The sequence below is a fragment of the Streptomyces sp. LZ34 genome, from assembly GCF_053890475.1.
The window spans coordinates 3,835,467-3,892,645 of record NZ_CM132680.1; the positions used below are offsets into that span (position 1 = coordinate 3,835,467).

Sequence of the window (57,179 nt, forward strand, 5' to 3'; positions counted from 1 at the left end):
GGAGCGTTCGCGACGATCCGATCGGCGACCGCGTAGACCCCCGATCTAGCGCGCTCGCCTCCCTTACGGGCACCTCGGCCGATAGCGGCCGCGAGCGAGGCCATCCGGCCCCGCTCGACGTGCTCGGTCACGTCACCATGCTCCGCATCCACGCCGGACCTGCGGCTTACGCCGCGCAGTCGCGGCAGATCGGCTGGCCGTTCTTGGTCTCATTGGCCAGCTGGCTGCGGTGGTGCACCAGGAAGCAGCTCATGCAGGTGAACTCGTCGGCCTGGCGGGGCAGCACCCGCACGGACAACTCCTCGTTGGAGAGGTCCGCGCCGGGCAGCTCCAAGCCCTCGGCCTGCTCGAACTCGTCCACGTCGACTGTCGACGCGGACTTGTCGTTCCGCCGGGCCTTCAGCTCCTCAATACTGTCCTCGTTGACGTCGTCATCGGTCTTGCGTGGGGTGTCGTAATCCGTTGCCATGTCGCTCTCCCCCTCTGGGTGTCTGCGGTGTCTCCAGCGCACGTAACGCGTGAGAGGCCGGACTTGTGCCCGACCCGAGGCGGAGATTTTGCCTCACATCAAGGTCTGTTACTCAATCGACACCCAACCGCACCCCTGAAGAGGTGATCGGCTTGGATGGCGATCGGGACCGTACACGGTCCGAATGTCGCACTCACATGCGCCCTCACGTGTACTTCCCGTGATCACGGCCCTTGAAAACCCGGACCTTCCCGACTTTCCACCGACCGTGACGATCACACAGAGTATATGGCTTGAAATTCGCCCATGTGATCGATCACACAGGATACAGGTGGGGGTCGGATCGCCAAAATTCCTCCCAAAGCGAACGGACACACGGCCGGTGTCCTGGAACTTCTCCTCAGTCTCGGCCGACCTCAGACCGGGAGCACCACCCGCATCACCAGGCCGCCGCCGTCCCGCGGCTCGGCGGTGATCCGTCCGCCGTGCGCACGGGCCACGGAGCGGGCGATCGACAGGCCGAGCCCGACGCCCTTGTCGCTTCCGGTGCGCTCGGTGCGCAGCCTGCGGAAGGGCTCGAAAATGTTGTCCAGCTCGTATGCCGGGACCACCGGGCCGGTGTTCGCCACCACCAGCACCGCCTGCCCCGCACCTTCCTGCACCTCAGTGGTCACCTCCACCCAGCCTTCCTGAGGAACGTTGTACCGCACCGCGTTCTGGATGAGGTTCAGCGCGATCCGCTCCAGCAGCACGCCATTGCCCTGAACCACCGCGGGCTGCCGCACCCCCCGCACCGCCACGCCCTTGTCCTGCGCCTCCGTACGGAGCTGCTCGAGCGCCTGGGAGGCGACCTCGGCGAGGTCCACGGGCTTGCGGTCGACGATCTCGTTGTCGCTGCGGGCGAGCAGCAGCAGGCCCTCCACCAGCTGCTCGCTGCGCTCGTTGGTGGCCAGCAGCGTCTTGCCGAGCTGGGCCAGCTCGGGGGACGCCTGCGGGTCGGAGAGCTGCACCTCCAGCAGGGTGCGGTTGATCGCCAGCGGGGTGCGCAGCTCGTGCGAGGCGTTGGCCACGAACCGCTGCTGGGCGGTGAACGCGCGGTCCAGGCGCTCCAGCATCTCGTCGAAGGTGTCGGCCAGCTCCTTCAGCTCGTCGTCCGGGCCGTCCAGCTTGATCCGGCGGGCCAGGTCCGAGCCCGCGACCTGGCGCGCGGTGCGGGTGATCCGGCCGAGCGGCGAGAGCACCCGCCCGGCCATGGCGTAGCCGAACGCGAAGGCCAGCACGGCCAGGCCCAGCAGCGCCAGCAGCGACCGGCGCAGCAGGGCGTCGAGGGCGAGGGCGCGCTGGTGGTTCATGCACCGCGCCACCGCCTCGTTGAACAGCGTGGTGCTGGACTGGCTGGGCAGCTCACAGGTGGGGTCGGTGAGGCTGTAGTCCATCTTGACGATCTGGAAGGGGAGCTTGCTGCTCCCCTGCAGGACGTCCGCCGCCAGCAGGTAGATGATCGTCAGCAGCACCACTCCGGCGATCAGGAACATCCCGCCGTACAGGAGGGTGAGCCGTATCCGGATCGTGGGGCGCAGCCAGGGACGCGGGCTCGTCATCGGCCGCGGGTCCCAGCTGGGCTTGGGTGGTGCGGAGGGCGGAATCGGGGTCGTGGCCATGCCCGGTCAGATCCGGTAGCCGGAGCCGGGCACCGTGACGATCACCGCGGGCTCGCCGAGCTTGCGGCGCAGCGTCATGACGGTGACCCGGACCACGTTGGTGAACGGGTCGGTGTTCTCGTCCCACGCCTTCTCCAGCAGCTGCTCGGCGGAGACGACGGCACCCTCGCTGCGCATGAGCACCTCGAGCACCGCGAACTCCTTGGGGGCCAGCTGGACCTCCCGGCCGTCCCGGAAGACCTCGCGGCGGTTGGGGTCCAGCTTGATCCCGGCGCGCTCCAGCACGGGCGGCAGGGCGACGGTGGTGCGGCGGCCGAGCGCCCGTACGCGGGCGATCAGCTCGCTGAAGGCGAAGGGCTTGGGCAGGTAGTCGTCCGCGCCGATCTCCAGCCCCTCGACGCGGTCACTGACGTCGCCGGAGGCGGTGAGCATGAGCACGCGGGTGGGCATTCCCAGCTCGACGACCTTGCGGCACACGTCGTCGCCGTGGACCAGCGGGAGGTCCCGGTCGAGGACGACCACGTCGTAGTCGTTGACCGCGATCCGCTCCAAGGCGGCGGCCCCGTCGTACACGACGTCGACGGCCATGGCCTCCCGGCGCAGTCCGGTGGCCACCGCATCGGCGAGCAGCTGCTCGTCCTCGACGACGAGTACACGCACTTTCGTCAGTCCTTCCCTTGGGTGCCTTACGGGCGCGATTGGATGCCCGACGGGCTCGATCCGGCCGGACTCGATCGGCGCCCGGCGCCTCCATCCTGCCTCGAAGCCTCGTAAACCGGCGGTAAGGGGGATCCGGAAGGGGCTGCTCAAGATTCTTTTTCGGCAGAGGTTTCCCCTCGCGGAGCGATGGGGAGGACGACTGCACACCCGATCACGCCCTGTATGTGGCATCCCACAAGCCTCTCTGCCATCAGCAGGGATCACGCACGTGATCGTCCCGCCGTCGGCACACCCCCGTGCCACCGACCCACGACGAGGGGGCGCACATGGACGCGTTCACCGCAGGCATTCTGCAGCGTATAGAGACCACCAAGTCCGATCTCACCCACGCCCGTGAGACGGGCGACGACTTCCTTGCCGATGTCGAGCTGTCGGAGCTGGAAGACCTCCGTCGGCTGGCCGCCGAGCATGGCGTGGAGGTCGGTGCGATCGCCTGACGGCGATCCCCCGGCACCCGCGTTCAGCAACCCTGCGGCGCCCCGGCTGCCCTTGCGGCACCGGGGCGTCGCGCTGTGTTCAGGCTGCGTTCAGGCTGTGTTCCATCCGCGTTCGGGAGGTCCGGGCCCGGTCGGCGCCGTCAGTCGTGCCAGGCGCCCAGGTCCTCCAGGAGCCGCTGCAGCGGCTCGAAGAGGCCGGAGGGCGCGGCGATGGTCAGCTCGCCCGAGGCCGGGACGCCCGGCCGTCCCCCGGTCAGCGCGCCCGCCTCGCGGGCTATCAGCGCACCGGCCGCGAAGTCCCACGGGTTCAGCCCGCGCTCGTAGTAGCCGTCGAGCCGGCCGCACGCCACATCGCACAGGTCGATGGCGGCCGACCCGCCGCGCCGGATGTCGCGCACCTTGGGCACCAGCGCGCGGACCACCTCGGCCTGGCCGATGCGGCGCTCGGTGCGGTAGCCGAAGCCGGTGCCCACGAGAGCCTGGTCGAGCACGGGCGCGGGGCGGCAGTGCACCCGCTCCCGCGCCTCCTGTCCGTCCCGTACGAGGTGTGCGCCGCCGCCGAGGACCGCGTGGTACGTCTCGCGGCGCATCGGGGCCGTCACCACGCCCACGACCGTCTCGCCGTCCCGCTCGGCGGCGATGCTCACCGCCCAGGCCGGCAGGCCGTAGAGGTAGTTGACCGTGCCGTCGATCGGGTCGATCACCCAGCGCACCCCGCTGCTGCCCTCGGTGCTCGCGCCCTCCTCCCCCAGCACGCCGTCGTCCGGGCGGCGGGCGGCGAAAAAGTCCGTGATCAGCTTCTCGGCGGCCAGGTCCATCTCGGTGACCACGTCGATGGGGCTGGTCTTCGTGGCGGCCACGCCGAGGTCGGCCGGGCGGCCGTCGCGGAGCAGCTCTCCCGCCCGGTGGGCGGCCTCCAGGGCGACGTCGAGAAGTTCGGTCGTGAGCGGGTCGGTCATCGTGCTCCTTAAGGCGTGCGGGCGGACAGCACTGTCCCCCGCTCAGTCTTGGCGCGCTCGCCACGACGGCGGCGGGCCGGGGGTCGGTGCGGTGGCGCGCTCAGTCCGCTCCCGCGGCGGCGGGCCGCGGCGCCCGGGCCGGGCAGCAGCCCGCCGGGCAGAGGTCGTGGCTCGGGCCGAGCGCGCCCAGCGCGCAGCGCGTCGGCGCGGCCGCCTCCCGGCCGGCGGCGAAGCGCTCGGCGGCCGCGCGCTCTAGGACCAGATCGCGCACCGCGGCCGCGAAGCGCGGGTCCGCGCCCACGGTCGAGGCGCGCGCGACCGGCAGCCCCAACTCCCCGGCCTTGGCCGCCGCCTCGGTGTCGAGGTCGTACTTGACCTCCATGTGGTCCGAGACGAAGCCGATCGGGACCATCACGGCGGCGGGGGCGCCCGCCCCGTGCAGCTCCTCCAGGTGGTCGCAGATGTCCGGCTCCAGCCACGGGATGTGCGGGGCGCCGCTGCGCGACTGGTAGACCAGGCGCCAGGGGTGCTCCACGCCGGTCTCCTCGCGCACCGCGTCGGCGATCAGCCGGGCCACGTCGAGGTGCTGGGCGACATACGCGCCGCCGTCCCCGTGGTCCTGGGGCGGGCCGGAGGTGTCGGCGGCGGCGGTCGGGATGGAGTGCGTGGTGAAGGCGAGGTGTGCCCCGGCACGCACGGCCTCGGGCAGCTCGGCGAGCGCGGCGAGCGTCGCGTCGACCATGGGCCGGACGAAGCCGGGGTGGTTGAAGTAGTGCCGCAGCTTGTCGACGCGCGGCGGCTCGAGACCCTCCGCCTCGAGCGCGGCCATCGCGTCGGCGAGGTTCTCGCGGTACTGGCGGCAGCCGGAGTACGAGGCGTACGCGCTGGTGGCCAGCACCAGGACGCGGCGGTGGCCGTCGGCGGCCATCTCGCGCAGGGTATCGGCCAGATAGGGCGCCCAGTTGCGGTTGCCCCAGTAGACCGGCAGGTCGAGGCCGTGCTCCGCGAAGTCCTTGCGCAGCGCCTCCAGCAGCTCGCGGTTCTGCGCGTTGATCGGGCTGACGCCGCCGAAGAGGAAGTAGTGCCGGCCCACTTCCTTCAGCCGCTCGCGGGGGATGCCGCGGCCGCGCGTCACATTCTCCAGGAACGGCACCACGTCCTCGGGGCCCTCCGGGCCGCCGAAGGAGAGCAGCAGCAGGGCGTCGTACGGAGCGGAAGACCGAGCGGGGGATGGCTGAGCTGACTGTTCCGGCATGTCCCCGATCCTGCCACCCGGCGCTGACGGGCGGGAAATACACCTGCGCCGCCCTGTGGATGCCCGTAACCTGTCTCGGCGCCTACGTTCCTTACCTGCTCATCCCCCCCCTGCCCACGACCTGCCCACCCGGAGCCGTCCTTGCCCGATCCCGGCCCTTATCGCGCCATATTCGCCGCCCCCGGCACCAAGGGCTTCGCCGCCGCGGGGTTCCCCGGCCGGCTGACGATCTCGATGACCTCCATCGGCGTGGTCACCATGATCTCCGGGCTCACCGGCCGGTACGGTCTGGCGGGCGCGGTGTCGGCCGCGCTCTCGATCTCCTCGGCGGCCCTGGGCCCTCAGGTCTCCCGGCTGGTGGACCGGCACGGCCAGCGCCGGGTGCTGCGCCCGGCCGCCCTCGTCGCGCTCATCGCCATCGCCGGGCTGCTGGTGAGCGCGCATCTGCGCTGGCCGGACTGGACGCTGTTCGCGTTCGCCGCGGCCGCCGGGTGCGTGCCGAGCATCGGGGCGATGGTGCGGGCCCGCTGGGCGGCGATCTACCGTGACGTGCCGCGGAAGCTGCACGCCGCGTACGCCTTCGAGTCCGTCGTCGACGAGGTCTGCTTCATTGTCGGCCCGATCCTGTCCGTCGGGCTGTCCACCGCCTGGTTCCCGGAGGCGGGCCCCCTGCTGGCCGGCTGCTTCCTCGCGGTCGGGGTGCTGGCGCTGACCGCGCAGCGCGCCACCGAGCCCGTGCCGCATCCGCGCGAGCACCACACCGGCGGCTCGGCGCTGCGCTCGGTCGGGCTGCTGGTGCTGGTGACCGCCTTCGCCGCCGTGGGCGCGCTCTTCGGGGCGATCGACGTGGTGACGGTGGCCTTCGCCGAGGAGCAGGGCAACAAGGCCGCGGCGAGCGTGGTGCTCGCCATCTACGCGGCGGGTTCCTGCCTTGCGGGCGCGGTCTTCGGGCTGCTCCATCTCACCGGCCCGGCCCCCCGCAGGTGGCTGCTGGGTGTCTGTGCGATCGCCGTGAGTATGATCCCCCTCCAACTGGTCGGGAACCTTTCGTTTCTGGCCGTGGCGCTCTTCGTCGCGGGCCTGGCCGTCGCACCGACGATGGTCACCACCATGGGCCTGGTCGAACAGCTCGTGCCACGCGCGAAACTGACCGAGGGCATGACCTGGGTGAGCACCGGGCTCTCGATCGGGGTGGCGCTCGGCTCGTCGGCCGCCGGATGGGTGGTCGACGCCGCCGGGGCGCGCGCGGGGTACGGGGTGCCGGCCGTGGCCGGGGCGTTCGCGGCGGCGGTGGCGTTCCTCGGGTACCGCCGGCTGCGGCCGGCGCCACAGCGGGAGGGGTCGGGTGCGGATGGCCGTAAGGACCGTAGGGACCATGAGGACCAGCCGGAACGGCGTGTGGCGTAACTGGGCGGGCAATGTGATCGCCCGGCCCGCCCGGAGCATCGCCCCCTCGTCGACCGCGGAGCTGGCCGAGGTGGTGCGCCAGGCGGCCGAGGAGGGCCTGCGGGTGAAGGCGGTGGGCACCGGCCACTCCTTCACCGCCGCGGCCGCCACGGACGGGCTCCTGATACGTCCCGAGCGGCTGGCCGGGGTCCGGGAGATCGACCGGGAGGCGGGGACGGTGACCGTCGCGGCCGGCACCCCGCTGTGGCAGCTCAACCAGACCCTGGCGGCGCACAGCCTGTCGCTGACCAATATGGGCGACATCATGGAGCAGACGGTGGCCGGGGCCACCGCCACCGGCACGCACGGGACGGGCCGGGCCAGCGCGTCGATCGCCGCCCAGATCAAGGGCCTGGAGCTGGTGACGGCGGACGGCTCGGTGCTGCGCTGCTCGGCCCAGGAGAATCCGGAGATCTTCTCCGCCGCCCGGATCGGACTCGGCGCGCTGGGCGTGGTCAGCGCGATCACCTTCGCCGTGGAGCCTGAGTTCCTGCTCACCGCGCGCGAGGAGCCCATGCCCTTCGACCAGGTCATGGCGGACTTCGACCAGCTTGTCGCGGAGAACGAGCACTTCGAGTTCTACTGGTTCCCGCACACCGGCAACTGCAACACCAAGCGCAATAACCGCACCAACGGGCCCGCCGCCCCGCTGGGCCGGGTGAGCGGCTGGGTCGACGACGAGCTGCTGTCCAACGGCATCTTCCAGGTGGCCTGTTCGGTGGGGCGGGCGGTCCCCGCCACCATCCCCGGCATCGCCAAGATCTCCAGCCGCGCGCTGTCGGCCCGCACGTACACGGACATCCCTTACAAAGTCTTCACCAGTCCGCGCCGGGTCCGCTTCGTGGAGATGGAGTACGCGGTGCCGCGCGAGGCGGCGGTCACGGTGTTGCGCGAGCTCAAGGCGACCGTGGAGCGCTCGGGCCTCAGGGTCGGCTTCCCGGTGGAGGTGCGCATCGCACCGGCCGACGACATCCCGCTGTCCACCGCCTCCGGCCGGGACACCGCCTACATCGCGGTGCACCTGTACCGGGGCACCCCGCACCGGGCGTACTTCACGGCGGCCGAGCAGATCATGACCGCGCACGGCGGGCGCCCGCACTGGGGCAAGCTGCACAGCCGCGACGCCGCGTATCTGGCCGAGGCCTATCCGCGGTTCGGGGAGTTCACGGCCATCCGCGACCGGCTCGACCCGGAACGGCTGTTCGGCAACGACTATCTGCGGCGGGTGCTGGGCGACTGACGCGTCCGGCGCGCCCCGCCCTCGACCCCCATCTGCCCCCGCCCGCACATTCGTTCCCGTCCGAGAAGGGAAGCGTGCAAAATCGAAGGAGATCGTTCCGTTTCTGTCGATCATGTGAAACTTGCCACCCACATCACGCCCCAGGCCGCCCAGTTCATGGTCCACAGCCCCCACACGGCGAGAACTTGACTGGCGCGCCGCTCCACCTGAGCGGCCCGAATGGAGTACTGTGACGGTCCCTGGCCCCGCTTTCCCGTCCGGCCGCCCGGACCCAACGGGAGGGGTCAAAAGGCGGCAACTCAACCGGCGGCGCCGCGACATGACATGGGGATCGCTGCCCCGAGCGACGACGCCGTCGTTTTGGGCTGCAAACAGGTCACCGTGCCATAACGGCGGATCGGGGCACAGTCCCGACACGCCGGGCAACTCGGCAAAGTTGTGGCAGGCTGCACCCGGGCACGCCACACTCGTCTAGCGGGAGAGCAGCGACGCAACCGTGACGTCGGCAGGCACCACCCGGGAGGTCCCCATGCCCGAACTGCGTGTCGTGGCCGTCAGCAACGACGGCACACGGCTGGTGCTCAAGGCTGCGGACAGCACGGAGTACACGCTTCCCATCGACGAGCGACTGCGCGCCGCCGTGCGCAATGACCGCGCTCGGCTCGGCCAGATCGAGATCGAGGTCGAGAGCCATCTGCGGCCGCGCGACATCCAGGCCCGTATACGCGCCGGCGCCTCGGCCGAGGAGGTCGCGCAGATGGCGGGCATCCCCGTCGACCGCGTGCGCCGCTTCGAGGGTCCGGTGCTCGCGGAGCGCGCCTTCATGGCCGAGCGCGCCCGCAAGACACCCGTGCGCCGCCCCGGCGAGAACGCCGGGCCCCAGCTCGGCGAGGCCGTCGCGGAGCGGCTGCTGCTGCGCGGCGCGGAGAAGGACACCGCGCAGTGGGACTCCTGGCGGCGGGACGACGGCACCTGGGAGGTGCTGCTGGTCTACCGCGTGGCCGGAGAGCCGCACTCGGCCAGCTGGACCTACGATCCGCCCCGGCGGCTCGTACAGGCCGTGGACGACGAGGCCCGGGCGCTGATCGGCGAGGCCGACGACACTCCGGAGCCGAGCTTCCCGTTCGTGCCGCGGATCGCCCGGCTGCCGCGTGACCGGGATCGCGACCGGGACCGGCAGGGCTCGTTCGAGCGTGGCGACGGCGAGTCCGACTCCATGTCGGCGTCCGCCTCCGTGGAGGACGGCCTCGGCGGTGAGCGGGACTCGCTCACCAGCCTGCTGGAAGCCGTGCCGAACTTCCGGGGCGACATGATCGTGCCGGAGCCGCCGAGCGCCCCGTCCCCGGCCGACGAGCCCGCCGAGGAGCCGGAGCCCGTCGAGCCGCCGGCCCCGGCGGCGAGCGCCGGCTCGGCGTACGCGGACGTCCTGATGCCCCGTTCGGTCGCCGGCCACCGCGACCGGCTGACCGGCACCACGGACCGTCAGGCGGAGGCGGACGGGGTGCGTCCGGGTCGCCGGGCGGCGGTGCCGAGCTGGGACGAGATCGTCTTCGGCACCCGCCGCAAGAAACAGGAGTAGCCCCGGCGTCCCGCCGGGCCGCCCTCACCCTGTTGCCGGGCCCCGCTGTCGCTCCGACAGCGCGGCCCGGCGGCTCTTTCCAAGGCTCGGTTCTCCCCCAGCTACCGCTGGCGGGGGCACCTCCAGCTGTAGCTGGGGGCGCCCCCGCCGGGGCGCTACAGCCCCTGTCCACGGTCGACCACGCGGCGGTAGCCGGCTGTATCGCCACGGGGCGGCAGCCGCATATCAATACAGCCGGCTCCGCCGCGTGGCGATCGCAGCCTCAGGGCCTCCGCGCGCTCTCCCTTTCGACAGCGCACATCAGCGCCTCCGGCGCGGGCGGCGCGCGCCTTCGGCTCTCCCTCAGCTACCGCTGGGCAGGGGCACCTCCCAGCGGTAGCTGGGGGCGCCCCCGGCCGGGGCGCGCGCCTTGCATCAGCCTCGCTCTCGGCCGGTGGCCACCGGGCGGGTGGCGTCGGCGGACCACTCGCTCCAGGAGCCGACGTACAGGGCGGCCGGGACGCCCGCGACCGCGAGCGCCAGCACCTGGTGGGCGGCCGAGACGCCCGAGCCGCAGTAGACCCCCACCTCGGCGTCCTCGGTGGCGCCGAGCTTCTCGAAGCGCTCGGCCAGCCGCTCGGCGGGCAGGAACCGGCCCTCAGGGGTGACGTTCTCCGCCGTCGGCGCCGAGACCGCCCCCGGGATGTGCCCGGCCACGGGGTCGATCGGCTCCACCTCGCCCCGGTACCGCTCGGCGGCCCGCGCGTCCAGCAGCAGCCCGCGCCGGGCGAGCGCCGCCGCGCCGTCCGCGTCCAGCAGCGGGAGGGCGCCGGGCCGCGGCTCGAAGTCGCCCTCGGGCGGGGCGCCGGCCTCGGTGCTCAGCAGGCCGCCGCGCTCGGTCCAGGCGGCCAGGCCGCCGTCGAGGACGCGTACGGACGGATGGCCTGCCCAGCGCAGCAGCCACCAGGCGCGCGCCGCAGCCCACCCCTGCCCGCCGTCGTACGCCACCACGCGCCGGTCCGCGCGGACTCCGGCCCGGCGCATCGCGGCGGCGAAGGCGGACAGGTCGGGCAGCGGGTGGCGGCCGGCCGCGCCCGCGGGGCCCGCGAGTTCGGCCTCCAGGTCGACGTAGGCCGCGCCAGGGAGGTGCCCGGCCTCGTAGGCGGGGCGGCCGGGCGGGCCGCCCAGCTGCCAGCGGACGTCCAGGAGGAGCGGCGGCCGCTCCCCCGCCAGCTCGTCCATGAGATCGGATGCGGTGATGATGGCATTCATGGGCACCATCCTTGCGTAGATGCGCCTGCGACGATCGGCCCACTCGATCACCCTCCGTACAGCTGATGGACACCTCGCGACCATGGCTTGGAAACGGGTGCGCGGCTCGAAAGCGGGCATTGTCCTGGTAGGAGCCGCGAATTGCGGCGCGGCCAGGGCGCGTGTTGCGGCAGGTGGTGCGAATATCTGTCGGGCGCCACCCCCCATCACCGCCCCGCGCACCCGCGGGCCGGCCGGAGCCGCACGGACACCACAATGGTCCGAGGAGAGAGTGACGATGACCAAGGCAGCGACTCGGCACACACCGGGCACGCCTTGCTGGACGAGCCTGATGGTGCACAACCTGGCCGCGACGCAGGACTTCTACCACGCCTTGTTCGGCTGGGAGTTCACCCCGGGGCCGCAGCACCTGGGCCCGTACGTACGCGCGCGGATCGGCGACCGACCGGTCGCGGGGCTGGGCGAGCTGCCGTTGGAGCGCCACCTCCCGGTCGCCTGGACGACGTATCTGGCCTCCGACGACGCCGACGAGACGGCGGAGCTGATCCGCGCCTGCGGCGGCACCGTGGCGGTGGGCCCGCTGGACGCGGGCGAGGCGGGCCGGATGGCCCTCGCGGCCGACCCGGAGGGCGCGACCTTCGGCGTGTGGCAGGCGCGCGAGCACCTGGGCGCCGAGGAGGTCGGGGCGCCGGGCTCCCCTGTCTGGCACGAGCTGATGACCCGTGAGTCCTCGGCCGTCAGCAAGTTCTACGACATGGTCTTCGGCAGCCACAGCGAGCCCTCGTCCCGTCGTCCCGACGGCCCCGGCCCGGCCCCCGAGCCCGGGTCCGATGTGCTGACCCTGCGGGTGGCGGGGCGGCCGGTGGCCGCGATCCACGGCGTGGGCAGCGCCCTGCCGCGCGACCGGGGCCCGCACTGGCGGACGTACTTCGCGGTGGCCGACGTGGACAAGGCGGTGCGCCAGGTGACCGAGCTGGGCGGCCATGTCGTCCTGCCACCGCGGGACGACGCGACGGGGCGTACGGCCACCGTCACGGACCCGGAGGGGGCGGCCTTCACCCTGCGGTACGGGCGGTCGACGGGCGGCTAGGAGGCTGCCTGGGGCGCTTCTGCGGGGTCGCCGGGCGCGGGGGACGGGGCCGCCGACGGGTCGACGGGGAGCACGTCCGGCGACAGCGTGGCGGCGCGGGCGGCCGCGGCCGTCATGCGGCGCCGGTGGTGACGTCGGCACAGCACCTCGTAACCCACCTCGGCCCCGGGCTGGTTGACGTCGCCGATGACGACCTGGGCGCCCTCGACGACCATCTCACCGCCGACGGTACGGGCGTTGTGCGTGGCGCGGGCCCCGCACCAGCACAACGCCTCGACCTGGAGCACCTCGATCCGGTCCGCGAGCTCGACCAGGCGCTGCGAGCCGGGGAAGAGCTTGCTGCGGAAGTCGGTGGTGATGCCGAAGGCGAAGACGTCGAGCCCGAGGTCGTCCACGACGCGGGCGAGCTGGTCGATCTGGGACGGGGCGAGGAACTGTGCCTCGTCCACGATCACATAGTCGGCGCGGCCCCCGGCCGTGAGGATCCCGACCACATGGGCGTAGAAGTCCAGATCGTCCCCCGCCTCGACGGCCTCGGTGACCAGCCCGAGCCGCGAGGAGAGCTTGCCCCGGCCCGCCCTGTCGTCCCGGGTGTAGATCATGCCCTGAAGGCCGCGCGCCGAGCGGTTGTGCTCGATCTGAAGAGCGAGGGTGCTCTTTCCGCAGTCCATGGTTCCGGAGAAGAACACCAGCTCGGGCATGGGGTGGCGAGGCCTTTCGCACGGGAGGGATAGGGGGCGGGCGGGACGAGCAGGGCGAGCGGCGCGGGAAGCGGAGAACGGCTCAGGAGCGTACTTCGAGGAGCGGGACGAGCTGCTCGACGGGGGTCATCGAGCCGTGCAGCCCCACCATCGCCGACTCCTTCGGCTCGGTCCGCGAGGCGACGATCGCGACGTCCGCGCTGGCGGCGGCCACCACATCGCCGATCCGCCGGTACACCCGCTCGTCCACGCCGCCGCCGTCCTCGGGCCGCCCGAACCAGCCCGCCTCGATGGCCTCGTCGCGGCTCGCCACCCACATCCGATCGCCGAGCACCTCGCGCCACACCGCCAGCACATCGCTCGCCGCGCCGGGGACCGCGTACACATGGCGGGCGCGGCCCTCGCCGCCCAGCAGGGCGACTCCGGCCCGCAGCTCCCAGTCCTCGTCGAAGTCGATCCGCGACTCCGGGTCGAAGGGGATGTCGATCATGCCGTGGTCGGCGGTCACGTAGAGGGCGGTGCGGGGCGGCAGTTGCTCGGCGAGGCGCTGCACGAGCCCGTCCACATAGCGCAACTGGGCGCGCCACTCGCCGGAGTCGACGCCGAAGCGGTGTCCCTTGCCGTCGACTTCGCTGTAGTACGTGTACACCAGCGAGCGGTCGCCGACGGCCAGCTGCTCGGCCGCGAGGTCCATCCGCTCCTCGCCGGAGAGCCGGCCGTGGAAAGTGCCGCCGCTCAGCGCGATCTTGGTGAGCGGGGTCTCGGCGAAGATCGGCGCGGACACCTGGCAGGTGTGCACGCCCGCCGCGTCGGCCAGTTGGAAGACGGTGGGGTACGGCTGCCAGGCGTGCGGATCCGTCCACGGCTGCCAGCGCAGCTGGTTCATCAGCCGGCCGGTGGCGGGGTCGGCCACCGTATAGCCGGGCAGGCCGTGGGCGCCGGGCGGCAGGCCCGTGCCGACGGAGGCCAGCGAGGTCGCGGTGGTGGAGGGGAAGCCCGCGGTGATCGGCGCTCCGCTGCCGCTCAGCGAGCCGGGCAGCAGCGAGGTCAGAAAGGGCGCTTCGGCGGGGTGGGCGCGCAGCAGCTCCCAGCCGAGGCCATCGACCAGGAACACGCACACGCGGTCGGCGGGCGCGAGGGCGAGCCCCGAGGTCAGGCCTGGGACGCCCTGGCCCGCGGCGACGGCGGGCAGCAGATCGGCGAGCGAGCCCGTGCCATAGCGGGGCACGGGGGCGGAGCGCGGGTCGAGCGGCTCGGGCTCGGGCTCCTGCCATCGGGAGGCGGTGGCGGAGCCCGCGATGGAGTCGGACATCAGCGGCCGGCGTCCGGCGTGTCCACGGTGGCTTCCGAGAGCGACTGGGCGAAGGCGAGGGTCTGCCGGACGCTGTCGGGGCCGTCGCCCGCCTCGCTGACCCGCAGGCTCAGGTCGTCGGCGGTGGAGGAGCCGGTGTAGCCGTGGTCGGCCTCGCAGTTGGGGTCGCCGCAGGCGGCGGGCTCGAGGTCGAGGCGGTTGACGGCGCCCCAGCCGATGGTGAGGACCACCTCGCGGGGCAGCGTGCCGGGGGTGTACGACTCGGGGTTGGCCACGACACGGCTCAGCACGACCGAGGAGATCCGCTGGAGCTTCACGGACTCGGTGGAGGTGGTGGCGTACGGAGACGGGGACGTGCCGTCGGCGGCCTGCTCGTCGGTGTGGCTGACGATGAAGCGGGTGCCCGTCAGGACGAGGACCGTGACATGGCGGCGGACCTCGTTGGAGTCGAAGGTGGTCTCCTGGTGGACCAGATACGAGACGACCGGCTCACCGCCCACGGCGGCTTCCACCGCTTCGGCAACGAGTGCCGGGTAATAGCCGCTGCGCTCGATCGCCGCGCGCAGCCCCTTGGTCGTCGTACCGGTCTTCGCCATGTGCCCATCCTAAGGGGCCGCACCGACCCAGGCGCCCATGCCGGCCATGGCCGCGGACGTCAGTAGCTGGGCAGGTGACGGGGGCCGAGGTCGGTGCGCGGGGGCGGCGGGGCCAGCCGGACGGCCGCGCCGAGCACGGACAGGCCGCGCGAGGCGACGACGACCGGTTCGAGGTCGACGGCGACCACCTCGGGGTGGTCGTCCACCATGCGGGACACCCGCAGCAGGAGCTCTTCGAGCGCCGCGGTGTCGACGGGGCTGGAGCCGCGCCAGCCGAACAGGAGCGGCGCGGTCCGGATGGATCTGATCAGCTCGGCGGCGTCCCGGTCGGTGGCCGGGACGAGCCGGTGGGCGGTGTCGCCGAGCAGCTCGGAGGGGGCTCCGGCGAGCCCAAAGGAGAGCACCGCGCCGGCGGCGGGGTCGATGGCGGCCCGTACGACGGTGTCAACGCCGCGGGGGGCCATCCGCTGCACGACGAGCCGGAGCTCTTCGGCGGCCCCGAGGTAGCCGGTCAACTCGGCGTAGGCCCGGCGCAGTTCCGCCTCCCCGCCGAGGTCGAGCCGCACTCCGCCGAGGTCGGCGCGGTGGCGCAGGTGGGGGGCGGTGGTCTTGAGGGCGACGGGAAAGCCGAGCCTGGCCGCGGCCCGCACGGCGGCATCCGGATCGGGGGCGGGTAGCGCGGGCAGCACGCTGACGCCGTAGCGGGCGAGGAGACGCTGGGCGTCGGGGGCGGAGAGGGTGACGGCGTGCGGGGCCTGGGCGTCCGCCGACACGTCGGGCGGCGCGGCGGCGTCCGAGCGGGGGCCGCCGTCGGCCGGGGCGGTGTGCGACGGGGAAGCGTAGGGCGGGGCGTTCTCGGCTGGGGTGCCTTCGGTCGGGGCACCTTCGGCCGGGACACTCTCCGTCGGGACGCCTTCGGCCAGGGCACCCTCCGCCGGGACACCTTCAGCCGCGGCACCTTCAGCCGGGGCGCCCTCCGCCGGAGCGCCTTCAGCCAGGGCACCCTCCGCCGGGACACCTTCAGCCGCGGCACCCTCCGCCGGGACACCCTCCGCCGGGACACCCTCCGTCGGGACACCCTCCGTCGGGGCGAGCAGTACGTTGATGTCGGCCGCGGCCCCCGCCTCGTCGATGTCCTCGTACTCGGGGAGCTGCTGGATCTTGCCCGCCTCCTCGGCCTGCCGCCGCCACCCCGCGTACCCCACGGCCTCGGCCAGGGCCCGTACGGCACGCTCCGCGGCCGGGTAGGCGGGGATCCGCGGCGCCGGGAAGGGCGCCCCGTCAGCCCTGTCAGCCCTGTCAGCCCCGTCGCCCCCGTCTCCGTCTCCGGCTCCGGCCCCGCCCTCCGGCACGGCGGCGTCCCAGGGCGCGGCCAGGGCCTCGGCGAGCCCCGGGATCTCCAGGTGGACCACCGCCACCGGCTTGGCCGCACCGCGCGCCGCGGCCTCGGCGGCCGCGCCGCGCATCGCCCCGGCGAGGTCGGCCGCGTCGGCGTCGCCGACCCCGGGGATGGCGGTGACGACGACGGCGTCGCACGCGTCGTCGGCGAGGGCCGCGGCGAGGGCTCGCCGGAAGTCGCCGGGGGCGGCGGCCGTGGTCAGGTCGCGGGGCGGCAGCGGGCGCAGCCCGTCGGTGAGGCAGGCGTCGTAGGTGAGCAGCCCCAGGGAATCGGAGTTACCCAGGATGGCGATGCGCGCGCCGCCGGGGAGCGGCTGGGAGGCGAGCAGCAGCCCGGCGTCGACGAGCTCGGTGACCGTGTCGACCCGGATGACGCCCGCCTGCCGCAGCAGGGCGGAGACGGTGGCGTCCGGAATGCCCGGGGCGGGGACGGCGTGGCCGGTGGGGGCGCTGCCGCTGTGGCGGGCGCCCTTGACGACCACGACCGGCTTGACCGCGGCCGTGCGTTTGGCGAGCCGGGTGAACTTGCGGGGGTTGCCGATGGACTCGAGGTACATCAGGGCGACGTCGGTCTGCGGGTCGTCGTACCAGTACTGCAGGACGTCGTTGCCGGATACGTCCGCGCGGTTGCCCGCGGAGATGAAGGTGGAGACCCCGGCGGTCCCCGCGCCGCGCAGGGCCAGCCCGGACAGCAGCGCGATGCCTATCGCCCCGGACTGGGTGAACAGGCCCAGCCGTCCGGGGGCGGGCAGCCGCGGCGAGAGGGAGGCGTTCAGCCGCACGCCGTCGGCGGTGTTGATGACGCCGAAGGCGTTGGGGCCGATGATCCGCATGCCGTAGGTGCGCGCCTGGCGGACCAGCTCGCGCTGCCGGTCGCGGCCCTCCGGCCCGCTCTCCGCGTAGCCGGCGGAGACCACGACGAGGCCCTGGACGCCGCTGTCGCCGCAGTCCGCGACCACGGAGGGCACCTGCGCGGCGGGGACGGCGACGACGGCGAGGTCGACCGGGCCGTCGATCTCGCGGATCGAGCGGTGGGCCGGGACGCCCTCGGGGTCCAGCCGCTCCTGTCCCTCGGGAAAGGCGCGGTTGACGGCGTACGCGCGCCCGGTGAACCCGCCGTCGAGGAGGTTGCGCAGCACCGTGCGGCCGACGCCGCCCGGGGCGCGCCCGGTGCCGATGACGGCGACGGAGCCGGGGGCGAGCAGCCGCTGTACGGAGCGGGCCTCGGCGCGCTGCTCGCGGGCGCGCATCACAGCCAGGGAGCGGTCGGTGGGTTCGAGGTCGAACTCCAGGCGGACTACGCCGTCCTCGAAGCTGCGCTTCTGGGTGTAGCCCGCGTCCGTGAACACCTTGATCATCTTGGTGTTGGCGGGCAGCACCTCGGCCGCGAAGCGTCGGATCCCGCGCTCGCGGGCGACGGCGGCGATGTGTTCGAGGAGGGCGGAGGCCACCCCGCGGCCCTGGTGGGCGTCCTGGACGAGGAACGCGACCTCGGCCTCGTCGGCTGGCGCCGTCGAGGGCAGGCCCTGGCCGTCGATCCGGTCGTAGCGGACGGTGGCGATGAACTCGCCCCCGACCGTGGCGGCCAGGCCCACCCGGTCGACGTAGTCGTGGTGCGTGAAGCGGTGCACGTCGCGGTCGGAGAGCCGGGGGTAGGGCGCGAAGAAGCGGTAGTACTTGGACTCGTCCGAGACTCGTTCGTAGAAGCTGACCAGGCGCTGCGCGTCGTCGGCGGTGATGGGGCGGATCCGGGCGGTGCCGCCGTCGCGGAGCACCACGTCGGCCTCCCAGTGGGCCGGGTAGGCGTGGGTGTCGGACGGCAGCCGCATGCGGCCAAGCCTACGGCCCGGGCGGAAGGGGGTCCGAACGTCCGATTGGCGGACACCCTTGCGTGGGGAGTAGGTGTCGGGGGAAAGTCAATATCGGACCCGTACGGGCATGCCCGGGCTCACTCGGGCATCATTACGGGCAGACACAAACATGCGTCCCGTATGATATTGGTCTAGACAACAGCAACCCCGCACCCGAAGGGCAACACCATGGTTGAGCGCCGCGTCAACATCGGCTGGGCCGAGGGCCTGCACGCCCGCCCCGCGTCGATCTTCGTCCGGGCGGCCACCGCCGCCGGCGTCCCCATCACGATCGCCAAGGCGGACGGCACCCCGGTCAACGCCGCTTCCATGCTCGCGGTGCTGGGTCTGGGCGCCCAGGGCGGCGAGGAGGTCGTGCTCTCCTCCGCCGCCGACGACGCCGAGATCGCGCTCGACCGTCTGGCCAAGCTGGTCGCGGAGGGGCTCGAGGAGCTTCCGGAGACCGTCTGACTGACTCCGCCCGATATGCCTGAGACTCTGCTTCTCAGCGCATTCTCGGCGAATCAATTCGGCACATCCACACGGCGCGGCCGCGGTGACCCACTACAGGGGACCGCGGCCGCACTGTTTATCCACGCAATATGGGGACGCGAAATCCGCGGCCGCGGAAATCCACGGCCGCGATACACCGGCGGTAATTCTTAGAAGTTGTATACGGGGCCGCTGTTAATTCCGGACACCCGCCGTGTTTACGGAATGTTTCGAACTCCTCACGCGGGAGGGGCGGCGCAGCCGGTATTCCGACATCGAGCGCTCCGCGTGCGCCGCGGCGAGCGCCCGCGCGCGGTCCGCGTCGCCGCGCGCCACCGCGTCGACCAGCGCGCCGTGCTCGTCCCAGGACTCCACGGCCCGGAGCGAGAAGTCGGAGCGCAGGGCGCCGCCCGGGGCGGGCGTCGCCGGCCGACGGGCCGGCTCCACCGCATACACCCAGGCGATCTTGCGCCTCAGCTGCACCAGCAGCCCGGCCAGGCTCGGGCTGCCGGAGGCCTGGGCCAGCGTCTCGTGGAACCAGTCGCTGAGCGGCCGCAGCTCGCCCAGCTGCCCGCGCTGGGCCCGCTCCTGGCCGAGCCGGACCAGGCCGCGCAACACCTTCAGGTGTGCCTCGGTGCGCCGCTGGGCGGCCCGGGCGGCCCCCAGCGGCTCCAGCAGCGCGCGGATGTCCAGCAGGTCGGCCGCCTCCCGGTCGGACGGCTGCGCGACGCACGCGCCCGCGTGCCTGCGGGTGGTCACAAAGCCTTCCGACTCCAGGGTGCGCAGCGCCTCGCGCACGGGCACGCGCGAAACGCCGTAGCGCTGGGCGAGGAGTTCCTCGATCAGCCGGCTGCCGGGCGCGAAGGTGCCGGAGACGATATCGTCACGGATCGCCGTACACACCGCGTGCGCCGAAATCCGGCGACCGCCCCGCATCGCGGTCGTATCGCCGCTCACTTCCGGTCCCGCATTGTCGAACCTCCGCCTTAATCTCCGCGAAACGCAGCCGATTGACGCGTGTTCAGCGACTCTATTCTAAGCAGCTGGAATTTCCGATGGGCGGGGGGATTTCATGGATATTTTTTGGCCAGGCGGCCAGGCGACCAGGCGGCCGGGCGGGTACGCCGAAGGCCCCGGTCCGCGGGACCGGGGCCTTCGGGAAGCGCGGGGGCGTGATCAGATGTTCACGCCGTGCGAGCGCAGGTAGCTGACGGGGTCGATGTCCGAGCCGTAGTCCGGGCTGGTGCGGGCCTCGAAGTGCAGATGCGGTCCGGTGACGTTGCCCGTGGCGCCGGACAGGCCGATCTGCTGGCCGGGGGTGACCGTCTGGCCGACGGAGACCCCGATGGACGACAGGTGGCCGTATTGGGTGTACGTGCCGTCGTTCATCTTGATCACGATGTTGTTGCCGTACGCCCCGCCCCAGCCGGCCTCGACGACGGTGCCGGAGCCGACGGAGTGCACCGAGGTCCCGGACGCGGCGTGGAAGTCCACCCCGGTGTGGCTGCCGGAGGACCACAGGCCGCTGGACGCCTGGTAGCCGGTGGAGAGGTACGAGCCCGTGATCGGCGACACGAACGTGTTCAGCCGCTTGCGCTCCGCCTCGCGCGCCGCGCGATCCTTGGCCTCGCGCTCCTGCTTGGCCTTCTTCGCGGCCGCCTCGGCCTTTCGCTTCGCCTCGGCCGCCTGCCGCGCGGCCTCCTTGCGGGCCGCGGCCTCGGCCTGCGCCTTGGCGGCGGCCTCCTCGGCGGCGTTCTGCTGGGTCTGCGCCTGGGTCGCGACCTGGTCTGCGAGTTCGTCGCCCATGGCGACCGCCTGGCGCAGTCCGGTGTCCTCGAAGCCGCGCGCGTCGTCCGTCGCCGCGAGGGCCGGGGCGGCGAAGCCGGCGACCACACCGGAGGCGGCCAACGTGGCTATGCCCGCGATGTTGGCGCCGGAACGGGCGGTGCGGGGGGCCCGGGTGGGGCGGCGGTGCTTCCCGGTGGTACGGGTGAACGCCATGGTCCGGCGCACTCCTTTCCTTCCCTCTCGCCTACCGGGTTAGCTGACGGGTTCGGAGCAGGAAGGTCTCCTACGGGCCCCTCCCCCTCGCGGAGAAGGCGTCCGATTCACCCCTGGGGATCACCCTCCCGGCGCCGTGGGCGGCGACGGGCGAGGCTGGTTCCCCGGCTCCCCTGGCTTGCGCCGTACGGGGACTCGGCGATGGATGTCCGTGCCGCGGGTGCGGCGTGTCTCGGGCGGACAACCGGACTGACGCTAAGCGCGACCGCATTCGATCACCAAACGGTTCCGCTTTTTTGTTGGTTTCCCCACAGACACGACCGGCCAGACGGGCAACCTCTGCCATAAAGCGGGCGAAACGACCAGCAAAAGAAGGACCCCGGCGCCTGTAACGGCGCCAGGGTCCTTGTCGCAGCGGCCTGTTGGGCCCTCACCGGGGCCGCTCGCGCGGCCGACCGGGCAGGTCAGCCCGTCACTCTGTCGGCCTGTCAGCTTGGCTAGCCCTGGATGACGCGCACCTCGCCGACGCCGAGCGCCCTGACCGGCTCCTCGATCTGTGAGGCGTCACCGACGAGCACCGTGACCAGCCGGTCAGGCGGGAAGGCGCTCACCACCGCCGCGGTCGCCTCCACCGTGCCGGTCTCCGCGAGGCGCGCGTACAGCTGCGCCTGGAAGTCGTCCGGAAGGTGCTGCTCGACCTGGTCGGCGAGCGTGCCCGCGACGGCGGCCGCCGTCTCGTACTTCAGCGGGGCCACCCCGACGAGGTTCTGCACGGCGACATCGCGCTCGGCGTCCGTGAGGCCCTCTTCCTTCAGCGTGCCCAGCACCTTCCACAGGTCCTCCAGGGCGGGGCCGGTGACCTCGGTGGCCACCGAGCCGCTGATGGCCAGCATCGCGGCGCCCGTGGCCCCTCCGGAGGGATCCGGGGCCGCCGAGCGGAGCACCTGGCCGAAGGCGCGCACGCCGTAGGTGTAGCCCTTCTCCTCGCGCAGCACGCGGTCGAGCCGGGAGGTGAGGGTGCCGCCCAGGCAGTAGGTGCCCAGCACCTGGGCGGGCCAGACCCGGTCGTGGCGGTCGGCGCCGATCCGGCCGATGAGCAGTTGGGTCTGCACCGCGCCCGGCCGGTCGACGATGATCACGCGGCCGGTGTCGTCGGCGGTGATCGGCGGCATGGAGCGGGGCTCGGCGACGCCGCCCGTCCAGGCGCCGAGGGACTCGGCCAGCGCCTTGTCGAGGTCGACGCCGGCCAGGTCGCCCACGACCACGGCGGTCGCCGTGGAGGGGCGGACATGCGCCTCGTAGAAGGCCCGCACGGCCGCGGCGTCGATGCCCTCGACGGTCTCCTGGGTGCCCTGGCGCGGCCGGGACATCCGGGACTCGGCCGGGAACAGCTCCTTGGACAGCGCCATCGAGGCGCGCCGGGCCGGGTTGGCCAGCTCGTGCGGGATCTCGTCCAGGCGGTTGCGCACCAGCCGCTCGACCTCGCCTTCGGGGAAGGCGGGCGCGCGCAGCGCGTCGGCCAGCAGGCCGAGCGCCTTGGGCAGCCGGGAGACGGGGACCTCCAGGGACACCCGGACGGCGGGGTGGTCGGCGTGCGCGTCCAGGGTGGCGCCGCAGCGCTCCAGCTCGGCGGCGAACTCCTCGGCGGTGTGCTTGTCGGTGCCCTCGGACAGGGCGCGGGCCATGATCGTGGCGATGCCGTCGAGCCCGGCCGGCTCGGCGTCCAGCGGGGCGGCGAGGTTGATCTCCACGGCGACGACCTGCTGGCCGGGGCGGTGGCAGCGCAGCACGGTCAGCCCGTTGGGCAGCTCGGCGCGCTCGGGGGCCGGGAAGGCCCACGGCCTGGCGGCACCCGCCTGCGGCTGCGGGTGGAAGGTCATGGTGGTGACGGCGTCGCTCACTGGGCCGACTCCCCTTCTGCGTCGTTGTCGTCGGCTGCTGCGTCGTTGTCGGTGTCGACCCCGGCGTCGGCCTGCTCGGCGCCCTGGACCGGCTCGTAGACCAGCACCGCGCGGTTGTCGGGGCGCAGCCTGGCCTGGGCCACGGTCCGCACCTCTTCGGCCGTCACCTGGAGGACGCGCTCCACGGCGGTCAGCGCCAACTGCGGGTCGCCGAACAGCACGGCGAACCGGCACAGCTCGTCGGCGCGGCCGCCGACCGTGGCCAGCCGGTCCAGCCACTCGCGCTCCAACTGGGCCTGGGCGCGCTCCATCTCCTCCGGGGTCGGCCCCTCCTCGGCGAACCGGGCCAGCTCCTCGTCGACGGCGGCCTCGATGTCGGGGACCTCCACGCCGCCGGAGGTCTTCACGTCCAGCCAGCCGAGCGAGGGGGCGCCCGACAGCCGCAGCAGGCCGAAGCCCGCGGCCACCGCCGTACGGTCCCGGCGCACCAGGCGGTTGTGCAGGCGGGAGGACTCCCCGCCGCCCAGGACGGTCAGCGCCAGGTCGGCGGCGTCGGCCTCGCGGGTGCCGTCGTGGGGCAGCCGGTAGGCGGCCATCAGGGCGCGGGCCGGGACCTCCTCCTCGACGACCTCGCGCAGCTGTCCGCCGATCACGTCCGGCAGGGTGCCGTCGCGGGGCGGGCGCTTGCCGTCGTGGGAGGGGATGGTGCCGAAGTACTTCTCGACCCAGGCCAGGGTCTGCTCGGGGTCGATGTCGCCCACGACCGCCAGCACGGCGTTGTTCGGCGCGTAGTACGTGCGGAAGAACTCGCGGGCGTCCTCCAGGGAGGCCGCGTCCAGGTCGGCCATCGAGCCGATCGGGGTGTGGTGGTACGGGTGGCCCTCGGGGTAGGCCATGCCGACCAGGCGCTCAAAGGCCGTGCCATACGGCACGTTGTCGTAGCGCTGGCGGCGCTCGTTCTTGACGACGTCGCGCTGGTTCTCCAGGCTCTCCTCGTCAAGCGCGGTCAGCAGCGACCCCATACGGTCCGCCTCGAGCCACAGCGCCAGCTCCACCTGGTGGGTCGGCATCGTCTCGAAGTAGTTGGTCCGCTCGAAGCTGGTCGTCCCGTTCAGCGAGCCGCCGGCGCCCTGCACCAGCTCGAAGTGGCCGTTCCCCTGGACCTGCGCCGAGCCCTGGAACATCAAGTGCTCGAATAGGTGAGCCAGGCCCGTACGCCCCTTGACTTCGTGGCGCGAGCCGACGTCGTACCACAGGCAGACCGCCGCGACCGGGGTCAGGTGGTCTTCGGAGAGCACCACCCGCAGGCCGTTGGCCAGCCGGTGCTCGGTCGCTGTCAGGCCGCCGGAGCCGGCTTGTTCCGTGGCCGTGTGACCCATGGGCATGTACGTCCCTTCGATCGCGGGATGGAGCGCGTGCGAGCCGCTTGAAGTGCGGTCCTGTCACTGTATGCAAGCGCACGGACATCTGGCGAAGTTCCCGCCGGGGAATCTCTCGCGCAGCGCGTTGTCCATAGCCCGTTCCACACTTGTCGGTGGTCCGGTCCACAATGGTCGGCGTCAGATCCCGCCTCGGCAGTTGAAGGAGCCGCAAGCGCGATGGCCCGCCGCAGCACAAAGACCCCTCCGCCGGATGATTTCGAGGAGCGCATCCTCGACATCGACGTCGTCGACGAGATGCAGGGCTCCTTCCTCGAGTACGCGTACTCGGTCATCTACTCGCGCGCTCTGCCCGACGCCCGGGACGGCCTCAAGCCGGTGCACCGGCGCATCCTCTACCAGATGAACGAGATGGGCCTGCGGCCCGAGCGCGGCTTCGTGAAGTGCGCCCGCGTCGTCGGCGAGGTCATGGGCAAGCTGCATCCGCACGGCGACGCGTCGATCTACGACGCGCTGGTGCGCATGGCCCAGCCCTTCTCGATGCGCGTCCCCCTGGTCGACGGCCACGGCAACTTCGGCTCCCTGGGGAACGACGACCCGCCCGCGGCGATGCGCTACACCGAGTGCCGCATGGCCTCGGCGACCTCGCTGATGACCGAGTCGATCGACGAGGACACCGTCGACTTCGCCCCGAACTACGACGGCAGCGAGCAGGAGCCGCTGGCGCTGCCCGCCGCCTATCCCAACCTGCTGGTCAACGGCGCCTCCGGGATCGCGGTCGGCATGGCGACCAACATGCCCCCGCACAACCTGGGCGAGGTGATCGCCGCCGCCCGCCATCTGATCCGGCACCCGGGCGCGGACCTGGACACCCTGATGCGGTTCGTGCCGGGCCCGGACCTGCCGACCGGCGGCCGGATCGTGGGCCTGGGCGGCGTCAGGGACGCGTACGAGAAGGGGCGCGGCACTTTCAAGATCCGCGCCACGGTCTCGGTGGAGGACGTGACGGCGCGCCGCAAGGGCCTGGTCGTCACCGAACTGCCCTTCGCGGTCGGCCCCGAGAAGGTCATCTCGAAGATCAAGGACCTGGTCGGCGCGAAGAAGCTGCTGGGCATCTCGGACGTCAAGGACCTCACCGACCGCGAGCACGGCCTGCGCCTGGTCGTCGAGATCAAGAACGGCTTCAACCCGGAGGCCGTGCTTGAACAGCTCTACAAGCTGACGCCGATGGAGGAGTCCTTCGGCATCAACAATGTCGCGCTGGTGGACGGCCAGCCGCTGACGCTGGGGCTCAAGGAGCTGCTGGAGGTCTACCTCGACCACCGCTTCAATGTGGTCCGGCGGCGCAGTGAGTTCCGGCGCACCAAGCGGCGGGACCGGCTCCACCTGGTCGAGGGTCTGCTGGTCGCCCTGCTCGACATCGACGAGGTCATCCGCATCATCCGCTCCAGCGAGAACGCGGCGGAGGCGAAGCAGTCCCTGATCGCCCGCTTCGAGCTCTCCGATGTCCAGACGCAGTACATCCTGGACACCCCGCTGCGCCGGCTGACCAAGTTCGACCGGATCGAGCTGGAGTCGGAGCGCGACCGCCTCAAGGCGGAGATCGAGGAGCTGACCCGGATCCTGGAGTCGGACGCCGAGCTGCGCAAGCTGGTGTCGGCGGAACTGGCCCAGGTGGCCAAGAAGTTCGGCACGCAGCGGCGCACGGTGCTACAGGAGTCGGCGGACGCCCCGGTGACCGCGGTGCCGCTGGAGGTCGCGGACGACCCGTGCCGGGTGCTGCTGTCCTCCACCGGCCTGCTGGCCCGCACGGCCAACGGCGAGCCGTTCCCGGGCGAGGGGCAGGCCAGGCGCGCCAAGCACGATGTGATCGTCTCGGCGGTCCCGGCCACGGCCCGCGGGGACCTGGGGGCGGTGACCTCGACCGGGCGGCTGCTGCGGCTCGCCGTGGTCGATCTGCCGATACTCCCGGAGACGGCCGGGACGCCGAACCTGGCGGGCGGGGCGCCGATCGCGGAGTTCCTGTCGCTGGAGGAGGGCGAGGAACTGGTCTGCCTCACCACACTCGACGAGTCCTCACCGGGGCTCGCGATCGGCACGGAGCAGGGCGTCGTCAAGCGCGTGGTCCCCGACTATCCCGCCAACAAGGACGAGTTGGAGGTCATCGGCCTCAAGGAGGGCGACCGCATCGTCGGCGCTGTGGAGCTGCGCACGGGCGAAGAGGACCTGGTCTTCATCACCGACGACGCGCAACTGCTGCGCTATCCGGCGAGCCAGGTGCGGCCGCAGGGCCGCGCGGCGGGTGGCATGGCCGGCATCAAGCTGGCCTCGGGCGCGAAGGTGATCTCGTTCACAGCCATCGACCCGGCGGCCGACGCGGTGGTGTTCACGGTCGCCGGCGCGCACGGCACCCTCGACGACTCGGTACAGCAGTCGGCCAAGCTCACTCCGTTCGACCAGTACCCGCGCAAGGGCCGGGCCACCGGCGGGGTGCGCTGCCAGCGGTTCCTGAAGGGCGAGGACTGCCTGGTCCTGGCCTGGGCGGGTGCGACACCGACCCGCGCGGCCACCGCGACCGGCACCCCGGCGCCGCTGCCGGAGATCGACCCGCGCCGCGACGGCTCGGGGGTGCCGCTGGCCAAGGCGGTGGCGGTGGTGACCGGGCCGGTGTAGCGGGCCCGGCCCCGGTGTGGCGGCCGAGCGGCCGGGCCGTACGTACGACGACAGCCCGGCCGCTTCGGCCGTCCGGGGGCGCCTTGGGCCGTCCGGGGCGCTTTCGGGCGTTCGGGCGCCCTCGGGTCCCTACGGGTGCCGCCGGCCCCTCAGCGGGCCAGCAGGTCCCGCAGGGCCTTGGCGATGTCGGCGGGGGCCTCCTCGGCCATGAAGTGGCCGCCGGTGACGGTGGTGTGCCGCAGATCGTCCGCCCAGGCGCGCCACAGCGCGGCGGCGTCGTAGCCGAGGGCGGCGTCCCAGTCCTGCTGGAGCACGGTGACCGGCATCCGCAGCCGGCGGCCGGCGGCGCGGTCGGCCCGGTCGTGGTCGGTGTCGATGCCGGCGGAGGCGCGGTAGTCGGCGACGATCGAGGGCACCGCCTCGCGGCAGGCGTCCAGGTACGCGGCGCGGACATCGGCCGGGACGGCCTGCGGGTCGCCCGTCCACAGGTCGAGGAAGTGGCCGAAGAAGAGGTCCGGGGCGGCGGCGATCATCCGCTCGGGCAGTCCGGGCGGCTGAGCCATCAGGTAGAGGTGGAAGCCCACGGCGGCGGCGGTGCCGTGCAGCGCCTCCCACATGTCCAGGGTCGGGAGCACATCGAGGCAGGCCAGGTGGGTGACGGCCGCCGGGTGGTCGAGGGCGGCGCGGAAGGCGACCAGGGCGCCGCGGTCGTGCCCGGCCAGCGCGAACCGCTCGTGCCCCAGCGCGCGGGCCAGGGCGACGACGTCGGCGGCCATGGTGCGCTTGGCGTAGGCGGTGCCGTCGGGGTCGGCGGGCTTGTCGCTGGCGCCGTAGCCGCGCAGATCGGGGCAGATCACGGTGTGGTCGGCCGCGAGGTCGGCGGCGACGTGCCGCCACATCAGATGGGTCTGCGGAAAGCCGTGCAGCAGCACGATCGGGGTGCCCGAGCCGCCGATGGCCGCGTGGAGGGACACGCCGTCGGCGACGGGGACACGGTGGTGGGCGAAGCCGGCGATGACAGGCGGCATGGTTCCGCCCCTTTCAGGGTGAGGAGTTTTTTCGGGCCCGAGATGTTCAGGCGTCGTCAGCGTGCCGGGCGCGGATGAGCACCGGATGAGCACCGGATGAGCGCGTTACCGTGACCGGGGGCGCTGCCCCGGAAAGGGTGGTCCGGCGTGCGGTTCCTGTTCGGCGTGCTGGGTCCGGTGGCGGCCTGGGACGGGGCCGGGGGCCCGATCTCCTTGAAGGGGCCACGACACCGCGCGGTGCTGGCCCGGCTGATCGTGGCCCGCCGCCGTGTGGTCCCGGTCCGCCGCCTGGCCGAGGATCTGTGGACGGAGCCGCCCGCCGACGCGGTGGGCGCGATCCGCACCTTCGTGGCCGCGCTGCGGCGCACCCTGGAACCGGAGCGCCCGCCCCGCGCCCCGGCCCGCCTGCTGGTCACCGAGGGGCCGGGGTACGCGCTGCGGGCCGAGCCGGGCGCGGTGGACGCCTGGAGCTTCGAGCGGGCGGTGACCGCCGCCACGGCCCTCCCGCCCGAGGACGCGCTCGCGCGGCTGACGGAAGCGCTGGAGTGGTGGCGCGGGCCCGCTTACGCGGAGTTCGCCGACGAGCCATGGGCCCGCGCGGAGCGCTCGCGCCTCGCGGAGCTGCGGCTGCACGCCGTCGAGCGGCAGGCCGAGGCCCGGCTCGCGCTGGGCCTGGCCGCCGAGGCGGCGGCGGACCTGGACGCGCATGTGGCCGAGTACCCCTGGCGCGAGGACGCCTGGCGGCTGCTGGCGCTGGCGCTGTACCGCGCCGGCCGCCAGGGCGACGCGCTGGCGGTCCTGCGCCGGGCGCGCACGCTCCTGGCCGAGCAGCTGGGGGTGGATCCGGGCCCGCGTTTGCGCGGCCTGGAGGCGGACATCCTCGGCCACGCCGCCCACCTCGACCCCGGCCCGGCGGCCGGGGCGGCCGGCCGGGTGTGGGCGCGTACGGCGGCCGCCTACGACCGCACCGTGCCCTCCGGCGCCCGGGCACGTCTCGAGTCGACGGTGGGCCTGCTGCGCAGTCTCGCGGTGACCGGCGGCAGCGGCCTCCGGACGGCCCGCAGCCACCGCGTGGCGGCCATCACGGCGGCCGAGGAGCTCGGCGACGCGGAGCTGACCGCCCGGGTGATCGGCGCGTACGACGTCCCGGCCATCTGGACGCGGCTCGACGACCCGGAGCAGGCCGTGCGGGTCGTCACGGCGGCCGAGCGCGCGCTGGCCGCCCTGCCGCCCGCCGGGCACGAGGCGGCCCGGGCCCGGCTGCTGGCCACGATCGCCCTGGAGTCGCGCGGCACCCGCGCGGCGCGCGGCCCGCAGGCCGCCCGGCAGGCGGAGGAGATCGCCCGCCGCCTGGACGATCCCGCGCTGCTGGCATTCGCCCTCAACGCCACGTTCATGCAGACCTTCCACCGCGCCGGTCTGGCGCCGCGCCGGGACGCGATCGGCGCCGAGCTGATCGCCCTGTCCGCCCGGCACGGCCTGACCACCTTCGAGGTCCTCGGCCACCTCATACGGCTCCAGGCCCGCGGCGCCCTGGCGGACTTCGCCGGAGCCGACCGCCACGCGAGCGCCGCGGACCGCCTGGCCGAGCGCCACGAGCTGCCGCTGGTCGGCGTCTTCACCCAGTGGTACGCCGCGCTACGGCTCGCCGCGACCGGCCCGGCGGCGGCACACGAGCCCGCCGCGGCGGCCTACCGGCAGGCCGCCGCGCGGCTGGACGGGGCCGGCATGCCCGGGCTGGAGGCCGGTCTGCTGCCGCTCGCGCTGCTGTGCCTGCGCACGCGGCACGCGCTGCCCGCCCAGGCCGACGAGCACGGCGGCTGGGGGCCGTACGAGCCCTGGGCCCGCCCCCTGGTGCTGCTGGCCCGAGACCGCCGCGACGAGGCCGCGGCGGCGCTGCGCGAGACCCCGGACCCGCCCCGCGACCTGCTGTTCGAGGCCCTGTGGTGCCTGACCGCCCGGGCGGCCGTCGCGACCGGCGACCGGGAGACGATGGAGCGCGCCCACCGCGAGCTCACCCCCGCGGCGGCGGAGCTGGCCGGGGCGGGCAGCGGGCTGCTCACCCTGGGGCCGGTCTCGACGTACCTGAGCGGACTCGCCACGGCGCTGCGCGACACCGGCCGACGCTGACGCCGAGGCGTCCCGGGCCACGGCCGACCCGGCGGAACCCGGCCGCGCCCGGCAGAAACCGGCCTCTCGCCTCCAAAGGCGCGCCTTCGGAAGCCCAAGGTCACAAGAGAGGTTAGGCTTACCTTCGTGAGCACGTGCGCGACCGCCTCCCGCGACCTGTCCGAACCGCTCGCCGGGACGGCGACCGCCGCCACCACCTGGCTTCTGCTCGAACAGCCCGGCCCCTGGGGTGCCGAGGCCCTGACCGCCAGCCATCTGGCGCCGGCCGTCGGCCGCGCGCTGGAGCGCGCCGCCAAGGACACCGGCGTCCGCGTCGCGCTGATCCGGCGCCCTGGCCGGCACGCCGACTGCCACACCCACCCACGGCAGCGCGTCTTCGTCGCGCACACCCGCCCGGGCCGCTCCTGGATCCGTACGACCACGCTCACCGAGCCCGAGCGGCTGCTCGCCCTCGACTTCGCCGCGCTGGGCGCGGGCGACCTGAGCGGTCTGCGCCCCGCCGCCGCGGGCCCCGACCAGGGGTGGGAGAAGTACACGGGCGCCCCCCTGGTGCTCGTGTGCACCAACGGCAAGCGCGACCGCTGCTGCGCCCTCCTCGGCCGGCCGCTGGCCGCCGAGCTCACCGCCTCCGGGGCGCACGGCACCTGGGAGGTCACCCACATCGGCGGCCACCGCTTCGCGCCGACGCTCATGGTGCTGCCGCACGGGTACGCCTACGGACGGGCCACCGCGCAGTCCGTGCGGGACGTCCTGGACGCGCTGCGGGAGGGCAGGGTCGTCACCGAGGGCTGCCGCGGCCGGTCCACCTGGGAGCGGCCCGGCCAGGCCGCCGAGCTGGCGGTCCGCGAGCTGAGCGGCGAGGCGGGAGCCGACGCGCTGACCGTGCTGCGGACCGAGGGTGCCGCCCCCGCCTGGAACGTCACCGTCGGGCACACCGACGGACAGCGGTGGCGGGTCGGTGTCGTCCAGGTCGCCGCCGCGCCGCCACGTCCGGAGAGCTGCGGATCCGCTCTGGGCTCCCCGGCCCGTATGGACGTCATCGGCGTGCGGGCGGTGCGCGCCGGGCGACCGGCACCGGCCGTCGCCGCCGCCGTGACCGCCTGACGCCTCCCTGCACCTGGACCGGCACCACCGGGGTCCTGGCGCCGCGCCGAGGACCCGGGCTTGGTTACCCTCCTTGCCATGAGCGCCGCGATACCCCGGGGGCCGCGTGCCGAGGCCCCAAGGTGGCGCATCGGCTGGCCCCGACGTGTCTTCTCCCAAGTGCTGCTGATGCAGCTGACCATCGCCACGGGCGTCATCGTGCTCGCGACCGGCCTCTTTCTCGCCCGGCTCGGCTCCCAGCTGGACGACCAGGCCATGCGCCGTGCCCTCGCCATCGCCCAGACCACGGCCTCCGCCCCGGAGCTCTCCGACGCGCTCGAGCGCACCCGTCCCACCCCCGGCGGCCCGGTCCAGGCCCAGGCGGAGCGGATCCGCCGGGCGACCGGCGCCGAGTATGTCGTGATCATGGATCGGCGGGGTGTGCGCTGGTCCCACACCTCATCCGAGGAGATCGGCCGGCACGTCTCCACCGACCCCAGCGACGCCCTCGCCGGCCGGGAGGTCATGGAGATCGACAACGGCACGCTCGGCCGCTCGGCCCGCGGCAAGGTCCCGCTGCGCGACGAGGACGGCCGCATCGTCGGCGCCGTCTCGGTCGGCATCTCGTACCAGAGCGTGCGCGACCGGCTCATCGGCGCGGTACCGGGGCTGGTCGCGTACGCGGGCGGCGCGCTCGCGGTGGGCGCGCTGGCGGCGTACGTGGTCGCCCGCAGGCTCCGGCGCCGCACCCACGACCTGGCCTTCTCCGATATCTCCGCGCTGCTCGCCGAGCGCGAGGCCATGCTGCACGGCATCCGCGAGGGGGTCCTCGCCCTGGACGCGCGCGGCCGCATCCGGCTGGTCAACGACGAGGCGCAGCGGCTCCTGGACCTGCGCGCCGAGGACACCGGGCGGCCGCTGGACGAGGTGCTGCCGCCGGGCCGCACCACCGACGTGCTCGCCGGGCGGGTCACCGGGTCCGACCTGCTGACCGTCAGCGGCGGCCGGGTGCTGGTCGCCAACCGGATGCCGACGGACGACGGCGGGGCCGTGGCCACCCTGCGCGACCGCACCGAGCTGGAGCGGCTGGGCCGCGAGCTGGACGGCACCCAGGGGCTGATCGACGCGCTGCGCGCCCAGGACCATGAGCACGCCAACCACCTGCACACCCTCCTCGGACTGCTGGAGCTCGAGCTGTACGAGGAGGCGGTGGAGTTCGTCACCGAGGTGGTCGGGGTGCACCGGGCCACCGCCGAGCAGGTCACCGAGCGCGTCCACGACCCGCTGCTGGCCGCCCTGCTGGTCGGCAAGGCCACGGTCGCCGCGGAGCGCGGCGTCTCGCTGCGCATCGCCCGGGGGACGCTGCTGCCGAACCGGCTGGTGGACCCGCCGGGCCTGGTGACGATCGTCGGCAACCTCATCGACAACGCGCTGGACGCGGCGGCCGGAACGGCCGACCCGCTGATCGAGGTGGAGCTGTCGGTCGACCACACCACGGTGGTGCTGCGGGTCTCCGACAGCGGGCCCGGTATCCCGGCCGACCGGCGCGACGTCGTCTTCGCCGAGGGCTGGTCGACCAAGGAGCCGCCCGCGCACCGCAAGCGCGGCATCGGCCTGGCGCTGGTGCGCCGCCTCGCCGAGCGGCAGGGCGGCAGCGTGCGGGTGTCCGACCGGGACGGCGGTGGCGCGGAGTTCACGGTGGTGCTGCCCGAGGCGCTGGCCGAGGAGCCGAGCGGGACCCGGCTGAGCACGGCAGGAGAGCCGCGATGAGGGAGGCACGGAGGTGACAGGGGTGACAGACATGAACGGCGCGGGCGGCGCGGGCGGCGCGATTGATGTGCTGGTCGTGGACGACGACGTGCGCGTGGCCCGGGTCAACGCGGCGTACGTGGAGAAGGTGCCCGGCTTCCGCGTCGTGGGGCAGGCGCACACGGCCGCCGAGGCACTGGCCTTCCTGGACCGCGCCGAGGTCGACCTGGTGCTGCTCGACCACTACCTGCCGGACGAGACGGGCCTCGCGCTGGTGCGGCGGCTGCGCGAGCGCGGCCACCACACCGACATCATCATGGTGACCGCCGCCCGCGACATCGCGACCGTGCAGGCGGCGATGCGCCACGGCGCGCTGCAGTACCTGGTCAAGCCCTTCACCTTCGCCGGGCTGCGCGCCAAGCTGCAAGGCTACGCGGCGCTGCGGCGCGCCCTGGAGGGCGGCGGCGAGGCCGGACAGGACCAGGTCGACCGGATCTTCGGCGCCCTGGGCGGCGCCTCGGCCGGCCCGGCGGAGCTGCCCAAGGGCCACTCCGCGCTCACGGCCGACCTGGTGCGGGAGGTGCTGCGGGGCGCCGAGGGCCCGCTGTCGGCGCAGGAGGTCGCCGAGCGGTCCTCGCTCAGCCGTCAGACCGCCCAGCGCTATCTCAAGCTCCTGGAGCGCACGGGCCGGGTCCGGCTCAGCCTGAAATACGGCGAGACGGGGCGTCCGGAGCACCGCTACGTATGGGTGTGAGGCACGTGCGCACGGACGTGGGGGTCCGCGTACGGGCCCGAGCGCAGCCGTACGGTCCTCGGCCGGGGGTCGCTCGCCGGGGGCGGCAGCAGCCCCGTCAGGCCGCTCCCGCCCCCGTGAGAGCCCGCACCTCCATCTCGGCGTGCTTGGCGGCCTGCCCGGTGGCGTCCGCGCCCCGGGGTGAGGTGACCGTGCCGAGCCAGCCGGCGAGGAAGCCGAGGGGGACGGAGACCAGGCCCGGGTTGTCCAGCGGGAAGACATGGAAGTCCACCCCCGGGAAGATCGCCTCCGGGCCGCCGGACACCACCGGGGAGAGCACCACCAGCACGACTGCCGGGAGCAGCCCGCCGTAGACGGCCCACACCGCGCCGCGCGTGGTGAACCGCCGCCAGAAGAGCGAGTACAGCAGCACCGGGAGGTTCGCCGAGGCGGCGACCGCGAACGCGAGCCCGACCAGGAAGGCCACGTTGAGGTCCTGGGCGAGCAGCCCAAGGCCGATGGCGGCCGCCCCGATCCCGACGGCCGCCATCCGCGCGACCGCGACCTCGCTGCGCGGCGTACGCTCCGCGCGGCGGCTCAGCGAGGCGTACAGGTCATGGGCGACCGAGGCGGAGGAGGCCAGGGTGATCCCGGCGACCACGGCGAGGATGGTGGCGAACGCGACGGCGGCGACCGTGGCGAACAGCACCGTGCCGCCGGTCGACCCGGCGCCCCCGCCGAGGTCCAGCGCGAGCAGCGGCACGGCGGTGTTCCCGGCCGGGTTGGCGGTCCGTACGGTGTCGCTGCCCAGCACGGCGGCGGCGCCGAAGCCGAGCACGATGGTCATCAGGTAGAAGCTGCCGATCAGCCCGATGGACCAGATGACCGAGCGGCGGGCGGCCCGGGCGGTGGGCACGGTGTAGAAGCGCGAGAGGATGTGCGGCAGCCCGGCGGTGCCGAGGACGAGGGCGAGCCCGAGGCTGATGAAGTCCAGCCGCGCGGTCCAGCCGCCGCCGTACTTCAGCCCCGGGGCGAGAAAGTCCCGGCCGTGTCCGCTGTGCCGCGCGGCCGCGCTGAGCAGCGTGTCCACGTCGCCGTGGAAGCGGACCAGGACGAGGGCGGTGAGCGTGGCCGCCCCGGCCATCAGCAGCACCGCCTTGACGATCTGGATCCACGTCGTGGCACGCATACCGCCGAGCGCCACGAAGATCACCATCAGGGTGCCCACGCCGATGACCGTCCAGGCGCGGGCGCGCGGGCCGGTCTCACCGATCAGCAGGGCGATCAGGCTGCCCGCCCCGACCATCTGGGCGACGAGGTAGAGCACGCACACGGTGACGGAGGAGACGCCCGCGGCGATCCGGACCGGAGGCTCGCCCATCCGGGCGGCGAGCACGTCGGCGAGGGTGAACCGGCCGCAGTTGCGGACCAGTTCGGCGACTAAGAGCAGCACGACCAGCCAGGCGACGAAGAAGCCGACGCAGTACAGCACGCCGTCGTAGCCGAAGAGCGCGATGAGGCCGGAGATGCCGAGGAAGGAGGCGGCCGACATGTAGTCGCCCGCGATGGCGAAGCCGTTCTCCATGGGCGAGAACAGCCGCCCGCCCGCGTAGAACTCCTCCGGGGAGCCGTGCCGCCGGCGGCCCGCCCAGGTGGTGATGGCGAGGGTGGCGGCGACGAACACGCCGAAGAGCAGCAGCGCCAGGCCCTGCTGATTGCCCGTCACCGGCCGTGCCCCCGCATCATCTCCTGCGTCACCCAGCGGAGCTCCAGCGCGACCCGGTCCCGGCGCAGCCGGGCATGGCGGGCATACGCCCAGGTCAGCAGGAAGGTGGTGGCGAACTGGGCGAGCCCGGCGAGCATCGCGACATTGAGCGCGCCGACGACAGGGCGGGCCATCAGACCGGGCGCGGTGGTCGCCGCGACGACGTACGCGAGGTACCACAGGAGGAAGACGGCGGCCGCGGGGAAGACGAAGCGGCGGTAGCGTCTGCGCACTTCCTGGAAGGCGGCGCTGCCGTGCACCTCGGTGTAGACGTCCGCCGCGGCGGGCGGGCGCGCGCGCCGGGGTCCGCCGCCGGTCTCGTCCTCGCCCCAGCCGGAGGCGACCGTGTCGTACCAGGGATCGCCCAGCCCGACCGCCCCGGCGTCGCGCGCGTTGTGCTGCATGTCCACCCGAACACTCCTTGCTTCACTGCCGCATTGGCCGCGTGCCAAGGATGGACGGAGCGGGAGGCCCCGGACCCCTCAATACCGGACGTTCACCCCATCAGGTGACTCAGGTGACGAACATCCCGGAACCGGGACCGGATTACGAGCCGGATCACGCGCCGGATCACGCGCCGGTTTCGGGGCTGAGACCGGGCCCCGGGCCGGAGGCCGGGGTGGCGGGGCCGGGCGGCCGGGCGATCCCGCTCCGGTAGGCGTAGCGCACGGCCTGGGCGCGGTCGCGCACCCCCGCCTTGGCGAAGAGGTTGTTGATGTGGGTCTTCACGGTCGCCGGGCCGATGTGCAGCCGACGGGCGATCTCCGCGTTGGACAGCCCCTCGGCGACCAGCGCCAGGACCTCCGCCTCGCGGGGCGTGAGCCCGTCGGGCAGCGGGCCCCGCACGGCCCCGGCCTTCACGGCCGTCCCGGCGGCGGCGCCCGCCTCGCCCTCGCCCACCGCGCCCCCGGTGCCGGCAGTGCCGGCGGTGTCGGCAACCAGCCGCTCCAGCAGCCTGCGCTGCACCTTCGGCGACAGCCCGGCCTGCCCGGACATCACGTCCTCGATGGCGCGGGTGATCTCCTCCGCGTCGGCGTCCTTGGTCACATAGCCGCGGGCGCCCGCCTTCAGGGCCGGGAAGAGCCACTCGTCGTCGGCGTAGGTGGTCACCACCACGACCTGGGTCGCGGGGTGCTCGGCGCGGATGCGCCGGGTCGCCTCGACGCCGTCGCAGCGGGGCATCCGCAGATCCATCAGCACCACGTCCGGGGAGACCTCGGCGACCAGCCGCAGCGCCTCCTCGCCGTCGCCCGCCGAGCCGACGACGTCGATGCCGGGCAGCAGCCCCAGCAGCAGCACGATGCCCTCGCGCACCATGATCTGGTCATCGACGACCAGCACACGCACCATCCGTGGGCCGGCGGCCCCGCGCCCTTCGCTCATTCCCCGTATCCCCTCACACCGACGTCACGCCGGGACCCGCAGCCGCACCAGGAAGCCCCCCTCGGCGGGGCCTGCCTCCAGCGTGCCGCCGAGCAGTTCGGCGCGCTCCCGCATCCCCCGCAGACCGTATCCGGCCCCGGTCGCCACCGGGCCGCCGGAGGGCGTCTCTCGGGCCCCGCCGTCCCGTATCTCGAGGAGCACCTCCTCCGCCCGGTAGACGAACCGCATCTCCACCCGGGCGCCCGGCGCGTGCTTGCGGACGTTGGTCAGCGCCTCCTGCGCGACCCTCCGGACCGCGAGCCCCGCCTCGGCGGCCAGCTCTCGCGGCTCGCCCTCCGTCTCGAACCGGGCGCTCTCGGTCGCGGCGGACTCCCGCAGGAAGTCCTCGGCCGGTGCCATCTCGCCGCGCAGCGCGTACAGCGCCTGGCGGGTCTCGGCCAGGCCGTGGCGCGCCATCCTGCGGGCCGCCACCACCCGCTCCAGCACCGTGGCCCGGTCCTCCCCACGCTCGACCAGCAGCCTGGCCGCCTCCAGGTGCACCAACTGGGCGGAGAGGCTGTGCGCCAGCACGTCGTGGATCTCCCGGGCGATCCGGGCCCGCTCGGCGAGCGCCGCGCTCTGCGCCTCGGCGCGGCGCGCCGCCCGCTCCTGCTCCAGCAGTCGGTAGCCGGTGCCGCGCGCCTCCTCGTCCAGCCGCAGCGTATAGCCGACCAGCAGGAAGCCGACTCCGGTGGCCAGGCCGGCCGCCAGGCCGTGGTCGCCGAAAAGCGCGAACGAGCCGGAGGCCACGATTCCGGCGGGCAGACCGGCCATCAGCGGCAGCCGCTCCATCGAGACGATCACACCGACGATCCACACCGCGGCCGCCGGGTTGTCGGCTCCCACGACCCAGAGTGCCGCCCCCGCCCCGAGCAGCAGGGCGAGCAGGGCGAGGGCGGGGCCCAGCCGGTGGTCGACGGTGACGCGGCGGAACGCGTACACCGTGGCCCCGCATCCGGCGACGGCGGCGAGCAGGACAATCCGCGCCCACCTCGGGAAGGCATCGTCACGGAGCACGTCCCAGAGCAGCAGGCTCGCCCCGAAGATCCACATACCCGTGTTGATCATCAGCCGGACGGGGGGCACGCCCTGGCGCGTGAGCGCCTGCCGCGACGGCCACTGGGTCCATCGGTTCATCGGCCCTCCCTGGGTCCGGCCTGAGCCCGGCCTGGCCCGGATCCGGCCCGGATCCGTTTCGCTCACGACGCCGTCGCTCAGACGCTACGGAACGACCTCTGCCGCGCGGATCGGCCCTGGGGCGGGCCCGGGGTGGAAAGTGCCTCTCCACCCTGGGGTGGAGAGGCACTTGGGTGCTGCCGGCCGGGGTACTTCAGGCGTCGATGCGCGACCGGTCCAGGGTCGCCGCCGAATTGGTGATGAACTCCTTACGGGGCGCGACCTCATTGCCCATGAGCAGGTCGAACACCTGCTCCGCGGCCTCCAGGTCGCTGATGTTGATCCGCCGCAGGGTGCGGTGGCGCGGGTCCATCGTGGTCTCCGCGAGCTGGTCGGCGTCCATCTCGCCCAGACCCTTGTAGCGCTGGATGCCGTCCTTGTAGCGCACGCCCCGGCGCTGGAGATCCAGCAACGTCTCCTGGAGCTCGTGGTCGGAGTAGGTGTAGACGTACTTGTCCTGCCCCCGCTTGGGGTTGACCAGCTCGACCCGGTGCAGGGGCGGCACGGCCGAGAAGACCCGCCCCTGCTCGACCATCGGCCGCATATAGCGCTGGAAGAGGGTGAGCAGCAGAATGCGGATGTGGGCGCCGTCGACATCGGCGTCGGCGAGGAAGATCACCTTGCCGTAGCGCGCCTGGTCGATGTCGAACGTCCGCCCCGAGCCGGCACCTATGACCTGGATGATCGAGCCGCACTCGGCGTTCTTGAGCATGTCGGAGACCGACGCCTTCTGAACGTTCAGAATCTTGCCGCGGATCGGCAGCAGCGCCTGGAATTCGGAGTTCCGAGCGAGCTTGGCCGTGCCGAGCGCCGAGTCGCCCTCGACGATGAACAGCTCGCTGCGGTCCACGTCATCGCTGCGGCAGTCGGCCAGCTTCGCGGGCAGCGAGGAGGACTCCAGCGCGGTCTTGCGGCGCTGCGCCTCCTTGTGCTGACGGGCCGCGATACGGGTGCGGGCGGCCGCCACGATCTTCTCCAGCACGGCGCGGGCCTGCTGCTTGGCGTCCCGCTTGGTGGAGCTGAGGAACGCCTTGAGCTCCTTGGCGACCACGTTCGCCACGATCCGGGAGGCCGCGGAGGTGCCCAGCACCTCCTTGGTCTGCCCCTCGAACTGCGGCTCCGCCAGCCGCACGGTCACGACCGCGGTCATCCCCTCCATGGCGTCGTCCTTGACGACGTCGTCCTCGGCGACGCGCAGCAGCTTGGCGGTGCGCAGCACCTCGTTGACCGTCTTGGTCACCGAGCGCTCGAAGCCGGCGACATGGGTGCCGCCCTTAGGGGTGGCGATGATGTTGACGAAGGACTTTATGGTGCTGTCGTAGCCGGTGCCCCAGCGCAGCGCGATGTCGACACCGAGCTCGCGCGTGACCTCGGTCGGCGTCATATGGCCGCGCTCGTCCAGGACCGGGACGGTCTCCTTGAAGGTGCCCTGCCCGGACAGCCGCAGCACGTCGCAGACGGCCCTGTCCTGCGCCAGGTACTCGCAGAACTCGCTGATGCCGCCGTCGAACCGGAAGGTCTCCTCCGCCGGGCCGTCGGCGCCGTCCCGGCCCTCGGTGGTCCGCTCGTCCCGGACGATCAGCGTCAGGCCCGGCACCAGGAAGGCCGTCTGGCGGGCGCGCGCGTGCAGCGTCTCCAGGGAGAGCTTGGCGTCCTTGAGGAAGATCTGCCGGTCCGCCCAGTAGCGGATGCGGGTGCCGGTGCGGGTCTTGGGGACCCGCTTGCCCTTGAGGAGGCCGCTCGACGGGTCGAAGGGAGCCTCGGGGCCCGATTCGGTGAAGATGCCGGGGACACCGCGCCGGAAGCTGATCGAGTGGGTCTTGCCGTCCCGGTCCACCTCCACGTCGAGCCGGGAGGACAGCGCGTTCACCACGGAGGCGCCGACGCCGTGCAGACCGCCGGAGGCCGCGTACGAGCCGCCGCCGAACTTGCCGCCCGCGTGCAGCTTGGTCAGCACGACCTCGACGCCCGACAGGCCGGTCTTGGGCTCGACGTCGACCGGGATCCCGCGGCCGTTGTCCCGCACCTCCACCGAGCCGTCGTCGTGCAGGATCACCTCGATGTGGTCGCAGTAGCCACCGAGCGCCTCGTCGACGGAGTTGTCGATGATCTCCCAGAGGCAGTGCATGAGGCCGCGGCTGTCCGTGGAGCCGATGTACATGCCAGGGCGCTTGCGTACCGCTTCGAGCCCCTCCAGGACGAGCAGGTGCCGCGCGGTGTAGTTGGAGCCGCCCCGGTCTGCTCCGGTCAGCAGCGCAGTGGACGGCACGGACGTGTCGGCGGTCACGCGGTTCGCTCCTCGCTGAATTTCTTGTTGGCCCCGCTGGGGCCGTCTTGGTGGCAGGGTCGCCCGTCAGAGCGTACCGAGGCCTGATAGAGCCGTTGTGCCGCCACCCATGAGAACGTCCATGCTAGTCCAGACCCCTTGACTCTCGCTCGTACGTTCGATCGCTCGATGGGGTGACACAAACATCACGTTCCCTTTCAGGCATGAACCATTTAGGCTCCGGGCACGTCCTCACCAACAACCGGCAACCCGGCCGGGAGGACAAATCCGACAAGCGATGTGAAACCGTAAACCCACGCAATACGGCTCATTCGCCGCCAACCGTCACCATCCGGTCTACTCAGAAGCAATTTTTGAGAAAAAGCCACGAGCGGGAACGTAATCGGCTTGGTTGGATGTTGACCCTGGTACGACAGCTCGTCGAGCTAGAGAAGAGGCGACGTGACTACTGTTCTGACCCCCGCGAGCCCCCTGACGGCCGCTGACCGCTGCGACCGCTGCGGCGCCCAGGCGTACCTGCGCGTCGTCCTGGTGAGCGGCGGCGAACTGCTCTTCTGCGCCCACCACGGGCGCAAGTTCGAGCCGGAACTCAAGAAGATCGCCGCAGAGATACAGGACGAGACCGAACGGCTGACGGTCGCCCCGGCGTCCGCGTCCGCGTCCGACGACGAACGCTGACACCTCGCATCACCCGACGACGAGCGACACCGGCCCAGGGCCGGGACCTCGGGCGGCCGGTCCCCGCAAGGGGCGGCCGCCCGTCCTCGTACCCGCCCCCTCATTCCGCGTCGGAGGCTGTCGCCAGCGACAGCACCGCCGAGATCCGCGTATATACACCCGGTCGGCCGGCCTCCGCGCAGCCGCTCCCCCAGGACACAAGGCCCACGAGCTTCCCGCGGGCGACCAGCGGTCCGCCGCTGTCCCCCTGGCAGGCGTCCCGGCCCCCGGTCGGCAGCCCGGCGCACATCATGGAATCCGAGTGGTACTCCCCCTCCGCGTTCCCCGGATAGGCCTCCTCACATGTCTCGTCCGGCAGCACCCGCAGCCGGGTGGCCCGCAGCGTCGAGGCATAGCTGCCATTGCCCCGCGTATCGCCCCAGCCGTACACCGCCGCCCGCGCCCCCGGCTGGTAGGCCGGATCTCCGTCGGCCGCCATGGCGATGCCGTAAACCCGGGGCAGCGGCTGGGCGAGGGTGAGCACCGCGACGTCCCCGGACCGGCCGACCTGTTCGTAGGCCGGATTGACCCAGACCCAACGCGGAGCCATCTCCACCCCTCCGCTGCCGCGCAGGTCGTCCCGGCCGATGATCACGCGAAGGTCCCCCACCTCCCACCAGTCGACGCCGAGCACCTCGCGGCTCAGGCAGTGCGCCGCCGTGAGCACTGTGGTGGGGCCCACCACCACGCCGCCGCAGAACTGGCCGGAGCGGGCTCCGCCGAACCGCTCACGGCTCGCCAGCGCCACCGCCCAGGGCGCCAATTCCGTATGAGCTGGGTGGCCGCCGACCACCGTGCGGTCTGCCGTCGCCGGGGGAGGCAGGATCACCAGCATGGCCAGGGCGGTGACCAGCGGAGCCGCGAGAGAAGCGAACAGGGCGGAAAGCGACCTACGCATTCAGCCTCCTGACCGTACGGAGCGCGTCGCACACCCAGCGTCACCCCGTCCTCGCCGTCCCGCATCTCGGGAGGGGCCGAACGGGGGTGAGCGCGGACAGCGCGAAGGCCGGGCCCTGGGAGGGGCCCGGCCTTCGCGCTGTGCGGTCCGTGATTCCGGTCTGTGACTCCGGTCCGTCAGTCCGGTCCGTCAGTCCGGTCCGTCAGTCCAGGTAGTCCCGCAGGACCTGGGACCGGGACGGGTGGCGCAGCTTCGACATCGTCTTCGACTCGATCTGCCGGATGCGCTCACGCGTCACCCCGTAGACCTTGCCGATCTCGTCGAGCGTCTTCGGCTGGCCGTCGGTCAGGCCGAAGCGCATGGAGACCACGCCCGCCTCACGCTCGCTGAGCGTGTCGAGGACGGAGTGCAGCTGCTCCTGTAGCAGCGTGAAGCTCACCGCGTCGGCCGGAACGACCGCTTCGGAGTCCTCGATCAGGTCACCGAACTCGCTGTCGCCGTCCTCACCGAGCGGGGTGTGGAGGGAGATCGGCTCGCGGCCGTACTTCTGGACCTCGATGACCTTCTCGGGGGTCATGTCGAGCTCCTTGGCCAGCTCCTCCGGGGTGGGCTCGCGGCCCAGGTCCTGGAGCATCTGGCGCTGCACCCGCGCGAGCTTGTTGATGACCTCGACCATGTGCACCGGGATACGGATGGTGCGGGCCTGGTCGGCCATCGCTCGCGTGATCGCCTGACGGATCCACCAAGTGGCGTAGGTGGAGAACTTGTAGCCCTTGGTGTAGTCGAACTTCTCGACGGCGCGGATCAGACCCAGGTTGCCTTCCTGGATGAGGTCCAGGAAGAGCATGCCGCGGCCGGTGTAGCGCTTGGCCAGGGAGACCACCAGACGGAGGTTGGCCTCCAGGAGGTGGTTCTTGGCCCGCCGGCCGTCCTCGGCAATGATCTCCAGCTCGCGCTTGAGCTTGGGCGCGAGCTTGTCGGAGTTGGCGAGCTTGTCCTCGGCGAACAGGCCGGCCTCGATGCGCTTGGCGAGCTCGACCTCCTGCTCGGCGTTGAGGAGCGGGACCTTGCCGATCTGCTTCAGGTAGTCCTTGACCGGGTCGGCGGTCGCGCCCGCCGCGGCGACCTGCTGCGCCGGGGCGTCGTCCTCGTCCTCGTCGGAGAGCACAAAGCCCTGGTTCTCGGGCTCGCCCTCGGCGCCCTCGGCTCCGGGCTTGCCGCCGGGGGCGTCCTCGATGACGTCCTCACCCTCGAGGAGCTCGTCCGGGTCCTTCTTGGCGGTGGTCTTCTTCGCCGCCGTCTTCTTGGCGGCGGTCTTCTTGGCCACCGTCTTCTTGGCCGTGGTCTTCTTGGCCGCGGCCTTCTTCGCGGGCGCCGCCGCGGCCTCTCCGGCCACGCCCTCTCCTGCCTCGGCCGCCGGGGCGGCCGGAGCGGCGGCAGGGGTCTTCTTCGCGGGGACCGTCTTGGCCGTGACGGTCTTGGTGGCGGTGCGCTTTGCCGGACTCTTCGCTGCGACGCTCTTGCGGGTGCGCTTGGGCGCTTCTGCGGCACTGACCATCAGCGTCACACCCTCCTCGTCGAGGACCTGGTTGAGGCTGCGCAGAACGTTCTTCCACTGGGTTGGCGGAATCTGGTCAGCCTCGAAGGCCCGACGCACGTCATCGCCGGCGATCTGCCCCTCAGCCTTTCCCCGCTCGATGAGCGCCATGACAGACTCGGACTCGGCGATCTCCGGCGGGAGCGTACGGGATGTGCTGGCCGACACGAACAACCTCTCGGAACGATGGAAACGGCTTCCGGCCCCGTCCGCTGGGGACCGGAGCCGACGACCGCCGGCAGGATGAACCGACGGCGCGGGGCGGAGTGCTGCGGGTGGAGTACAGCGTCGCGAACGACGCCCGTATTCCCTCTGCGGCTGCCACCTCTTTAATCATCGCGCTGCCCCAAAGAGCGTTACGCCCATTCCTCGTGTCCCGAGTCACACCCCAAAACGGTCGCAATGCCTACTCGACGGGACAGATCGACCGCACAGATGGGCTTTAGTTGATCATGCGCCGCGCCCGCGCCGCCGTATCCGCGGCGATTGGCGTTGCGCCGCCGAACCGCGTTGCGCCGCCGAACCCGCCGGGCGGGTTCCGGCGACGCCGCTCTCGTACGCCGTACGCCGCGGTCCGCGGGGTCAGTGCTCGCGCGGCGCGGGCACCCCCACCTCGGCGTGGTCGAGATCGGGGTGAACGGTCAGCAGCTGGCGCATCGCGGCCTCCGCCGCCGCGGCGTCACCGGCGCCGATGGCCTCGACGATCCGGCGGTGGTGACCCACCCCGGCCTCGGTGAGCCGGTCGCAGCCGGTGACCGGGGCGCCGGAGACATGCAGCGCGGCGGCGACGATGCCCGCCAGGTGCTCCAGCATGCGGTTGCCCGCGACCTGCAGCAGCAGGGCGTGGAACTCGGCGTCGGCGCGCGAGAAGGTCAGGGCGTCGCCCTGACCCAGCGCATGGCCCATGATCTCCGCCATGTCGGCGAGCCGCTGCTGGATGTCCTCGCGGCTGGAGCCGGCCGCGAGGCGGGCGGCGAGCGGCTCGATGGTCCAGCGCAGCTCGCACAGTTCCCGGCGCTGGTCGTCGCGCTGCGGGCCGAAGGCCCGCCACTCGATGATGTCGGGGTCCAGGAGGTTCCAGTCGCTGACGGGGCGGACCCGGGTGCCCACATTGGGGCGGGCGCTGACCAGGCCCTTGGCCTCCAGGACGCGCAGCGATTCCCGCACGACGGTGCGGGAGACCTCGAAGCGCTGGCCGATCTCCTCGGGGACGAGCGGGCGGTCGGCCCCGAGATCGCCGGAGACGATCATCTGGCCCAGCTGCTGGACGAGTTGGCCGTGCAGCCCGCGGCCCCGGTTACCGGCCGTGCGTCGGCCCACCCGGCCGATCTCGGCGTCGGCGCCGTCCCAGGAGGGGGCGCCGCCGCGGTCGCCGCCGGGGGCACCGGCGTAGGGGTAGCGGTCGAGCTCGCCCGGTCCGGCGAGGCCGGAATCGGCGGGGCGAGCGGCGGTCATCGTGGTGTGCGCAAGGGTACTCACGCATCCTTTGTCGGCGACGCCCCGGAAGCCCTTGAGGTCTTTGGTGAAAAGCACACGAAAGGGTGATCGCCCATTACCTCATAATTGACGCTGAATCGGACAGAAAGCAGCACCCTTCGGGGAGTTGCGACCACTTCACGCGATGGGCCTGCGGAACCCCTTCCGCCCTGGTCCACCACCACGCCGGCGCTACGCCGGGTGGAGTCCCTCGGCGCGCCGCAGGCGCGGCTCCCGGGCACGGCTCCGGGATGCGCCGTGCGTCCTCGCGTGTGACCGGCGCGGTATTGGATCGCGGTATTGGGTCGCGGTATTACTGCCGCGCCCGGCCGCGCAGACCGGTGAGGGCGTACGCGCACAACAGGACGGCCAGCGACAGCAGCAGGGCCTGCCCCACGGGCTGGGACGCCAGCCGCAGGGCGAGCGCCAGGATCCGGTCCACCATGGAGTGCGGTTGATCCAGCGCCTCCGCGCGCAGCCGGTGCGGCAGCCCGACGAGCGAGCGCACCGACGGCTCGGCCATCAGCCGCTGGACGACCGGCACCGCCAGGACCGGCACCGCCAGCAGGGTGGCCAGGCCGAACGCGGTGGACCGGAAGACGGCTGCCGCCATCAGCCCGGCCCAGCCGGAGCTGATCGCGAGGGCGCACACGCTCGCGATCAGCAGCGGCCAGTCGCCCGGCAGCGGCACCGCGTCACCGCCGACCAGCAGGAGGAGCGCCGCCCCGTCCAAGGCGAGGACAGCGAAGGAAAGCAGCAGCGCGCCGACGGCGCAGACCAGGAACTTGGCGGTGAGCAGACTGAGCCGCCTCGGCACCGTGTCCCGGGCCGGGGCCAGCGCGGGATAGCGGAACTCCTCCCCGAAGGACAGCGCGCCCAGGAGCCCGGAGGCGATCGCCACGGGCGGCAGTGGAACGTCGACGGGCCAGCCCGTGATCCGGTGCAGCTCCCCCGCCCCGCCCGCCCGGGCGAGCAGTACAGAACCGACGAGCGAAGCCACGAGGGCCGCGACGGCGATCAGCCAGCCGGTCCGGACGCCGGTGGCGCGGCGCAGCTCGTAGCGCAGCGGCCAGGCCGGGCCGGGCAGCGGCAGCCGCGGGAGCGCACGGGGCGGGGTGACCCGGGGATCGCGGGCGGCGGTGTCGCCGCGCGTGGCCTCCAGACCCATGTCGGCGGTCTCCTCGACCAGTCGGTGCACGACGATGCCATGGCGGTACGCGGCCTCGCCGACGGCGGCGCAGGGCAGCCCGTAGACGGAGATGCGGGTCTCGTCCTCCCGCACCACCGAAAGCCGGCCGCCGACCGCGGGCATGGCGTCCGCAGGCGCGGCGACATCGGTGGGCACGGCGACATCGGTGGGCACGGACACGGCGGCAGGCCTCGCGGCGTCTGCGGGCCCCGAGGCGTCCGTGGGAACGGCAGCACTCGGTTGGCCGACCCGGCCGCCGGACCCGGCTTTGCCCCCGGCCCCACCTTCCTCCTCGTCCTCCGCCCCGCCTTCCGCTCCGTCAGCGGCTCCGGCAACGGCTCTCTCAGCGGCCGTCGCGTCGGCTTCCGCCGTCCCGTTGACAGCCGGGGCGCCGGTCTCCACCGCGCCGTTCGCGGCCCCCGCCCCAGCCGCCGTCTCGGCCTCCGCCCCGTCGGCGCTCTCCTTGTCGTCCTCCGTCCTGGGGTACGTCCCGGAGTCGGCGCCGGTCTGGGCGTCGGCCCCGCTCGCTGCCTCGTCCTCGGCGTCGGCCTCGGGCGGGCCCGGCGGCTGGGCGGCACGCGCTTCCTCTTCCAGCACGGCGGCCAGCCGCCCGGCCAGCGGCGAGAGCACGGCGACGCGGGGGCGCAGCCGGGTGCGCGCGAACTCGTCGACCGGCTGGTCCGCGATCAGTCGGCCGCCGTCCAGGGTGAGGACCTGATCGGCGAGGTGGGTGACGCTCTCCGGGTCCTGCTCGGCGACGAGGACGGCACCGCCCTGCCCGGCGAACTGCCGCAGCAGGCCGTGCATCCAGACGGTCTCCCGGGCGGACAGACCGCGCGTGGGGGCGTCGAGGACGAGCGTGTGCGGGTCTCCGAGGAGGGCCGTGGCGAGGCCGAGGCGGCGCTCCATGCCGGCCGCCAGGTCGCCGATGCGCTCTTCGGCCAGCTCGGTGAGGCCGACCACGTCAAGCACCACGTCCGCGCGCGCGGCGGGCACCCCGACGGCGGCTCCGAGCATCTTGAGGTGGCCGCGTGCGGTGCGACCGGGGTGGCCGGGGACATCGTCCAGAAGGACCCCGATCTCCCGGGCCGGGCGCCGGATGCGGTGGAGCGGGCGGCCCCGGAAGAAGGCGGCGCCGTGGCCCCGGTCGAGCTGCAGCAGAAGCCTCAGCGCGCTGGTCTTGCCCGCGCCGGGGGCGCCGAACAAGGCGGTCACGCGGCCCGGTGGAGCCTCGAAGGTGAGATCGTCGACGACAGGCCGGTGGTTGCGGCGGGGGGTGCTGGTCAGTCCGGTGGCCTGGATCATGGCTTCTCCCGCGGGGCGTGGAACCGCTCGTGGCACGTGGGGACTGGTGACGTACCGGAGCACGGTAACCCGCTATGTCCTATTTCGTCAGTACCTACACCCCCTGTCGGGTCGTCGTGTCATGGGCCGTCACACCTCGGGACGAAGCATGGGCGGGTTGAGCACCGTCGCGCCCCCGGCCCGGAACAGCTGTGCGGGACGGCCGCCCTGACGGGTCGTCGTGCCGCCCGTGGGCACCAGGAACCCGGGCGTTCCGGTGACCTTCCGATGGAAGTTGCGGGGGTCGAGGGCCACTCCCCACACCGCCTCGTAGACCCGGCGCAGCTCACCGACCGTGAACTCCTGGGGGCAGAAGGCAGTGGCCAGCGAGGAGTACTCGATCTTGGAACGGGCGCGCTCCACACCGTCCGCGAGGATGCGGGCATGGTCGAAGGCGAGTGGGGCCGCCAGCTCGGCGTCACGGCCGAAGGACCCGTCCTGGTCGAGCAGGGACTCGACCGGGGCCCAGCGCACGCTGTGCGCGTCGCCCCCGGGCCGCGGCGCGGGGAGGTCCGGCGCGAGCGCGAGGTGCGCGACGCTCACCACCCGCATCCTGGGGTCGCGCTTCGGGTCGCCGTAAGTAGCGAGTTGTTCGAGATGGGCGGCGTTGGGAGGAGCCGGGACCGCGGGGTCATGGGCGAGCAGCCCGGTCTCCTCGACCAGCTCCCTGGCGGCCGCCGCCGCGAGATCCTCGTCGGCCCGCACGAAGCCACCCGGCAGAGCCCAGCGCCCTTGGAAGGGCGGCTCGCCGCGACGGACGGCCAGCGCGCACAGCGCATGCCGCCGGACCGTCAGCACGACCAGATCCACGGTGACGGCGAACGGCGGGAAGGCCGCTGGATCGTAGGGCATGTGGCGATCATAGTCGTCTGCCTGACGATAATCAGTCCCTTCGGGGTGATCGTCGATGTTGGTGGAAGCGCTCCCGCCACGGTGACCCCGCCGCGGCTCAATGGCGGCTGCGGGCCCCTCGCTGCCCGGGCCCGCGCCGCACCCGCATCCGGCCCGCCGGACGCCGCTTGGCAGCCTGCGCGCCCGGGCTCTTGGCCCGGACGCCGCGCGGCCGCCCACCGGGCCCGCCAGGTCCGCGGGATTCGCCGGACGCTGCGGCGGCAGCGGTACCGAGGCGCTCCAGCTCCCCGCGCACCGCGGTCTGCAGGGCTCGGTCCACGCGCTCCTGACGCAGAGAGCGGCGCAGCAACTCCGGATCGAGCCCCTCGTTGCACGCCTGGTGCAGCAGCCTGGCGAACAGGTAATGGGGGTCGGCGCACAGCGCGCGGCCGAGCGCGACGCGCGCTGCGGGCTCGTCCCCGAGCGACCAGGCGACCCAGCCCGCGAGGGTGAGCGGTGCCGCGGCGTGCTCCCCGTACGAGCCGACGCAGCGGCGGGCGAGGGCACGCCACAGCCGCAGCGCCGCTTCCGCGTCCGGCCCTTCCATCCACTGCGCGGCCCGGTCTCGCGCCAACCGGTCCTGCAGCCCGATGATGACCGCGGCCGCCTCCTCGTCGCCGATCAGCCCGTCGTCGCGGACGTCGGCCGCGACCAGGTCGGCGATGGGCGGCGCGGCGCGGAACCGGGTCAGCATGCCGCCGGCGAGGACGAGCGTCTCCTCGCGCACCGTCGCGCAGTCCGTGCCGCCCAGAATCCTCGGCACGAGCTCACTGCCCGCCGCGTCCAGCGCCCGCTCCTGCTCCTCGGCCCGGGGCGGGGCGAGCGGCGCGAGCCTGGCCTCCATCTCGCGCAGCGAACCGCGCACATGGATGCCCGCGTAGGTCGCCGTCGCCGCCATGACGGAGGTGCCTGGCAGGGTGAGCGGGACGCCTTCCGGCGGGCAGCAGCGCCGGTCGGGGCACACATACGACCAGAACCGTCCGTCGGAGATGCACAGCGCTTCGAAGACCGGCACCTCCCGCCCGCCGCACGCGGTGCGCAGCCGCTGGGCGAGCGGCCGCAGGCGCTCCATCACGTCCTGCCCCGACTCCCCCTCGGCCGGCTCCTGGCACAGGAACAGCACCGTCCCGTCGGGCCGGCCCGCCCGCCGCTCGCTGCCCGTCACCAGGCACTCGGCGAGCTGGTCGCAGACCTCCGGCCACTCCTCGCTCGTCCGCGGAATGCCGAGCCTGAGCCGACCGCCGAAGCGGCCGCGCGGCCCGTGCAGCGCGATCATGACGATGCTGTCGTCCGGGTGGAAACCGAGGACGTAGGGCAGGGCGTCGGCGAGCTCGGCCGGGCTGCGGAGCGTGATCTGGTCATCGCCGGACAGGCCAGCCGCTTCGTTGTGTCGAGTCATGACCCGACGGTCTCCCAGCCGGGCCCGGCCCGCCAGGCCTGTGGATAACGTTATCCACAGGCCTGGGGCCTGGTTCGCGCGATGTCGGTGGGATCGGGTTGCATGGGGGCATGAGCGACGAAGACCTGCGCATCGCGGCCGACCGCGTCCTGGCCCGCCTCGTCGGGGACCTCTCCGGCTCCGCCCGCCTGCGGAAGGACCAGTGGCGGGCGATCGAGGCGCTGGTCGCCCACCGCCGCCGGGCGCTGGTCGTGCAGCGCACGGGATGGGGCAAGTCTGCGGTGTATTTCGTCGCCACCTCCCTGCTGCGCGAGCGCGGCAGCGGCCCGACGGTGATCGTCTCCCCGCTGCTCGCGCTGATGCGCAACCAGGTCGAGGCCGCCGCGCGGGCCGGTATCCGCGCGCGCACGATCAATTCCGCCAACACCGAGGAGTGGGACACCATCCAGGCCGAGGTGGCCGCCGGTGAGGTGGATGTGCTGCTCGTCAGCCCCGAGCGGCTGAACAATCCCGACTTCCGGGACCAGGTGCTGCCCAAGCTCGCCGCGGCCACCGGCCTGCTGGTCGTCGACGAGGCACACTGCATCTCCGACTGGGGCCATGACTTCCGCCCCGACTACCGCAGGCTGCGCACCATGCTCGCCGACCTGCCGCCGGGCGTGCCCGTGCTGGCCACGACCGCGACCGCCAACGCCCGGGTGACCGCTGACGTCGCCGACCAGCTGGGCACGGGCGGGCCGGAGACGGACGGCGCCGACGGCTCGCGGGCGCTGGTGCTGCGCGGGCCGCTGGACCGGGAGAGCCTGAGCCTGGGCGTGCTGCGGCTGCCGGACGCGGCTCACCGGCTGGCCTGGCTCGCCGACCACCTCCCGGAGCTCCCGGGCTCGGGGATCATTTACACCCTCACGGTCGCCGCGGCCGAGGAGGTGACCGCGTTCCTGCGGCAGCGCGGCCACACCGTCGCCTCCTACACCGGCAAGACGGAGAACGCCGACCGCCAGCAGGCCGAGGAGGACCTGCTGGGAAACCGGGTCAAGGCCCTGGTGGCCACCTCCGCGCTGGGCATGGGCTTCGACAAACCGGATCTGGGCTTTGTGGTGCACCTGGGCTCGCCCGCCTCTCCCATCGCCTACTACCAGCAGGTCGGGCGGGCCGGGCGTGGCGTGGAGCACGCCGAGGTGCTGCTGCTGCCGGGCCGTGAGGACGAGGCCATCTGGCGGTATTTCGCCTCGCTCGCTTTCCCCTCCGAGGAGCAAGTGCGCCGCACGCTCGAGGTGCTGGCGGCGGCGGGCCGACCGGTGTCCCTGCCCGCGCTCGAGCCGCAGGTCGACCTGCGCCGCTCGCGCCTGGAGACCATGCTCAAGGTGCTCGATGTGGACGGCGCGGTCCGGCGGGTGCGCGGCGGCTGGACCGCGACGGGGCAGCCCTGGACGTACGACGCGGAGCGCTACGCGTGGGTGGCGCGGCAGCGGGAGTCGGAGCAGCAGGCGATGCGGGACTACGCCTCGGCGGCCGACTGCCGGATGGAGTTCCTGCGGCGGCAGCTGGACGACGAGGCGGCGGCGCCGTGCGGGCGCTGCGACAACTGTGCGGGGGCCCGGTTCACCGCCGAGGTGTCCGCTGCGTCGCTGGAGGCGGCGCGCGGCGAGTTGGGGCGCCCCGGCGTCGAGGTGGAGCCGCGCCGTATGTGGCCGACCGGCCTGCCCGCGGTCGGCGTCGAGCTCAAGGGCCGGATCCCGGCGGGTGAGCAGGCCGCCCCCGGGCGGGCGCTCGGCCGGCTCTCCGACATCGGCTGGGGAAACCGGCTGCGGCCGCTGTTCGCCCCGCACAGCCAGGACGAGCCGGTTCCGGACGATGTGGCCGACGCCGTGGTGACGGTGCTCGCCGACTGGGCCAGGGGACCCGGCGGCTGGGCGTCAGGGACGCCGGACGCCCCGGCCCGTCCGGTCGGCGTGGTCACGGTGGCCTCGCACACCCGGCCGCGGCTGATCCGGACGCTGGGCGAGCGGATCGCCTCCGTCGGCCGGATGCCCCTGCTCGGCGAGGTCTCCTACCTCGACGCGGGGGCCGACACCCGGGTGCCGCGCACCAACAGCGCCCAGCGGCTGCGGGCGCTGCACGGGGCGCTGACGGTGCCGCCCGGGCTGGCCGAGGCGCTCGAGCGGGCCTCGGGGCCGGTGCTCCTCGTCGACGACATGGCGGACACCGGCTGGACACTGGCCGTGGCCGCCCGGCTGCTCCGCCGGGCCGGGGCGGAGGCGGTCTTCCCGTTGGTTCTCGCGGTGCAGGGATGACCGCCGCCGCAGGTGAGGGCGGCTCGCGGAATATTGACGGCGGACCGGCTCAAACCGGTCAGGCGTGCCAATTGCTCGTTGCCGCGCGCCTGTACGACCGCAAGAATTGAAGCAGTTCCCCGCTTCCGGTCCGCCCGTGGTGCGCCGGAGCCGTGTCGTGGTGTGCGCCCATGCCCGACCCTTCGCACGGACCGTGGGCGCGCAGACGAAGGGAGGACCGTGACCTTCGGCTTCGCTCCGCCGCCGGCCACCGACCACGTTTCCGGCCTGGGCCGGATGCTCGAGCCCGCCGAGTGGGCCGCCGCCGGTATCCCGCTGCTGCGCAACCCGCGCGAGGTCGTCACCGGCCTGCACAGCCGCCATCTGCCCACACCCTCGATGGCCGTCGTCGCGGTCCTCGATCCGGAGGAACGGCTGGCGGCCAGTGCCTCGTTCACCCGGCGCCGCTCCTGGGCCGCCGACGGCTGGGAGTTCCGGAACGCGCTCCTGGCCCAGCTGCGCCGGGTCATCCCGCATGATCTGCGGCGCCGCACACCGGTCCGTACCGCCGTGCTGCTCTACTGCCGGGAGGGCGAGAGCCAGTGGACGGAGGAGGACGGCGCCTGGATGTGGGGCCTGCGCGATGCCTGCACCTTGCACGGGCTGCGCTGCGGCGCCTACATCACGCTGACCCGGGCGGGCTGGCAGGTGCTGGGCGAGGGGCGGGGCGGCCGTCGGCCGCACTCCGCCTCCCGCCACAGCGGCCTCGGCACCGCCACCGGTGACAGCGTCACGGCGGCCATGCCACACCCTCGCGGCGAAGCGCGCGAGGCGCTGCGCCGCTCCGCGGCCGTGTGAGTGGCCGCGCGATCAGACGCCCGCGGTGATGAGGGCGTTGATCCGCTCGGGGTCTCCGCAGACGATCAGCAGCGTTCCGGCACTGCGCGTCGCCTCGGGCAGCGCGCGGGCGACGGCGTCATCAGCTCCCCCGTTGACCGCGACGACCACGACCGGGCGGGCCGTGACGCGGCGGGCAGCGATGGCGGCGTAGAAGACGTCGTCACCGGCGTCCTGCTGCGCCCAGTACGACGCCTCGCCGAAGGAGAGCTCATGCACCGCCCACGGATGCTGTTCTGCGGTGGTCAGCACCAGGATGTCGCCGGGCGCCCGGCCGGAGTCCAGCAGCAGGTCGACGGCCTCGTCCGCGGCGTCCAGGGCCCCCTCCGGCGAGGCGGGGATCAGCTGGATCTGCGGACCGGCCGGCGTCGCGGAAGCGGCGGGCGGCGTGGGCTTGGCCACAGCGGCGGGCGGGCCGGGCTTGGCCGCGTCACCCGCGGTGCGCTGTGACGGGGCCGAGGGGGTCGCGGCGGAACCGCGGTGAGGGCCGGGGCTGCCGGGCCGCCGTGGGGCGGGCCGGGGGCCGGGGCCAGGGACAGGACGAGGGGTCGGCGCGGTGCGGCCTGCGGCCGGTGTCGCGCGAGGACCCGGGACACTCTCGTGAATCTGAGGCTCCTCGGGGATGAGAGGCATGGGCTGATGTCTATCAAACGTCGTTGCGAGTCGCATCGGCGGGTGGGTGGAAAAAACCGTTCAGAAACCGTTCAGAAGTCGAAGCCGAGCTGACCGTGATCCTCCGCATCGGCTGGTCCGGGGACGCTGCGGACCCGCTTGAGGTGCCGCCAGCGGGGCAACCCGTCCAGATAGGCCCAGGACAGCCGGTGGTAGGGGGTGGGGCCCAGCTCCAACAGGGCGGCGCGGTGCGTGGGCGACGGATACCCCGCGTTGTCGCCGAAGCGGAAGTCCGCGTGGGTGGCTCCCAGTTCGGCCATCAGCGTGTCCCGCCGGACCTTGGCGATCACCGAGGCCGCGGCGACGGCCACGCAGGACTGGTCGCCCTTGATGACCGTACGGACCTTCCAGGGCTCGCCGAGGTAGTCATGCTTCCCGTCGAGTATCACCGCGTCGGGGCGCACAGGCAGCCCGTCGAGCGCGCGGGTGGCGGCGAGCCGGAGGGCCGCCGTCATCCCCAGGGCGTCGATCTCCTCGGAAGAGGCATGGCCAAGGGCGTACGAGGTGACCCACGTCTCCAACTCCTGGGCGAGCGCCGTGCGCTTCCTGGGGCTCAGCAGCTTGGAGTCGGTGAGCCCGGCCGGCGGTCGCCGCAGGCCGGTGACCGCCGCGCAGACCGTCACCGGGCCGGCCCAGGCTCCACGCCCGACCTCGTCGATTCCGACGACGATCTTGGCTCCTGTGGTGGCGCGGAGCGAGCGCTCGACGCGGTGAGTGGGCGGTTCGTAGACCATGGCGAGGACCACATTACGCCGCCCGGGCGCCGCTCGTGCACCGGGTTCCGCCTGGCGGCCCGCGACCGGCCCTCGCGGGCCGCCCCGCTCAACGCGACACCGCCGGTGGGCGGTTCGATGGCACGGGCCGCACCGCCGGGTGAACACCCCGGCGGCACTCGGTGTCGCTCCCGTATCAGCGCATGTCAGTGCGTGTCAGTGCGTGTCAGCCCGCGACCGGGACCCAACCCGGGAGCGGCTCGGTCCGGTCCTGCCACTCGTCCGGCGGCGCACCGGCCGCCGCGGCCGCGATCACGCCCCCGACGATGGCGCAGTTGGTGTCCACGTCCCCGCCCACCTGGGCGGTCGTCCAGAACCCCTCCTCGAAGGCGCCGAGGTGCCGGGCCGCCGACCACAGGGCGAACGGCACGGTGTCGTGCGCGCTGGTGCGGCGGCCACAGCCGAGCACCGCGGCGACGGTCCCCGCGTCCGCGTAGTCGAGCATGTCACGGGCGCGGCGCAGCCCCGCCTGGACGGCGCTGCGCGGGACGAGCGAGATCACCCGGTCCAGCAGGGCGTCCGGCCCGCCGACGCCCGCCGGATCGGCGGCCAGCGCCGCCGCCGCGGCCACCGCCATCGCCCCCGCCACGGCTTCCCGGTGCTGGTGTGTGGTGTACGCGGAGATCTCCGCCTGGTGCGTGGCCTGCTCCGGGTCGTCCGCGTACCAGGCGCCCAGCGGCGCGATCCGCATCGCGGCGCCGTTGCCCCACGAGCCCTGCCCCTGGAAGAGGCCCGCGGCCAGCTCCCGCCAGTCGCCGCCCTGTCTGATCAGCCTGAGCATCCGGTTCACCGCCGGCCCGTAGCCGCGGTCGAAGTCATGGTGCTCGGCGAAGGAGTGGGCGAGCGCGTCCTGGTCGATACGGCCGCGGGCGACCAGCACGGCCAGCACGGAGCCGGCCATCTCGGTGTCATCGGTCCACTGCCAGGAGCCGGGTGGCAGCTCGCAGCGTCCCAGCAGCGGATAGTTGGCGGGTACGAAGAACTGAGAGCCGAGGGCGTCGCCCACGGCCAGCCCGCGCAGGCTCCGCAGGGCCCGCTGGAACCGGTCTCCGGTCATCGCCGCGCACTCCAACTGGTAAGGCCGTAGGGCTCGGGGGCGCACCAGCGCTCGAAGGGCCGGTCGAGGTGGTACCGGCCGTCGGGACCGAGCAGCAGCGCCCGTGTCTCACCGTTGCCCGGGTTGGACAGCGACTCGAACTCGGAGACGGTCCAGTGCAGCCACCGCATGCAGAACAGTCGCATGGTCAGCCCGTGGGTCACCAGCAGGACGTTCGGCGGGTGGGCGGGGTCCTCGAAGCTGCGCCACAGGCTCTCCAGGAAGGCGTCCACCCGGTCGTAGACGTCGGCGCCCGACTCGCCCTGGGCGAAGCGGTAGAAGAAGTGCCCATAGGCGTCCCGATAGGCCTTCTGCTTGCGGACGTCCTCCCGGTCCTGCCAGTTTCCCCAGTCCTGCTCGCGCAGCCGTGGCTCCTCCCTGACGCGGGTGCGCGACGGGTCGAGGCCGAGCAGCTCCAGGGTCTGGTGGGTGCGTCGGTACGGCGAGAGGTAGACGGAGACCCGCTCGTCAGCGAAGATCGCGCGCAGCCGCTTCCCCGCCTCAACGGACTGCCGCCGCCCGGTCTTCGTCAGCCTCAGGGCATGGTCGGGGACGCGCTCGTACACCGTGTCATCAACGTTCCCCTCCGATTCGCCGTGCCGTACGAGAACGATGCGCCGGGGTCGTGCCATGCGGCCACCCTAGGCCACCGGCCTGCCCTCGCGTATTTCGCACTGACGGCCGCTGAACCGGCGACGCAGCAGCCGGTCGTGCGAGACCACCACCAGTGCTCCGGTCCAGTCCGCCAGAGCCTGTTCCAGCTCCTCCACGAGGCCGAGCGCCAGGTGGTTGGTCGGCTCGTCGAGCAGCAGCAGATCCGCGGGGCGGGCCAGCAGCCGCGCCAGCGCGAGACGGCGCCGCTGACCGGCCGAGAGCGCCCCCACCGGCACCGCCAGATCGCGCTCGCGGAAGAGCCCGAACGACAGCAGCAGCTCGGTGTGGATCTCGGGGCTCCCCGGTATGCCGCGCCCGAACGCCGTCAGCAGCCGCTCCCCGGGGCGGGTGACCGGTATCTCCTGGGCGAGGTAGCCGATCCGGCCCTGTCGCACCACGGTGCCCGCGTCCGGCGGCTGGACCCCGGCCATGACCCTCAGCAGCGTCGACTTGCCCGCTCCGTTGGCACCGTGAACGAGCAGCCGCTCGCCCGCGGCGACCGTGAGCCGCTCCACCGCCAGCCGGTCCGCCACCCGCACCTGGTCGAGGTGGACGAGCACCCCCTCCGCCGTGCCCGTCCCAGGGCGCGCCAGGAACCGCAGGGGCTCCGGGGGGCGCGGCACCGGGTCCGCCAGCAGCCTGCGCAGACGCTCCTGTGCGTTGCGCACCCGGCTGGAGATCGAGGACTGCACCCGCCCCTTGTCCCGGTCGTACGCCATCTTGTTGCCGTCCTTCATGGCCCGGCCCGGGGCGACGCGCTGGGCGACGGTCGTGGCCGCCTCGGCCAGCTCGGCCGTCTGCGCCTGCCACTGCTCGTAACGCTGCTCCCAGCGGCGCCGGGCGGCGGCCTGCTCGGCCAGGAAGCCGGCGTATCCCCCTCCGTAGCGCACCAGGGCACGCCGGTCGGCATCCACCTCGACGATCGCGGTGGCCGCCCGCTCCAGGAACACCCGGTCGTGGGAGACCGCGACGACCGTGCCCGGGTGCGCCCGCAGGGCGTCCTCGAGCCAGGTGAGCGCCGCGCCGTCGAGGTGGTTCGTCGGCTCGTCGAGCAGCATCACCTCGGGAGCCGCCGCGACCAGGCAGGCCAGCCCCAGCCGCGCCTGTTCGCCACCCGACAGGCTGCCCAGGCGCCGGTCCCGAGCGATGTGCGCCAGCCCCAGCCCGTGCAGGGCCTTGTCCACCCTGGCGTCGGCCTCATAGCCGCCGCGGGCCTCGAAGGCGGTGAGCAGGTCGCCATAGGCCGCGAGGGTGTCGGGCCCGGCCGAGCCGAGGTCCGCCTCCAGCTCGCGCAGCCCGCGCTCCATGGCGCGGATCTCGGCCAGGGCCGCGTCGATCGCGTCGTGGACCGTGCGGTCGGGGGCCGGCTCCGGTGTCTGGGCAAGGTGGCCGACCCCGCCGTCGGCCACCGTCACGACCGCGCCGTCCTCGGGCTCTTCGGCGCCGGCGAGCAGTCGCAGCAGCGTGGACTTGCCCGCTCCGTTCTCGCCCACGATGCCGATGTGCTCGCCGGGCCGCAC

General features: G+C 73.2%; 46 protein-coding genes and 1 riboswitch (2 of these 47 cut by a window edge). Of the genes, 14 read left to right on the plus strand and 32 right to left on the minus strand.

The features are described 5' to 3' along the window. From ACWY4P_RS14955 to ACWY4P_RS14970, 4 genes are all read right to left on the minus strand, one after another. On the minus strand, positions 1 to 104 hold the start of the coding sequence (locus ACWY4P_RS14955; RefSeq protein WP_456212927.1) for a hypothetical protein. 553 nt of this gene lie to the left of the window's left edge; 104 of the gene's 657 nt are visible here — the first part of the coding sequence; the start codon lies at positions 102 to 104; the stop codon falls past the left edge of the window. A 62-nt stretch (positions 105 to 166) separates the two neighbouring features. Then, complete coding sequence (locus ACWY4P_RS14960) at positions 167 to 469, minus strand: DUF4193 domain-containing protein (RefSeq protein ID WP_014175864.1); 303 nt, start codon at positions 467 to 469, stop codon at positions 167 to 169. Positions 470 to 885: 416 nt separating this feature from the next. Further along, positions 886 to 2,130, minus strand: a complete 1,245-nt coding sequence (locus tag ACWY4P_RS14965) for a sensor histidine kinase (protein WP_456211043.1) — start codon at positions 2,128 to 2,130, stop codon at positions 886 to 888. Between the two features lie 6 nt (positions 2,131 to 2,136). Further along, on the minus strand, positions 2,137 to 2,790 hold the full coding sequence (locus ACWY4P_RS14970) for a response regulator transcription factor (RefSeq protein WP_456211044.1): 654 nt from the start codon (positions 2,788 to 2,790) through the stop codon (positions 2,137 to 2,139). Positions 2,791 to 3,116: 326 nt separating this feature from the next. On the opposite strand from ACWY4P_RS14970, the gene ACWY4P_RS14975 reads away from it, so the two are divergent. Next, on the plus strand, positions 3,117 to 3,287 hold the full coding sequence (locus tag ACWY4P_RS14975; protein WP_456211045.1) for a hypothetical protein: 171 nt from the start codon (positions 3,117 to 3,119) through the stop codon (positions 3,285 to 3,287). Positions 3,288 to 3,427: 140 nt separating this feature from the next. Here ACWY4P_RS14975 and ACWY4P_RS14980 read toward each other — a convergent pair whose 3' ends face one another. Beyond that, positions 3,428 to 4,246 (minus strand): inositol monophosphatase family protein, encoded by an 819-nt coding sequence (locus tag ACWY4P_RS14980; protein WP_456211046.1) that lies wholly within the window; start codon positions 4,244 to 4,246, stop codon positions 3,428 to 3,430. 100 nt (positions 4,247 to 4,346) lie between these two features. Then, the gene (locus ACWY4P_RS14985) at positions 4,347 to 5,501 is read right to left on the minus strand and encodes a ferrochelatase (protein WP_456211047.1); all 1,155 of its coding nucleotides are present in this window, start codon (positions 5,499 to 5,501) and stop codon (positions 4,347 to 4,349) included. 141 nt (positions 5,502 to 5,642) lie between these two features. On the opposite strand from ACWY4P_RS14985, the gene ACWY4P_RS14990 reads away from it, so the two are divergent. The 3 genes from ACWY4P_RS14990 to sepH all read left to right on the plus strand — a co-directional run bounded on the left by ACWY4P_RS14990 (position 5,643) and on the right by sepH (position 9,766). Beyond that, complete coding sequence (locus ACWY4P_RS14990) at positions 5,643 to 6,908, plus strand: MFS transporter (protein ID WP_456211048.1); 1,266 nt, start codon at positions 5,643 to 5,645, stop codon at positions 6,906 to 6,908. Continuing rightward, complete coding sequence (locus ACWY4P_RS14995; protein WP_456211049.1) at positions 6,853 to 8,187, plus strand: D-arabinono-1,4-lactone oxidase; 1,335 nt, start codon at positions 6,853 to 6,855, stop codon at positions 8,185 to 8,187. The genes ACWY4P_RS14990 and ACWY4P_RS14995 overlap by 56 nt, the downstream gene beginning before the upstream one ends. A 496-nt stretch (positions 8,188 to 8,683) precedes the next feature. Then, positions 8,684 to 9,766 (plus strand): septation protein SepH, encoded by a 1,083-nt coding sequence (gene sepH / locus ACWY4P_RS15000; protein WP_456211050.1) that lies wholly within the window; start codon positions 8,684 to 8,686, stop codon positions 9,764 to 9,766. A gap of 414 nt (positions 9,767 to 10,180) precedes the next feature. Here sepH and ACWY4P_RS15005 read toward each other — a convergent pair whose 3' ends face one another. Beyond that, positions 10,181 to 11,017: a sulfurtransferase gene (locus ACWY4P_RS15005; protein WP_456211051.1), complete on the minus strand. Its 837-nt coding sequence runs from the start codon at positions 11,015 to 11,017 to the stop codon at positions 10,181 to 10,183. A 277-nt stretch (positions 11,018 to 11,294) separates the two neighbouring features. Here ACWY4P_RS15005 and ACWY4P_RS15010 point away from each other — a divergent pair, with 277 nt between their 5' ends. Beyond that, entirely contained in the window at positions 11,295 to 12,107 is an 813-nt protein-coding gene (locus tag ACWY4P_RS15010; RefSeq protein ID WP_456211052.1) for a VOC family protein, read from the plus strand. Here ACWY4P_RS15010 and ACWY4P_RS15015 read toward each other — a convergent pair. From ACWY4P_RS15015 to ACWY4P_RS15030, 4 genes are all read right to left on the minus strand, one after another. After that, positions 12,104 to 12,808, minus strand: coding sequence for a thymidine kinase (locus ACWY4P_RS15015; RefSeq protein WP_456211053.1), 705 nt, complete (start codon positions 12,806 to 12,808; stop codon positions 12,104 to 12,106). The two genes, ACWY4P_RS15010 and ACWY4P_RS15015, sit on opposite strands and share 4 nt — an antisense overlap. 82 nt (positions 12,809 to 12,890) lie before the next feature. Beyond that, on the minus strand, positions 12,891 to 14,120 hold the full coding sequence (locus ACWY4P_RS15020; protein WP_456211054.1) for an alkaline phosphatase family protein: 1,230 nt from the start codon (positions 14,118 to 14,120) through the stop codon (positions 12,891 to 12,893). Further along, a complete protein-coding gene (locus ACWY4P_RS15025; protein WP_311723766.1) occupies positions 14,120 to 14,716 on the minus strand; it encodes a DUF5998 family protein in 597 nt (198 codons plus the stop codon). The genes ACWY4P_RS15020 and ACWY4P_RS15025 overlap by 1 nt, the downstream gene beginning before the upstream one ends. A gap of 59 nt (positions 14,717 to 14,775) precedes the next feature. After that, positions 14,776 to 17,943 carry a GNAT family N-acetyltransferase gene (locus ACWY4P_RS15030; RefSeq protein WP_456211055.1) on the minus strand — a complete coding sequence of 1,056 codons (3,168 nt, stop codon included), beginning with the start codon at positions 17,941 to 17,943 and terminating at the stop codon, positions 14,776 to 14,778. A gap of 210 nt (positions 17,944 to 18,153) precedes the next feature. Between ACWY4P_RS15030 and ACWY4P_RS15035 the strand changes: the two genes are divergently transcribed. After that, complete coding sequence (locus tag ACWY4P_RS15035; protein WP_456211056.1) at positions 18,154 to 18,435, plus strand: HPr family phosphocarrier protein; 282 nt, start codon at positions 18,154 to 18,156, stop codon at positions 18,433 to 18,435. 216 nt (positions 18,436 to 18,651) lie between these two features. On the opposite strand, the gene ACWY4P_RS15040 is transcribed toward ACWY4P_RS15035, so the two are convergent. The 4 genes from ACWY4P_RS15040 to ACWY4P_RS15055 all read right to left on the minus strand — a co-directional run bounded on the left by ACWY4P_RS15040 (position 18,652) and on the right by ACWY4P_RS15055 (position 23,743). Next, positions 18,652 to 19,392 (minus strand): GntR family transcriptional regulator, encoded by a 741-nt coding sequence (locus tag ACWY4P_RS15040; protein ID WP_456212928.1) that lies wholly within the window; start codon positions 19,390 to 19,392, stop codon positions 18,652 to 18,654. A 240-nt stretch (positions 19,393 to 19,632) separates the two neighbouring features. Then, the gene (locus ACWY4P_RS15045; RefSeq protein WP_456211057.1) at positions 19,633 to 20,457 is read right to left on the minus strand and encodes a M23 family metallopeptidase; all 825 of its coding nucleotides are present in this window, start codon (positions 20,455 to 20,457) and stop codon (positions 19,633 to 19,635) included. A gap of 13 nt (positions 20,458 to 20,470) precedes the next feature. Further along, positions 20,471 to 20,668: riboswitch (cyclic di-AMP (ydaO/yuaA leader) on the minus strand. 286 nt (positions 20,669 to 20,954) lie between these two features. Further along, the gene (locus ACWY4P_RS15050; RefSeq protein ID WP_456211058.1) at positions 20,955 to 22,358 is read right to left on the minus strand and encodes a M16 family metallopeptidase; all 1,404 of its coding nucleotides are present in this window, start codon (positions 22,356 to 22,358) and stop codon (positions 20,955 to 20,957) included. Next, positions 22,355 to 23,743, minus strand: a complete 1,389-nt coding sequence (locus ACWY4P_RS15055) for a M16 family metallopeptidase (protein ID WP_456211059.1) — start codon at positions 23,741 to 23,743, stop codon at positions 22,355 to 22,357. The genes ACWY4P_RS15050 and ACWY4P_RS15055 overlap by 4 nt, the downstream gene beginning before the upstream one ends. A gap of 213 nt (positions 23,744 to 23,956) precedes the next feature. Between ACWY4P_RS15055 and ACWY4P_RS15060 the strand changes: the two genes are divergently transcribed. Further along, entirely contained in the window at positions 23,957 to 26,410 is a 2,454-nt protein-coding gene (locus tag ACWY4P_RS15060) for a DNA gyrase/topoisomerase IV subunit A (RefSeq protein ID WP_456211060.1), read from the plus strand. Positions 26,411 to 26,559: 149 nt separating this feature from the next. On the opposite strand, the gene ACWY4P_RS15065 is transcribed toward ACWY4P_RS15060, so the two are convergent. Beyond that, positions 26,560 to 27,438 carry an alpha/beta fold hydrolase gene (locus tag ACWY4P_RS15065; protein WP_456211061.1) on the minus strand — a complete coding sequence of 293 codons (879 nt, stop codon included), beginning with the start codon at positions 27,436 to 27,438 and terminating at the stop codon, positions 26,560 to 26,562. A 147-nt stretch (positions 27,439 to 27,585) separates the two neighbouring features. On the opposite strand from ACWY4P_RS15065, the gene ACWY4P_RS15070 reads away from it, so the two are divergent. From ACWY4P_RS15070 to ACWY4P_RS15085, 4 genes are all read left to right on the plus strand, one after another. Next, positions 27,586 to 29,568, plus strand: a complete 1,983-nt coding sequence (locus ACWY4P_RS15070) for a BTAD domain-containing putative transcriptional regulator (RefSeq protein ID WP_456211062.1) — start codon at positions 27,586 to 27,588, stop codon at positions 29,566 to 29,568. A gap of 126 nt (positions 29,569 to 29,694) precedes the next feature. Continuing rightward, positions 29,695 to 30,672, plus strand: a complete 978-nt coding sequence (locus tag ACWY4P_RS15075) for a sucrase ferredoxin (RefSeq protein ID WP_456211063.1) — start codon at positions 29,695 to 29,697, stop codon at positions 30,670 to 30,672. 78 nt (positions 30,673 to 30,750) lie between these two features. Further along, complete coding sequence (locus ACWY4P_RS15080) at positions 30,751 to 32,421, plus strand: ATP-binding protein (protein ID WP_456211064.1); 1,671 nt, start codon at positions 30,751 to 30,753, stop codon at positions 32,419 to 32,421. A gap of 31 nt (positions 32,422 to 32,452) precedes the next feature. Further along, the gene (locus ACWY4P_RS15085; RefSeq protein WP_456212929.1) at positions 32,453 to 33,154 is read left to right on the plus strand and encodes a response regulator; all 702 of its coding nucleotides are present in this window, start codon (positions 32,453 to 32,455) and stop codon (positions 33,152 to 33,154) included. Between the two features lie 97 nt (positions 33,155 to 33,251). Here the strand turns inward: ACWY4P_RS15085 and ACWY4P_RS15090 are convergent, their stop codons facing one another. The 5 genes from ACWY4P_RS15090 to ACWY4P_RS15110 all read right to left on the minus strand — a co-directional run bounded on the left by ACWY4P_RS15090 (position 33,252) and on the right by ACWY4P_RS15110 (position 39,783). Next, the gene (locus ACWY4P_RS15090; protein WP_456211065.1) at positions 33,252 to 34,859 is read right to left on the minus strand and encodes a solute symporter family protein; all 1,608 of its coding nucleotides are present in this window, start codon (positions 34,857 to 34,859) and stop codon (positions 33,252 to 33,254) included. Beyond that, positions 34,856 to 35,302 carry a DUF485 domain-containing protein gene (locus ACWY4P_RS15095; protein ID WP_456212930.1) on the minus strand — a complete coding sequence of 149 codons (447 nt, stop codon included), beginning with the start codon at positions 35,300 to 35,302 and terminating at the stop codon, positions 34,856 to 34,858. The genes ACWY4P_RS15090 and ACWY4P_RS15095 overlap by 4 nt, the downstream gene beginning before the upstream one ends. Before the next feature lie 166 nt (positions 35,303 to 35,468). Beyond that, positions 35,469 to 36,281 carry a response regulator gene (locus ACWY4P_RS15100; protein ID WP_456211066.1) on the minus strand — a complete coding sequence of 271 codons (813 nt, stop codon included), beginning with the start codon at positions 36,279 to 36,281 and terminating at the stop codon, positions 35,469 to 35,471. A 24-nt stretch (positions 36,282 to 36,305) separates the two neighbouring features. Further along, a complete protein-coding gene (locus ACWY4P_RS15105; RefSeq protein ID WP_456211067.1) occupies positions 36,306 to 37,457 on the minus strand; it encodes a sensor histidine kinase in 1,152 nt (383 codons plus the stop codon). A gap of 193 nt (positions 37,458 to 37,650) precedes the next feature. Further along, positions 37,651 to 39,783, minus strand: a complete 2,133-nt coding sequence (locus tag ACWY4P_RS15110; protein WP_456211068.1) for a DNA gyrase/topoisomerase IV subunit B — start codon at positions 39,781 to 39,783, stop codon at positions 37,651 to 37,653. Positions 39,784 to 40,224: 441 nt separating this feature from the next. Between ACWY4P_RS15110 and ACWY4P_RS15115 the strand changes: the two genes are divergently transcribed. Next, positions 40,225 to 40,461 carry a DUF7455 domain-containing protein gene (locus ACWY4P_RS15115; protein ID WP_456211069.1) on the plus strand — a complete coding sequence of 79 codons (237 nt, stop codon included), beginning with the start codon at positions 40,225 to 40,227 and terminating at the stop codon, positions 40,459 to 40,461. A 100-nt stretch (positions 40,462 to 40,561) separates the two neighbouring features. On the opposite strand, the gene ACWY4P_RS15120 is transcribed toward ACWY4P_RS15115, so the two are convergent. The 6 genes from ACWY4P_RS15120 to ACWY4P_RS15145 all read right to left on the minus strand — a co-directional run bounded on the left by ACWY4P_RS15120 (position 40,562) and on the right by ACWY4P_RS15145 (position 49,294). Continuing rightward, entirely contained in the window at positions 40,562 to 41,398 is an 837-nt protein-coding gene (locus ACWY4P_RS15120) for a S1 family peptidase (protein WP_456211070.1), read from the minus strand. 202 nt (positions 41,399 to 41,600) lie between these two features. Next, positions 41,601 to 43,163 carry an RNA polymerase sigma factor gene (locus ACWY4P_RS15125; RefSeq protein ID WP_456211071.1) on the minus strand — a complete coding sequence of 521 codons (1,563 nt, stop codon included), beginning with the start codon at positions 43,161 to 43,163 and terminating at the stop codon, positions 41,601 to 41,603. 414 nt (positions 43,164 to 43,577) lie between these two features. Continuing rightward, positions 43,578 to 44,528 (minus strand): FadR/GntR family transcriptional regulator, encoded by a 951-nt coding sequence (locus ACWY4P_RS15130; protein WP_456211072.1) that lies wholly within the window; start codon positions 44,526 to 44,528, stop codon positions 43,578 to 43,580. A 256-nt stretch (positions 44,529 to 44,784) separates the two neighbouring features. Beyond that, positions 44,785 to 46,965, minus strand: a complete 2,181-nt coding sequence (locus ACWY4P_RS15135; RefSeq protein ID WP_456211073.1) for an ATP-binding cassette domain-containing protein — start codon at positions 46,963 to 46,965, stop codon at positions 44,785 to 44,787. A 129-nt stretch (positions 46,966 to 47,094) separates the two neighbouring features. Then, on the minus strand, positions 47,095 to 47,856 hold the full coding sequence (locus ACWY4P_RS15140) for an NUDIX hydrolase (RefSeq protein ID WP_456211074.1): 762 nt from the start codon (positions 47,854 to 47,856) through the stop codon (positions 47,095 to 47,097). A gap of 97 nt (positions 47,857 to 47,953) precedes the next feature. After that, positions 47,954 to 49,294, minus strand: coding sequence for a DUF4192 domain-containing protein (locus ACWY4P_RS15145; protein WP_456211075.1), 1,341 nt, complete (start codon positions 49,292 to 49,294; stop codon positions 47,954 to 47,956). A gap of 110 nt (positions 49,295 to 49,404) precedes the next feature. Between ACWY4P_RS15145 and ACWY4P_RS15150 the strand changes: the two genes are divergently transcribed. Continuing rightward, positions 49,405 to 51,588, plus strand: coding sequence for a DEAD/DEAH box helicase (locus ACWY4P_RS15150; RefSeq protein ID WP_456211076.1), 2,184 nt, complete (start codon positions 49,405 to 49,407; stop codon positions 51,586 to 51,588). A 219-nt stretch (positions 51,589 to 51,807) separates the two neighbouring features. Further along, complete coding sequence (locus ACWY4P_RS15155) at positions 51,808 to 52,425, plus strand: hypothetical protein (RefSeq protein WP_456211077.1); 618 nt, start codon at positions 51,808 to 51,810, stop codon at positions 52,423 to 52,425. 12 nt (positions 52,426 to 52,437) lie between these two features. Here ACWY4P_RS15155 and ACWY4P_RS15160 read toward each other — a convergent pair whose 3' ends face one another. The 5 genes from ACWY4P_RS15160 to abc-f form a co-directional block, all read right to left on the minus strand. Further along, positions 52,438 to 53,097 carry a hypothetical protein gene (locus tag ACWY4P_RS15160; protein ID WP_456211078.1) on the minus strand — a complete coding sequence of 220 codons (660 nt, stop codon included), beginning with the start codon at positions 53,095 to 53,097 and terminating at the stop codon, positions 52,438 to 52,440. Between the two features lie 71 nt (positions 53,098 to 53,168). After that, complete coding sequence (locus tag ACWY4P_RS15165; RefSeq protein WP_456211079.1) at positions 53,169 to 53,870, minus strand: ribonuclease HII; 702 nt, start codon at positions 53,868 to 53,870, stop codon at positions 53,169 to 53,171. Between the two features lie 205 nt (positions 53,871 to 54,075). Further along, entirely contained in the window at positions 54,076 to 54,966 is an 891-nt protein-coding gene (locus tag ACWY4P_RS15170; RefSeq protein ID WP_456211080.1) for an ADP-ribosylglycohydrolase family protein, read from the minus strand. Continuing rightward, a complete protein-coding gene (locus ACWY4P_RS15175) occupies positions 54,963 to 55,637 on the minus strand; it encodes a histidine phosphatase family protein (protein ID WP_456211081.1) in 675 nt (224 codons plus the stop codon). Before ACWY4P_RS15175 ends, ACWY4P_RS15170 begins: the two co-directional genes overlap by 4 nt. A gap of 9 nt (positions 55,638 to 55,646) precedes the next feature. Beyond that, a protein-coding gene (gene abc-f / locus ACWY4P_RS15180; RefSeq protein ID WP_456211082.1) for a ribosomal protection-like ABC-F family protein crosses the window boundary here: on the minus strand, positions 55,647 to 57,179 show its 3' portion. 78 nt of this gene lie beyond the right edge of the window; 1,533 of the gene's 1,611 nt are visible here — the last part of the coding sequence; its start codon lies off the right edge, out of view; its stop codon occupies positions 55,647 to 55,649.

Coding starts and splice junctions, on each gene's coding strand:
- ACWY4P_RS15160 (WP_456211078.1), bottom strand. CDS start 53,097: ATGCCTCTCATCCCCGAGGAGCCTCAGATTCACGAGAGTGTCCCGGGT.
- ACWY4P_RS14985 (WP_456211047.1), bottom strand. CDS start 5,501: ATGCCGGAACAGTCAGCTCAGCCATCCCCCGCTCGGTCTTCCGCTCCG.
- ACWY4P_RS14965 (WP_456211043.1), bottom strand. CDS start 2,130: ATGGCCACGACCCCGATTCCGCCCTCCGCACCACCCAAGCCCAGCTGG.
- ACWY4P_RS15100 (WP_456211066.1), bottom strand. CDS start 36,281: ATGAGCGAAGGGCGCGGGGCCGCCGGCCCACGGATGGTGCGTGTGCTG.
- ACWY4P_RS15045 (WP_456211057.1), bottom strand. CDS start 20,457: ATGGCGTTCACCCGTACCACCGGGAAGCACCGCCGCCCCACCCGGGCC.
- ACWY4P_RS15095 (WP_456212930.1), bottom strand. CDS start 35,302: ATGCAGCACAACGCGCGCGACGCCGGGGCGGTCGGGCTGGGCGATCCC.
- ACWY4P_RS15020 (WP_456211054.1), bottom strand. CDS start 14,120: ATGTCCGACTCCATCGCGGGCTCCGCCACCGCCTCCCGATGGCAGGAG.
- ACWY4P_RS15035 (WP_456211056.1), top strand. CDS start 18,154: ATGGTTGAGCGCCGCGTCAACATCGGCTGGGCCGAGGGCCTGCACGCC.
- ACWY4P_RS15135 (WP_456211073.1), bottom strand. CDS start 46,965: ATGATCCAGGCCACCGGACTGACCAGCACCCCCCGCCGCAACCACCGG.
- ACWY4P_RS15080 (WP_456211064.1), top strand. CDS start 30,751: ATGAGCGCCGCGATACCCCGGGGGCCGCGTGCCGAGGCCCCAAGGTGG.
- ACWY4P_RS15065 (WP_456211061.1), bottom strand. CDS start 27,438: ATGCCGCCTGTCATCGCCGGCTTCGCCCACCACCGTGTCCCCGTCGCC.
- ACWY4P_RS15060 (WP_456211060.1), top strand. CDS start 23,957: ATGGCCCGCCGCAGCACAAAGACCCCTCCGCCGGATGATTTCGAGGAG.
- ACWY4P_RS14960 (WP_014175864.1), bottom strand. CDS start 469: ATGGCAACGGATTACGACACCCCACGCAAGACCGATGACGACGTCAAC.
- ACWY4P_RS15040 (WP_456212928.1), bottom strand. CDS start 19,392: ATGCGGGGCGGTCGCCGGATTTCGGCGCACGCGGTGTGTACGGCGATC.
- ACWY4P_RS15175 (WP_456211081.1), bottom strand. CDS start 55,637: ATGGCACGACCCCGGCGCATCGTTCTCGTACGGCACGGCGAATCGGAG.
- ACWY4P_RS15120 (WP_456211070.1), bottom strand. CDS start 41,398: ATGCGTAGGTCGCTTTCCGCCCTGTTCGCTTCTCTCGCGGCTCCGCTG.
- ACWY4P_RS14975 (WP_456211045.1), top strand. CDS start 3,117: ATGGACGCGTTCACCGCAGGCATTCTGCAGCGTATAGAGACCACCAAG.
- ACWY4P_RS15005 (WP_456211051.1), bottom strand. CDS start 11,017: ATGAATGCCATCATCACCGCATCCGATCTCATGGACGAGCTGGCGGGG.
- ACWY4P_RS15055 (WP_456211059.1), bottom strand. CDS start 23,743: ATGCCCATGGGTCACACGGCCACGGAACAAGCCGGCTCCGGCGGCCTG.
- ACWY4P_RS15140 (WP_456211074.1), bottom strand. CDS start 47,856: ATGCCCTACGATCCAGCGGCCTTCCCGCCGTTCGCCGTCACCGTGGAT.
- ACWY4P_RS15170 (WP_456211080.1), bottom strand. CDS start 54,966: ATGACCGGAGACCGGTTCCAGCGGGCCCTGCGGAGCCTGCGCGGGCTG.
- ACWY4P_RS15025 (WP_311723766.1), bottom strand. CDS start 14,716: ATGGCGAAGACCGGTACGACGACCAAGGGGCTGCGCGCGGCGATCGAG.
- ACWY4P_RS15010 (WP_456211052.1), top strand. CDS start 11,295: ATGACCAAGGCAGCGACTCGGCACACACCGGGCACGCCTTGCTGGACG.
- ACWY4P_RS15165 (WP_456211079.1), bottom strand. CDS start 53,870: ATGGTCTACGAACCGCCCACTCACCGCGTCGAGCGCTCGCTCCGCGCC.
- ACWY4P_RS15085 (WP_456212929.1), top strand. CDS start 32,453: ATGAACGGCGCGGGCGGCGCGGGCGGCGCGATTGATGTGCTGGTCGTG.
- ACWY4P_RS15030 (WP_456211055.1), bottom strand. CDS start 17,943: ATGCGGCTGCCGTCCGACACCCACGCCTACCCGGCCCACTGGGAGGCC.
- ACWY4P_RS15150 (WP_456211076.1), top strand. CDS start 49,405: ATGAGCGACGAAGACCTGCGCATCGCGGCCGACCGCGTCCTGGCCCGC.
- ACWY4P_RS14980 (WP_456211046.1), bottom strand. CDS start 4,246: ATGACCGACCCGCTCACGACCGAACTTCTCGACGTCGCCCTGGAGGCC.
- ACWY4P_RS15015 (WP_456211053.1), bottom strand. CDS start 12,808: ATGCCCGAGCTGGTGTTCTTCTCCGGAACCATGGACTGCGGAAAGAGC.
- ACWY4P_RS14995 (WP_456211049.1), top strand. CDS start 6,853: ATGGCCGTAAGGACCGTAGGGACCATGAGGACCAGCCGGAACGGCGTG.
- ACWY4P_RS15145 (WP_456211075.1), bottom strand. CDS start 49,294: ATGACTCGACACAACGAAGCGGCTGGCCTGTCCGGCGATGACCAGATC.
- ACWY4P_RS15105 (WP_456211067.1), bottom strand. CDS start 37,457: ATGAACCGATGGACCCAGTGGCCGTCGCGGCAGGCGCTCACGCGCCAG.